Raw genomic sequence first — 45,381 nt, 5'->3', positions numbered from 1 at the left:
CCTGCTCGACGCCGTGGACGCCGAGGGCAACCTCGCGGCGAGCCTCCTCCTCGACGACGCGCCCCGCCGCTTTTGCAGCTACCTCATCGGCGCGCACTCCCGCACGCACTACACGCCCCACGCGGCGGACCTGCTTTTCGCGCACATGCTCCGCTCCGCGAAGGAAGCGGGCAAGGAATACGTCCACCTCGGCCTCGGCGTGAACGACGGCATCCGGCGCTTCAAGACCAAGTGGGGAGGCCGCCCCGCCCTGCCCTACGTCATGGCGAGCTGGCGGGAAACGCCCCGCGAGACGGGCAGCGAAACCATAAGCAGCCTCGTCCGCATCCTCCTCGAATCGCCGTCGGATCTCTCCAAGCGCCAGATTTTCGACTCGCTGCCCCAGCAACGGCCCTTCGCCATGCTCTGGGAACTGACGAAAAACGGCAGGACCTCATGGATAGGCGGCACGGCCCACTTTTTCTGCTATTCGTTCGAGGCGGCTTTCCGCAATCTGTTCGAGCGGGTGGACACCGTATTGTTCGAGGGCCCGCTCGACGCGGACTCGCTGGACGAGGTGGCCCGCATCGGCAAGACGCCCGACGGCAGGCACCCGCCCCTGATCGATCTGCTTGAGGAGCCGGAAATCAGGCTGCTCGAACGGATCGTGCAGGGCCCCACCGGAAAGCTCGCCCGCTTCCTCAACGCGGCGAACCCCAACCCCGCCGACGTGCGGGGGCTGCTCGCAACCACCCGGCACTGGTATGCATTCTTCTCGCTGTGGACGGCGTATCTCGAACGGCAGGGCTGGAACCAGTCCGTGGATCTCTGCGCGTGGCACACCGCGCTCGAAATGGGCAAATCCGTCATCGGCATGGAAAGCCTTGAAGAACAGGTGGCGTCCCTGGAGTCCGTTCCCCTCGGACGGGTGACCGCCTTCTTCAGAAGCTGCCGCTCATGGAAGGGCTACGCCCGGCGCAACATCCATTCGTACCTCGACGGGGATCTTGAGGGGATGCTCGGCACGAGCACCGAATTCCCCTCGCGCACGGAACAGATCATCGACGGCAGGAACCAGCGTTTCCGCGAGCGTATGCGCCCGTTCCTCGAAGAAGGCCGCGCGGCGGTTTTCGTGGGGTCGGCCCACATGCTGCAACTGCGGGATATGCTCGCCGAAGACGGCTTCACGGTCCGGCAGGCGTACCCCACGTGGCGGCACAGGCTCCGCGCCGCGATCAGGGGCAGGAATGGCGGTTAGCGGGGAAATCCGGAGCCGGCCGGGGGAATCATTCCCCCCAATGGGGGAACGCCATTTTCCGCCATTGGGTGAAATCGAACCCTCGGAATGGGTAAAGGAGCTGAAAAAGGGCTCCCACAGGGCACAGTCTTTGAAGAAGATTGGAATCGTAAATGAAATCGGCTCCCTCCACAGGAGGGATAATCATAAAAATTTTTCGTCCCGGCGGAGTGCGATAACGCCGGCGGGCCCTGCCTGTTTCCCCATCAACCTTTTCCCTGAGCGCGCCGCGCGCGGGTTCCCGGAGAATGCCATGCCACCATCACGTTGGGCGTCGTTTGCCGCCGAGGCAGCCGTGCCCGAGCAGCTTGTCCCATACGTGCGGGCCGTTTCCGATCTCGAGCCACTGGAGTGCGGGGGCTTCCTCGCGTGGCGCAGCGGCCCGGCGCTGGTGCTTGTCGGGCATGACGCCGGGTTGAAGCAAGGCGGGACGGAACAGAAGTGCAGCAGGCCGGAAGCGGCCCGCCTCGACGCGGCGGTGCGTGAAGCCTCCTCCCTGCGCGGCATCGAATCGCTGACCGTCATCTCCCCATTCCGGCCCGATGCCGCCCCGGAATGGGCCGTTTCCACCAAACCCGACGCCTATTGGGGCATCCCCCTCCCCACGGATACGGCGGACATGGCCTATGGCCAAAAGCTCCGCAACCAGCTCCGGCGCGCCCGCCGGGACATTCTCACTGCACGGGAGGGCTGGAAACCGGATCATGCCGAACTGGTCGAACAGTATATCCGTTCGCGCCCCTTCGCGCCGGGGACGCGGCATCTCTTCCGGCATATCGGCCCGTATGTGGAGGCCGTGCCCGACGCCCTGCTGTTCGCGGCGCGGGACTGTGAAGGCGCGTTGCAGGGCTTCTCCGTGGGCGATTACACGGCGCTCGGAACCGTTTTCCATCTGTTCGCCTTCCGCGCCCCGGAAAGCCCGCCCGGCACGGCGGACGCCCTTTTGGACGCCCTCGCCGCAGAAGGCATCCGGCGCGGGCATACGCTCCTGAACCTTGGCCTCGGCATCAATCCGGGCATCGTGTTCTTCAAACGCAAGTGGAACGCGACGATCCTCCGGCCCCACGTGGAAACGTCATGGGCGGTGCAACGGCCCCAGGAAGCCGGCCTGCTCGGGTCCCTGAAAAAACTGTTCGGCATGTAGGAGAACCCCATGGCAAAAGACGGCGGCGCGGCCGATCCGCTGCGCGATCCCCGTTTTCAGGAACCTTCGGTTTGGCAGCTGTTCCGGGAAAGCCTGTTCGGCAAACCCCGCCTGCTTGACTGCATACAGGTGGAAGTCACCTCCGTTTGCCCGGGGCGCTGCGTCTATTGCCCGCATACCACGCAGGCCGGATACTGGCGCTCGCGGCACATGGAAGCCGCGACCTTCGCCCGCCTGTGGCCGCTCATGCAGGAGAGCGGGCGCGTGCACCTGCAAGGCTGGGGCGAACCGTTCCTGCACCCGCGGTTCATGGATTTCGCGGCGCTGGCGCGCAAGGCGGGCTGCCGGGTCTCCACAACCACCTGCGGGCTGCGCATGGACGAAACGCTTGCCGCGCAAATCGTGGGGAGCGGCATCGACATTGTAGCCTTTTCCCTCGTGGGCACCGACGAGGCCAGCAATGCCCCGCGCGCGGGCGTGCCGTTCAGCCGCGTCTGTGAGGCCGTGCGCACGCTCCAGCGGGTCCGCAAAGCCAAAATGGGCGTGCATCTGGAGCTGCATTTCGCCTACCTCATGCTCGCCTCGCAGATGGAGGCCGTGGAGGGCCTGCCCGATCTTATGGACGAACTGGACGTACACGCGGCGGTGATCAGCACACTGGACTACATCGCGGCGCCGGGGCTGGAAGCGGAAGCCTTTTCCCCGCACGAGGCCGGGAAACTGGACGCCGCCAGGAACATACTCGAACGCGTCGCCGAAGAAACCGCCAAACGCGGGCGCGGCCTCTACTACAGCCTGCCCTCCCCTCGGCCCGATGACGGCTGCGGCCTGTTCCCCTGCCGGGAAAACGCAGCCCGAACGCTTTACGTGGACGCGGAAGGGCGCATGTCCCCCTGCATCTACCTGAACCTTCCGGTGGATGCGCCTGCCTCTTCGCCCGAGGCCGTGAACCGCCGCGTGTTCGGGTCCGCCGTAGAGGAAGACCCCCTCGGCATTTGGCAAAGCGGCCCTTTCCGCATGTTCCGCGATGCGCTGCAAAGCCCTCTTCCGGATATCCCCTGCCGCACCTGCCCCAAACGTTTCGAAACGGGGAACTGACGCCTACCCCCTCCCGGTAAAACGATGCCCCGGAAACTTTAAATTCCGGGGTTCTTCTTTTGGGCTTTCAGACGGGTAACGCACGTCCATGACATCGTGGAGACAGGCCGTAGTTTCGCTTAAATTCGGGCCCCCGATTTTTTATTGAACGCCCTACCCTACCGCAATTCGTATGAGCCATAGGCAGGAAGAAGGCTCGATAGCGCGTCCCCCTATTGATAGTGAGGACCCCATAAAAGATCGGGAAGGGCTTGAAGGAATGTTTCCTTCACACAGCGTCGCATAGAAACAACGTGCTTTGGGAAACCCTTTTGGGGATGTGTTTACTTTAAATAGGGAACAGCTTGAAGCGTTTTTTCCTGTTTTGAAATCAAGAACAGAAAGATTTGACTTTTTCTTTCTTTCTATCATGTGGGGTAAAACGGAAAAAAGGCCGTTCAATATGGACGCGCAGAATATCCGTCCAACTCGTCCTCTCTTGTATGTATATATTGTTTTTATTATCTATTTTTGAATAGGGACATTTCTTTTCGTCATAAATATGATTGTCCGCGAAGAGCGGCCATTCTGTCCTTGCATGTTGGACAGGCATACTGTCCCGGGACACGCTGGGCGTCCAGAATGCAAGGACAGCATGTCCTGACATGCTATCCCCGCTCATTGGACTTCCAAAGTGTCCCTACTTCTCGGCGATCTGCATGTCCTTTCTATATGTCCGAGCTGAATATCCTCACAAAAAGGACATACGTTTTGTCCGAGCAGCTTGTTTGGGCATAATGTCCGATCAAAATATCCTGCCATAATATACGTTCTAAAAGGACTCTCACATGTTCCATTCAAAATGGACACTCATAATGTCCATGCAAACCGTATATGGTTGCCTGTCTCCGCCAGAGCGGTTGGGAATGCTCCGGTGGGGAGCAACAGCTCTGGACCTGCGGTGATACCTTCCGTTTCTGAGGGAGGAACGATGGTTGGGGAAAGGAGCATGAGGAAAACGCCTCAGGCCTCTTCTTTTGGTGGCCGGTGGAGGATACCAATTGTTGTAAGGAATATGCCCAACCGGAGAGGTGGGGGACGTTCCTGATGATGGGACGGCTTATGGATAATGTGGGTGTCCACTAAGGGAGTCCATATCGGATGCTTTCAGGGCGACGGGCGGATACTCAAAAGATTTGCAGTTCCTCCCTGTATGTTGGAGGAATACCGTATGATATGAGCGCGTCCATTTTGATAGTCTGTTTTGAGTGGACATTTTTCTGTAAAGATTCAGTTTTTTCATGTTTAAAGAATGAGAAAAACATTCATCTTATGAACATGCTATCAGAATATCTCTGCGTGTTTTTTGAAATATAAGAATGCGGACATGCAAAATGGACACTCAAAAAAAACGGATCAACATGTACTCCCAAAATGGCCTCTCAGAAAGTCCTGGCAGAAGGGAGGGGATACAACAAGGCTATGTAGAGAAGAATACCAGAGACTCGGGTGCATGGTTACACGTGAGGAACAAGGCGAAGGTTTACCTATGGCCTCACGAACTTTGGGGCTAAAATGAATATGTATTGAAGATGTCGGCATCAGTAACGGTACTGGGTGCAATAGGGGAGGATGGATGCTCAGCCGTAGAGTTTGTTTTCCTGCGCCGTTGATATGTTCGTTTTGTCCAGGGATGGGCCCATGCTGACATCGTTCAATCTTTTTGAAATCGTGTTTCGCCCTATGGTGAATAAAGGCATCGCTCGTGGAGTTAAGCGCTATCCCCAACGGGTTCCGGGGTTGAAAGATTTTTGAGTGGGCGGCGTTCAAAAAGGGCTGCATGGGAGAATGGCTCCCCCTGAAGGCAATGGAAAAGGGATAGGATAACAGCCGGTGATTTCCGTGTAGCGTACCCTAGAGCGGGTGGATACTCGTAAAAACATATTTGATATACGAATTTTTTCAGGTAACCATCTGTTCTTCAAGCATTCTTTTTTTGTATGTTCGCTTGTCTGAAAAATAACAGACAGGGAATTGTAATATACTGAAATAAAATGATTTTATTTCAAACAAAAAATCCGTCAAGGGAACCGCTCTTGATGCGCGAGCCCATCCGCTGTGTAAGGGCGAACATTCATCGAAAGAAATATAGAAAAAAAATAGACTAAAAATGTTGTGCTTCAACGTTTTTTATTCTATCTGAAAACCAAGTCGTTCACTAAAAGGAGATTCCGATGGGCAAGATCATTTCGGTCGTCAACAACAAGGGTGGTGTGGGGAAGACGACGATCACCGTCAATCTCGCACATGCCCTGGCCATGCAAGGGAAAAAGGTGTTGATCGTCGATGTGGACAGCCAGTGCAACTCGACTTCCTTCTTCAACCTCGCTCCCGGCTGTGCTTCGCTTTACGAGCTGCTTGCCTCGGTTTATGACGAAGAAGCTCCCGAAATCAAACCTGAATCTTGCATCTATCCCACAGAGATCGGTTGCAGCATCCTCCCGAACGTTGAGGAGATGGCCTTCATCGAAGCCGAGTTCTATAAGAACGAGTCATACATCGTCGCCCTCCGTGAACGGCTGAGAGAGTACGCTACCAAAGAGTTTGACATCACCCTTATAGACTGCCCGCCTTCAATGGGGGCTTTCGTGTATATGGCGATGATCGCCTCCGATTTTATCATTGTGCCCATCCGTGCGGGGTCGCGTTTTTCGCTCGACGGTATCACGAAAACCATCAATGCTATCAACCAGATCCGCCGCACGAAGCTGAACGAAGGGCTTGTCCTGCTTAAGTTCCTGTACAATATGGCTGACTTGCGTCGGCTTGCGGACAAGCACTCTCTGACCATCCTGAACAACCGTTATCCCGGACAGGTCCTCACCGAGTACATCAGTGAGGCGACCATGCTCCGATCCTCCGAGATGCTCTCCGAAACGGTGTTCCAATCTTCACCCCGCAGTAAGGTGGCGGCGAAATTCCGTTCCGTCGCCCGTGAAATCCTCGCCGCCCTCGGCATGTAAACAGGAGCCTCTGATGACCCCCGGACAGACGCATCCCCGCAGACGCGGCCTCAACGAACTGATGGAATCCGTCGCGGCCAAGCTGGCAGAGCGCCCAGATCACATCGCGGCGGCCAGAGTCCTTGAGGAGATGCAGGCTGACGCCGCGAAAATCTCGCATAAGGCGGATGATGTGGACGTGCAGAATAGACAGTCTGAAGTGTCCTCCTCCTCCTCCTCCTCCTCCTCCTCCTCTGTGGACGCGCAAATTGATTCTCCTGAGTGTCCTGACAAAGTGGACGATCAGAACGGACTTGCAAGTGGACTCGCCACGGAGGCACGATCTGACGTCTCTGTAAAGACAGAAATTGAGGACATGCAAAATGGACAGCCTGAACTTACTGTCAAAATGGACGCTCAGGCGTCTCAGCACTCTCCTTCGCAACGAGAAGCAACGGGAAAATATTCTGAAACTTCAAGCCTTGAGTCTCTGAGCGCGCCCTCTACATGGACGCCGATAGTGGACACTCTAAGTGGACATTCAAAAGTATCTCCGGCTGTTCCCCGTCCCGATGGACGGAAACGGCCTTACCAAGTGGATGTTCAAAATGGACACTCAGAATATCCTGACAAAAGATCCTCTCACCATGAAGAGCTGCTTGAGCGGAAGACAGAGCCACCGGTGGAGAACAGGCTAGAGGCGGGGACTTCCACGGAGCAGGGAACGTCTGCCTCTCGTAAGCATGATCAGGAAGAAACCGTACCTGTTCAGGCTGCTGAGATGACATTGCGTTCGCCCATATCGGACACTCTGAATGTCCGCTCACGCCGGACAGCCAAAGTTGACGTGCAGACAGGGGCCCGGTGCAAACCCAAGAGGGTCGGAGAAGGGCAGATCAGCCTCCTCAGGCCTCTGGCTCCAGTGCATGGGGCCAATCCGACGAAGCTCTTCAAGTGGCTTTACGGAATCGGCAAGAAAGAAACCATCGACCTGACCCTCCCCATTATTGAGGAGACCATCGGTATCGATGCGCGCACCTGCCGGCGGATCATCGCTACATGGGCGGAGACGGGCGTGTGCGAGAAAACGGTCCATCGGCGGGGGATGCGTATCCGGCTTCTTATGGATGAAAAGGAGGCACTCGGCGCGCCGCGTGCCGCTTCCCCTTCCGTGTCGGCTTCTCCGGCGGATGAGCTGGAGAGGGCGCTGCCCGAGCTGTGCCCGAGGCTGATGGAGGTCGGTTTCACCGCCAAGCACCTGCGCCGGATCAAAGAGCTCCTCGCCGTGCAGAACATTGACCCCGGTTCCCTCACGGACGCCCTCCGGTATGCGGAGTATGAGCTGGAACACGGCCAGATGGTGGACAGCAAGGGCCAGCCCGTTTCGCGCCCGGTGGATTGGGTCTTTCGCTGCCTGTCCAAGGACGGGACCTACCGTATCCCCACGGGGTATGTTTCTCCGGCGGAATTACGCCGCCGGGAACGCGAAGAGGCCGTGCGCCGGGAACGCGAGGCGTTGGAGGCCGAGCGGAGGCTGCTCGAAGAAGAGGCCGCCCTTGCCCTTGAAAAAGAGGTCGAAGCGATGTTCCGTCAGCTGCTCGATGAACCCGACGGCCCGTTTGCCGCACAGATCCTGGAGAAGGTTCCCGCTGTCCTGCGTTCACGCGGGGGGTTGGAGAACCCGCTGGTGCAGAAGGCCTGCCGGATGCAGATCAGCTATATGCTCCAGGACGCCGTCGGAGCGGGGCAGTAGGGCTATTCTGCGTGTCCATTCTGTACGGACACACAGCATGGACACTTTGGGTGGATAGTGTGCCCGTCCGGGATGCGTGCGGTTGCGCATGGACAGGCAGCCCGGCCGGAAGGCCCGGACAGCGTGTAAGGGCAGGATGTCCGGACATGCTGGACACCCAATCCGTCCGAGGATGCTGTGAGCGGCCTGTGAGACAGGACAGAATGGCCGCACACGCCGGACAGTCTTACTGGCAATGCCCCGGACACTCTGACAGGGAAAAAAGACTGTAAAAACAGTGTAGACTCTCGTGAAGGGACAACTTGAACGTCCATTTTGATCGGATAATCTGATAGGACATTCCCTTCTCCTATAGAAAGAGAGAAAGAAAAACTCTTTCTCTCCCCAACGATTCAAGACAAAAGGTGCTGCTGCGAATGGCTTCCAAATCGACCAAAAAAGATCTTGTCCAACACATAGCGAAGGCTCTGGAAGTGAGCCCTGTGGAAGCCGAACGGGTTATGCTCGTGGTTATGCGGTACGTCCGGCGGCAATTGCTTGAAGATACATCGGTGATCCTGCCGGGCATCGGAACGCTGGCCGTGACGGAAACCGCGGCCCGTCTGGGGCGCAATCCCCACACGGGGCAGCCGGTGCCCATTCCCCCGCGCAAGACGATCAAGCTCAAGGTGTCCAAAGACCTCAAGGAAGCGATGGAGCCTTCCGAAACCGTGCGCACGGGCGGGGCCGATTTTGACGCCCAATAGCTCCGCCGTTCCGGAGCACGCCTGAAGGCTGGGCCTGGCCGGAAGGGGCTTATCCCTCGAAAAGGACGATCCGGTTTCTGCCGGATGTCTTGGCTTCATACAGCGCCTGATCCGCATGGGTCAGCACTTCGCAGATGTCCGCATCTTCCCCGAACGAGCGGTGCGCAATGCCGATGCTGACCGTCAGCTTGCCCGTCCGGGAATCGGGATGGACAAGGTCCAGCGCGGTCACTTCTTCCAAGATGCGCTGTGCCACGGTCATGGCCGAATATTGTCCGGCCCCGGCCAGAATGATGGTGAATTCTTCGCCGCCGTACCGGAATATCCTGTCCGAATCCCGCAGGAGCGCTTTTTGCGTGGCCTGCGCCACGGCTTTCAGGGCGGCGTCCCCGGCCTGATGCCCGAACCGGTCATTGTAGTTCTTGAAGAAGTCGAGGTCGAGCATCAGCAGGGCGAGCGGCGTGCGCGCCGGGATGCGCTCCATCGTTTCCTCAAGCGCCCGGCGGTTGTATACGCCGGTCAGCGCATCCCGGAAGCTGAGGTCAGCATACTGGTCCCGTTCCTGCGCGAGCTGGCCGGAACGGGTGTTCAGTTCGTCCATATGGCGGCTGATGTCGGGCAAAACGTCGAGTACGTCCTGCAATTCCCGGATGCGTACCCGGGGAAGTTCCGAGATGGAGTGCCCGGAACGGATGGTCCGCAGCGCCTGAGAGAGCAGGGACAGGGGGCGGAGGATCTGAAGGTGGATGAGCAGCAGCGTGGCCAGCAGCCCCGCGAGCAACGCGGTCCCCATGATCGGGAACAGTTCCTTGATGCGTGAAACTTCCTCGTTGATGTGGGACATGCTCCGGTAAATCCATTCGGCCTCGTGGGTCGAAACGGCGTCGCTGAGCTCGCGCAGTTTGCCGTCGAGGGTGTTCCAGAGCTGTTTGGCTTCCACGTGGCCTCTCGCGAGCTGCGTCCAATTGGACACGATGCCGTCCCAGTTCGTCCGGAATTCCCCGCAGTCCTTGAGCAGCGTCCGTTCAGGGGGGTCGGCCTGTTCCGCCTTGGCGCACATGTCCATCAGCGGGCGCAGGCTTTCCTGCAGGCCCTGCTTGTTGGCCGTGTTTCTGGAGAAATCCTTGTCCAGGTGCCGCGCACTGTGCCTGAGGGGATAGCTGTATTCCATCCCCGCCCGCATAAGCAGCCGCCCGAGCACGTTCGAAAAAAAGATTTCCGCATGATGGAGCCGATCCTCGGCCAGATAGCTCTGCTGCCTCAGCTCAATGAGACGGAGGAGTTGCGGCCTGATCTCATCCATTTTGCTGGAGAAGTCCACCGACGTCTCCTCAAAGACCGATTCCGCGATCAGCGCCTGGGCGGTGATGCCCGCGTTCCGGCTGATCGTGGGGTCGGACGCGCTGTACACCAGCGCGATGTTGCGGCGCATGTTTTCGACGTTGAGGAGCATCTGCTGCTTGGCAAGGATCTGCGGCAGATGGCTGTTGCTGGTGGAGAGCGCCAGATTTTTGATCCGTTGAAGGTCATTGGTGAAGATAAAAGAGACGAAGGCCAGCAGCGCCAGCAGGGGCACTGAGACGAGCACGGGGAAAAGGTTGATGCCGAGTTGTCGTTTCCGCTTCGGCTCCGCGTTTCGGGAAGGCTTGCAGTACATGAACGCGCTCAATAAATGCTGAAGGGGAAATATTTGCGTACGATGCGGTCGTACTCGCCGTTCAGTTTGATATGGACGATGGCTTCGTTGATCGCCTCGATCAGTTCGGAATTGTTTTTCCGGACGCCGATGTGGGCATAGGCGAGGTCTTCGTCGGGCGGGAGGGGATCATCCAGTATGGCGAAAGGCTGGCCGCGCTCGCTCTGGAGGAATTCGTACCCGGACAGCCCGTCCACGAGGATGGCGTCCAGCTGTCCGGCGCAGAAGGCGTCGATCAGTTGCCCATAGGTAGGAAAACGGATGATTTCAGCCACGTTGACCCAGTGACTCCGGAGGAAGATCTCCTGCTGCGTATGATCCTGGACGCCAACGCGTTTCCCTTTCAGGCCTTCGGCGCTGACGGCCACGCTGCCCGGAAGCCCCAGATAGATGGAACGGGAGTGGTAGTAGCTGTTGGTGAAATCCATATACGCCAGCCGTTGTTCGTTTTTGGCAAGCCCGGCAACGATCATGTCCAGCTCGCCCCGGCGCATTTTTTCGAGCAGCGTGCCGAAAGCAAGGGGTTCGACCGTGCAGGAACGGCGCATGGCCTTGCACAACGCCTCAGCGATCTCCGGGTCGAATCCGGCCTGCGTGCCCTCGGCGGGAAAGGAGAAGGGCGCATAATCGTCTTCCACGCCGATGCGGAGGATTTCCTCGGCTCCGCTGCGGGGCGGGAACCCCGCGAACAGCAGCGCGAGGAGGAACCCAGCCAGAAGAACGGGCCGGAGTGAAGAAAAAGACGGTATCGTGATTCTCAAGGGAAACTCTCTCGGGGGGCAACCCGCAGCCCCTGCGCCGTTTTCGGCGGGGCTCGCGGGACGCTTCAATGTGATGCTCTCGTTTTCAAGGAGGAAAAAGCGTTCCTCAGGCCTTAACGTCGGGAAGTTCCCCAACAACCAAATCGGGAAAACGACGGAGCGGTGGGAACCCCGGAGGAGCCGGGATAAAGCCGTGCGGCGGAACTGGCGGCGGGTAGCGTCAGTTCCCGAAACCGCTCGATACGCGGCGTCGGGACCGGACAGCCGGATGGGGTTGGCCGCTTTTCCTGAGGTGCGGCCTGTCCTTTTCTAAAGGATATTTCGGCCCGTTGCAATCAGTGTTTGGGGAGGAATAACGCTTTATTATGATAAATTGCCCCGCTTTATGGCGAAGTGGGGGATGGACGTGAAAGCGGCCCCGGGCCTGAGGGGAACGCCTCCGGATGCCGCGGTTTTCGGAACAAAGGACCGGTGCGGGCAAGATATCTGCACATAATCATATGGAATGGCTATAAAATTGCGGGGAAGGCCCCTTCCCCGCTGGGGATACCACAGCGGCGAATGCCGGGGAGAAGCGGGCACGGGAGCAATCATGCGGGGGAGAGGCTGGCGTGCTGTATTTTGTTTTTTCTCCGCAATCCTGTGGCGTGTTCCCCGTTTTTTGGGCGATCGGTTCTCCGTTCCGCACGGAGACTCTGTCCGGCATCCGTTTGGGATACGGGGCCGGGCGGAGCCCGCCTGTGCTTGCGCTCCGCCAACAGGCGGGGAGGGCACTATTTTATCACATAATCTTTTAAATTATGTCAATTTTATACCACGGAAAGTAGCTGCGAAATCCTTCCCCCCAATGCCCGGCATATACGCGATCCGTTTGTGCCACGCCAGATAGTATTGGGTATTTGGGCAAGCGGGATCTGGTGGGACTTAGGGGGATCTGGTGGGACTGGTAGCTGTGTGAAGTTGGTGGGTTAGGTAGGAGTAGCGTAGGAAAATCGGTTCGTGGCGTCAAGGGTTCGTATTGCCGCCTAGTTTTGGGCATACCGGACAGCTTCTCCGGTTTGTACCGTTTAGTTTTGTGTATGAATGGATACCCCCGTTGCATGTCAATTCTGACATAAAACGGGGGTCTTTTTTTATCTATCCAAGTTTGCCCATTTCAGCAGGGCCACGACTAGTAAGCGGTTTGTCCATACGCTCCTCCAGGCGGGCGCATTTCTCGCGTAATTCACCGTTTTCTTTCCAAAGTTTACGGTTTTCCTCTATTGCTTCATCTCGTTGATATTCTGCCCTTTCTAATTTTCTTTCAATTTTGTCACAGTATGTACGCAACGCTACAAGTTGACTACAAATATCTGTCTCCATATTTACACACACATCAATTTTTTCACACTCTTGAGCCGTCTCTCCGCGATAAAGCCATTCTGTACTAATATTAAATAATGAAGATATCTTAGGAAACCAAGAGGCGGGAATTTTGGCACGCAACCTAGCTGCTGCTATCGACTGCCGAGATAACCCTAATACCTTAGCAAGATCAGCATCTGTAGTAACTTTTGCAGCCTGTTTAAACCTATCAAGAATATCATCTACGCTTGCATGTTCCATAGCATAACCTGCAAGTAAACATGCAATTCAATACGAAAGGCATATTTACTATTATTATAGTATGTTATAGTAAAGTTTAAAAAATGTTAACATGCAAGCGCTTTTTTGTTGACTTGTATACAAAAATTAGTCAAAAAGAACTTGCGGGCGGTTGACATGAGAATTGACAAATCAAGTTTACCCGTCCCGTTCCACAAGATCAACGTCCGGGCTTTTGAGAAGTTCGGACAAGCGGCGGGGACTCCACCATGTCTCAATTATCCCTTTTCGACTGTGATTTGAGCCGGATCGCCGGACTCATGCCCGCCGTGCGCGCGGCCATGCGTCGGGCAGCTGGTAATCCCGACGGCGAGGGACGCAAGGCGCTGGTAGACAAGATCAATTCCATCGCCAGAGACGCCGAAGTCCGCTTGACGGCGGGCCGCGCGGAGTCCGTATCCAAGGACGTTTTGGACAAATGGCTCAGTCCGTCGGACGTGAACCATCCGCCCTCGATCCTCGCCGTGGTCGTGTTCTGCAAGGCTACCGGAGACCATGAGCCGCTGCGCGTCATCCTCGCCGCCTGCGGGCTCGACGTCATGACGCCGGAAGACCGGAAATTCAGGGATTACGGCAAGGCCGATCTGGAAATGAAGGCGGCGAGGAAACGCAAGAGACAACTGGAGGAAGGGCTATGAGCTGGCAGGCAACAAAGGAACGGGCGGAACTGGGATCGAAGCGGTGCTTCTATTCCATGCGCATTCATGAGGCGTTGCGGCGCAACGGGCGTTCCGCCGCCGTGGTCGCCTACGAAATCGGCGTCAGCCGTGAGGCGGTCTCCGCGACCATCCTCGGCAAGAATCATTCCGAACGGGTTTTGAACGCGCTCCGCTCGGCGGGCGTCCCGGAAAAGTACCTTTTTGACCCCCGCCGCGTTGAGGCGGCGGGGAAGGAGGCGGCGGCATGAGTACGCAATATATGACAAGTGTGGAATCAGACGATCTGCTTTGCATCGTCGAAGGGCTTTCCTGGGAGGACGCCATTAATGCTCTTTATGCGGCCCTCTGTACGAAGGCCGACGAACGGGGTTTTACCATCAACTGTCAGCTCCAGAGGCAGATTCCTTTACTGCCTCCTCGCTATCGGCGTCGGAATCCTCCCAAGGGTTATAGTCAGGAAAAGGCCACAGAGCCTCCATTTCATGAATTACTTCTTCAGACAGGACGGCAGAAAAAGACAACGCGTCACGATAGGAAGAGCCTATAATCGAAGACACACGGTCGGCAGCGCTCACGAGCACGCACGCTTTCTTGGCAAAATAACATGCCGACAGGATGATCATCCCTCTTTCCAAATTTGTCTTCCATAATGGCCTTTTCTTTCGTTGTCCTGGGGTTTGAGAAAGGTATTTAAATGCCTGTTCTTTATGGGCGTAGACTATCTCAATCCATCCGGCTTTTCCTATTTTCCGTAAAGCCTGGCTGAGATGCAATAGGGCATTGTCTCCGCCCAGGTCTTCGAAAAGCTCGTCGCGAAGCCTGTCAAAGTTATACAGATATGTGAAAAGCGGCATATTTCCGCCTCCTCGGCGTCCCGGATGGTCCGGGTTAGATGGTTTCTGTTTGTATCTCCAGTCTAACCGAGAAGGCGGAACCCAACAACGGGCCGGGTGTCCCGTAAACACCTGTAAACAGTTTTTTGTTCCATCCAGCTACCGCGACCGTGTAGTCCGTCCCGAGTTCTTCCATGTAGGGGCGGCAAAACCTGCACAACGGCGGATACCGCGCCAACCTACGCGGGACGTTTCCCCGGCACGGCACAAGTCCGGGGCGAGTTTTGAGAGGTGAAGACATGAACGGGATGAAGGAAGCGTACACGACGCAGGAGCTAGCGCCGCTGCTCGGCATGACCCGGCAAGGTGTGGACTGTCGTGCCAAGCGTGAAGGCTGGCAATCCCGCCCCCGCGCCGGACGCGGGGGCGGGCGCGAGTGGCTCGTCGACTCCATGCCGGAATCCACGCGCCTCGCCATCGCCGCCAAGGTAGCCCCGTTTACGCCGGTTCCGGTCATCCCCTCAAAGTCGATCACGATTCCCGTGCAGGCCACGCTTTCCGAGGGCGGCAAGGCGAGAGTCGAGGCGAAAACGGCGCTGTTCCTTCTCTACCGGACGTTTACGAAGGCCGCCGGGCTTCCCAAAGTCCGAGGGCGGGAAGTTTTTTCCGCGCACTGGAACGCCGGGGAGATCGAGGCCGAGGCGTGGCTTCGAGAAGCTATCCCACACGTCAGCAAGAACACCCTGCTCAACTGGGAGCGCGCGATTGACGCCGAAGGCTCAGCACGGCTTGCGGGAGATTACGGCAAGGGTATGCGCGGCAAGGGCCGCATCGACAGCCAGCTTGAAGTGAAGGAGATCGTACTCGGCATGTTGGACAAATATCCCTACACGACGGCGAAGATGATCCTTGAGGAGCTTGCCGCCGCCAACGAAAGGCGGGTGCGCGAGGGGCTTGAGCCCTTCATCCTCCCGTCGGAATGGCGGCTGCGGGAGTGGCTGCGGGCGTGGAAAAAGTCCAATCCCGCCCTGTATCAGCTCATGAAATCCCCGGACGGCTACAACGACAATTACAATCCCTCTTTCGGCGACATCTACGCCGGGATCATCCGCCTCAACCAGCGTTGGGAATACGACGGGACGCCGTCCGACGTCATGCTTTCCGACGGCAACAGGTATGCCATCATCGGCGTCATCGACATCTACTCGCGCCGCCTCAAGCTCGAAGTCGGGCCGCGCTCGAACGCCGACGTCGTGTCGAATCTGACGCGGCGCTGCCTCCTCGACTGGGGTGTCCTCGAAACGCCCGTGACGGACAACGGGAAAGAGTTCGTCTCCCGCCAGATGGGGCAGGTGTTCGCGGATTTCAACGTGGTCCCCGACATTCTTCCGCCGTTCCGCCCGGATCTGAAACCCGGGATCGAGAGGGCCTTCGGGGTGTTCAACCATGATCTTTTGACGTTGTGCCCCTGCTATGTGGGCTACAACGTCGAGAAGCGCCGGGAGATCGAGAGCCGGGAATCCTTCGCGAAGCGCCTCATGAAGAAAGGGGAGGATCCGGAGCTTGTGGTGGCCATGACCCCCGAGGAGTTGCAGGAGTTCTGCGACAACTGGACTGACAAGATCTACGCCCACCGGCCCCATACGGGGCTCAAGGGCAAGACGCCCTATCAGATGGCGGCGGAGTATCCCGGCGTCGTGCGGCGCATCAGGGACGAGCGGGCTCTTGACATGCTCCTCATGCCGCTTGCGGGGCAGGACGGCTACCGTACCGTTTCCAAAAAGGGCGTCAAGGCCGACAGGGGCATATTCATTGCCCCGGAACTCGGACGCTGCATCGGCCAGCGGGTGCAGGTGCGCATCAGTCGCACGGACAAGCGGTATGCCTACATTTACGACGAGGCGGGGCTGTTCGTTTGCCGTGCGCACAATGTGGCCGACCTCACGCCGGAAGAACAGCGCACCATCAGCGTCGATGCCCGCAACGCCGCGCAGTCCGTCAAGGCGGAGACGAGGAGGCTCCGGGCTTTCGCGAAGAAGCACAACCTCGATCAGGCGTATCTCCACATTATGGAACACCATATCAGGAAGGCCGAAGAATATGAGGCCGCGCATCCCATGCCAACGCAAAACGACGTGGACTACATGACGTTCGAGCTTGCCGAAGCCCAACGCGCGGCGTCGGGCGAGAAGTCCATGCAGACGTTGACGCTTGAGGAAGCGGAACAGGCGCGGATTGAGGCCGTCGAAATCGTGGCCGACCAGACGTTCATGGTTCCGAAGTCCGCGCAAGGGAGAAATGCGTTGTTCCTTGAGCTCGAATCCCGCGCGCAGTCCGGCGAAGACCTGACCGGCGACGAGCGAAACTGGATGGCCATGTACAGAACCAGCGCAGAACGCGCAGGTTTTGAGGCCATGAACCAGCTTTACGCCGTCAACCAATAAAAAGGCCCGTTGTTGACGCAACGGGCCGGGATGGAGAGGCACATCTCCATGTCTATGAGGGAAATAACTATGCAACAGACAACAGCAAGCGTCAATACGGGCATTGCCCCGCTCACCAACGTCGCCCTGTGCCTCGGCACGCTCAAGCGGGCGATCAACCGCCCCCGGCATCTGCCCGGGATCACGGTCTTCTACGGCCCTTCGGGGTTCGGCAAAAGCACGGCCGCCGCCTGTGCGGTCATCCAATGCCGCGCCTGTTATGTGCAGGCCCGCAGCTCGTGGACGCGCAAGGCTGCGCACGAGGCGATCTGCAAGGGCCTCGGCCTGAAGCCCGGCAAGACCATCTCCGAAATGCTCGATCAGATAGCCGAGGAGCTCGCCCTGTCGGGCAAGCCGCTGGTCATCGACGAGGCCGACTTTCTCGTCGAGCACAACCAGATCGAGATCGTCCGCGACATCTACGAAGCGTCCCAAGCCCCGATCATGCTGATCGGGGAAGAGTGGCTCCCCGGCAAGCTCGAAAAGTGGGAACGGTTCCACGGGCGCGTGCTCGACTGGTGCCCGGCGCAGCCGGTGTCTTTTGAGGACGTCAAGGCGTTGTGCAGGCTCTACGCCGCCGGGACCGAGATCGCCGACGACCTGTTGCAGCGCATCTACACGGTGTCCAACGGTTCGGCCCGCCGCGTCGTCGTCAACCTTGCCCTCGTTGAAGAGGCCGCAAAGGTCGAGGGCCGCAAGACCATTAGCCTCGCCGATTGGGGGGCGCGGCCGCTGTATACCGGCGAGGCTCCGAGCAGGAGGCGTTGATATGGCCGAACTGTTTTCAAGCACGCCTTACGCGGCGCTTACCGCCAGAGAACGGATATGGGCGGCCATCCGGGAGATGAAAACCGTTACCGTCCGTGAAGTGGCGGATCGGTGCGACGCGAAGGCCGACGCCGTCCGGGGGTATTTCACCGGCCTTGTCGCCGCTGGCGTCCTTGACGTGATCCACCGGGGAACGGGCGGAAAGCACAGCGTCTACACGCTCAAGCGCGATCTCGGCGTCCATGCGCCGCGCGTCAGGAGAGACGGGACGTTCCTGCCCGATTCCGTCCGTTCCCGGCTGTGGAACGCCATGCCGATTTTCGGAGTCTTTACCGCCCGTGATCTTGCCATGTCCACCACCCTTGCGGAGTCGCCGGTTTCGTACGCCGAAGCGCTGGACTATTGCCGCTGGCTGGCGCAGGCGGGCTATCTTCGCGATCTCGGTGATGAAAAGTTTCGGTTCATCCCGGCCCGGCATACGGGGGTAAAGGCCCCTCAAATCGTGCGGGTCACGCAGGTTTACGATCCCAACATCGACAAGGTGGTCACGTCCGGCCAGCCTCAAGGGAGGGACGACGAATGACGAACCGCGAGAAGGCCGAGGCCGCCTGGGGCGTGCCGCTCCCGGACTGGATCGAGAAGCTGGCCACGGCCTGCGACGGCAAGGGGCTGCGGAAGACTGCGGCGGATCTTTCCGTCTCCCCGGCCATTGTGAGCCTCGCCATTCGGCGCGGCCGCGCAAAGCTCGACTTTATCCGGGATCGCGTCGAGCACCTTCTCGGGATTTCCATCATCCCCTGCCCCGTGCTCGGGCTTATCAGCCGGAAGGAGTGCCGGGATAACCAACAAAAGCCGTTTTCATCCATCAACCCCATAGAAGTGCAGCTTTTCCGGTCATGCCGGGGAGCCTGCCTGTACAGCGAACTCAAAAAGGAGGAACGCCATGATCTCCGAGAATCTCGAAAAATGCCTCGACGTGCTCGACAAGCTCACGAAGCGCGGCAATGACGACATCCGGGAGCTTGCCCCGTTCATCGTCAACGAAATGCGCCGGGAAGTGCTGCGCGTACGCGAGCTTGAAGAAGACGTTTACCGCGTCAACCACGTCGTTTTTGAAGTCAGAGGAGGACTCCATGCCGAAGCGCGTTAAGCCGAACCTTTCCCCCGCCGCGTTTCCCGTCCATTCGCTGGAGGACGTCGACGCCGCCCTTGCCCAGATTGCCGCCCGCAAGCGCCAGATCGACCTCATCGGCCTCGGCGTTGCCGAACAGGTCGACGAGATCAAGACCCGCGCAGCGGCCGAGACGGAACCGATCCGGCTTGAAATCGCCGCCCTTGAGCTTGCGATCGGGCGTTTCGCCGAAGCGGGCAAGGCGGAACTGTTCGGCAAAAAGAAGTCCATACAGCTTCAGTTCGGGATCGTAGGCTTCCGGGCGTCCTCGAAGCTCAAGACGCTCAAAAAATGGACGTTCGAGCGCGTGCTCGCGACGCTCCGGGATACCGGGATGCGGGAGTATATCCGCGTCAAGGAAGAGGTCGACAAGGAAAAGCTCAAGGGCCTCGCGCCGGAAACCCTCGCGGGCATCGGTTGCACCGTCGTGCAGGAGGACGTCTTTTACTACGAACTCCCCGAACAGCCCGAACCCGAAACCCAACCTTCAACCCTATAAGGACGAGCATCATGACCAAGACCGAACTCATCAAGAAGTGGCAATCCGATTTGCAGACCTATTGCAGCGAAGACGTATACACCCTCAATCAGCTTGAAGTCCTCTTCGGGTGCCTGTGCGGCGTCATGTCTTCCGAGCTGTTCGAGGGCGGAGAGGTTTCTTTGCCGGGCATGGGGAAACTTTCGGCCGTCCACACCAAGGCCCGCGACGGCCGCAACCCGAAGACCGGGGAAAAGCTCCATATTCCCGCTCGGCTGCGGGTGACGTTCAAGCCCTCGAAGGCGTTTAGGGAACTGTTGAACTAACAAGCGAAACCGCCCCACGGGGCGGTCGCCGGATGATTTCCGGCCTGATGAGCTTAAGCAAAAAAAAGAAAGGTTACGAACCCGATATTCAAAAGGAGGGAGTCATCGCATGAACAAAAAAATGGTTGATATTCATCTCACCGAGGACACGCTCCATGCTGTGTCCAGAGCGGTAGGTTATGGTGATGCAATCCTCGCCATAGCGGGAATGATACGAAAGGGAGCGCCCCTTTTCGCTCCCGGGGCAAGAGCTGCGTTGCTTTCTCTCGCTGATACGATTGAGAATAACGTTCAAGAGATGATGCAGGAATATTTATCAGCAATCAATGACTCACAAAGGCAAAATGCGCCGACATGCCATTAGGGCGTGTCAAAGAATATGATTCCGGTTCTTTCTCATACTCCTAAAGAGGACAACAAATAATGGGCAAAAGAAATCCCGGCGCGCTGAAAAAATACAAAGTGAACGTGAGCGTCATAGGCTCCGCGAGCAGGACGGTTCTTGCCGCTTCAAAGGAAGAGGCGGAACGCACGGTTGAAAAGATGCTCCTGCAACCAGACAGACAAACGCCGCAATCCAAAACGCTCTGCGCTTTCGATTGGGAGATTCCCCATTTTTACACTTACGGCGGTTCGGACGGATACTTTTCATCTGACTGCATAGCGATCGAAGAATAACCAGCGCGAAACGGCCCACACGGGCCGTCGTCCGGCGGTGGCGCGCCGGGCCTGATGAGCAGCCTCCAATAACGGAAGGAGCACCCATGCAACTCGCGATCCATGCAACGTGTCAAAATTGCGCGGCACTGGTGCGCCGGTATCGGCGCGGCCAGCCTTCGGCATTCCGTTGCCGCCTCGGGTATCCTCTCCATAATCTGGCCCCCGTCGCTCTCTGTCCGAAGCCATTGAGCGAGTGCGAAGTCGTCCTCGCCCGAAAACTCTACAGGAGGTTTCCATGCCGCGATATGTAGCAACGGTTTCCGGCGCGGGCGTCCACGCCATCAAAGACATGGAACAGGGTGATACGGTTTGTCTTTTCATGCTCAAAAGGGGCGGAAGCTTCGAGCAGCTGAGAGACAACCTGAATACCTGCCTTCGTGCCCTGAACTACGTCGACGAGCAACGCAAGGAGAAAAAGCATGGACTGGCGTCGGATTCCCCACGCTGACGGGTATGAGATGTCCGAGTCCGGTGATGTCCGCCGGGCGGACGGGCTGCTCGTTCCTTATTACCGCTTGCTGTGGGGGGGCGTCACGCGGTCATGTCGGCGGAAACGCTCTATCGCATGACCTTTGACGGCCCGCTCCCTGAGCGCTCCCCGGGCGCTCCCCACAGCGTGGATGTCGACGAAAGGCGTCTTGAGGCCGCACAGCGTCTTGCCGAAAGACTCCGGCATGAAAACGACGAGCTCCGCGCCCGGTTCGCGGCGTTCGGCATCGATATTTGAGGTTCAGGATGAAAACTCCCGTTTTCTGCGGTTCACTCAGCGTCCGGCAAGGCTCCCGGCGCGTCCGTTTCGAGCTGGCCAAGGCCGAGGCGTACGGCGGCCCGGCGGGTTGCTACCGGGTGCGCGTGGATCGCGTATGGCATGACCTCGACGGCAAACCTGCCTTCCTTACCCCCGCGCAGCTCGTCAACATGGCCGTCATGATGACGCTCGGCGGTTTCAAGCCGGAACCGCTCCCGGACATCCCGCGCGGCACCCGCGTCAGCCACCAGACCGCCCCGGCCGACGGCGACATGCCGGAACGCCGCGAAACGGGCTGGACGATGACGGAACCGATCCGGGCGCAGGACGGCCTCGCGTACGTCGGCGTCAGTGTTTACGGACGGGGCGTCGTCATGCTTCCCGTAAACAGTCTGTCCATCATCGGGAGGACATCATGATCATCGACTTCGCCACGGGCAAGGTGAAAAAGCCCGTCCCGCCGGAAACCGCCACGCCCGTTTCCTCTCCGGAACCGAAAAAGCCCTATACGCCCGCGAAGCGCAAGCCCGCAAGCCTTCCCGTGGAGAACCGCCGCGCGGAGCTCGCCAAGATCCATGTGGCGAAAAAACAGCTTGCGATGGATGACGAGACGTACCGGGCCATGCTCATGTCGCAGTTCGGCGTAGAGTCGGCCCGCGACCTTTCAGCGCACCAGCGCAAGAGCTGCATTTTGTACATGCAGCGGCTCGGATTCGAGGGCAAGCGCGGCAAGGCGTCCCCGCAGCGCACCGGCGAGCGCCGCAAACGCCGGGACGTGCCGCTGACGCTGGAAAAGGACGACTCCGGCCTCGGGCGCGACGTCTACATGCGTAAAATCGAGGCTCAGCTTGCCGAAAAAGGACGCGCCGAGGGGACGAAAGTGCCGTGGGGCTACGCCGTGGCTATTTTAAAAAGGCAGTCCGGGGGCGTAACGAAGTGTTTCGAGCACGCGACGGTCGAGCAGCTCCGGGGCGTCATCGCCGCATTAACCTATGACGCCAAGAAAAAAGGCCGGTACTCCGGCGCGTGGGGGACGTGATGAGCGAGTGGGTAAGCCGTCCGGATTTGGAGGAGTTGATAGGGAGAGAGGCGACGGAACAGCTCTGCGAAGCCCTCGGGGGCGTTCCATTCTATGTGCCGATTAAGCCAAAACCAGACATTGAACTTGCAAAAATCGTTGGATTCGGGCGCGCCTGCGCCCTGTGCGAAGCGTTCGGCGGCGCATACATCACCGTACCGCTCGGCAACCGACCGGAACCGTATAAAGTCAGAATCATGCGCCTGATAGACGAAGGAAAGGCCCCGCCACAGATAGCAAGGGAGCTCGGCACGACCGAGCGATACGTGCGCACAATCTTAAGCCGCTACCAGCGCAAGCCCCGCCAACTCACCTTCTTCTGAAAATCACCCTGATCAACATCGGGGTGCCGGGAAAAAACCTCCCGTGTGAATGTGGAATCATCACACAGGAGGTTTTTCATGTTCAAAAAGCTGTTTTCCGCCCGTCGCTGGCTTGCCCTGTGCGGGCTCGTCACTGCCTTGATCCTCGCCTTTCTCGCGGTCGTTTCCCCGCAGCAGCTCCCGGTCATCGCGTATAAATCCGCACTGGTGTCTTTCGCCGCGTGCATCGGCGTGTGGATCGACCGGGCGGTCTTTCCGTACGCCCGCCCGTCCGGGTATCTGAAAAAGGACTGGCTGCGTAACCCCGACGCCGACGGCGGGGAGGACGAAGTCGATTTCGAGATATGCACCGGGTATTTCCGCGTCTTTGCCATTGCCACAATCCGGCGCGGGATCATGGTGGGCATGGTGATCCTCGGCATGTGTCTGGGGCTGTGATCATGCGTATCGATCCGCAAAAACTCCTTTCCTCCTGCGTCGAGGCGTTTTGCGTGGGCGTCGCGTTCGCCGTGGGCGCGGCCATTGTCGTATCGGTGCTGTTTGGCCTGCTCGCCTTTTTTGCTGGCGACGCCGAGGCCGCAGAAGTCCAGATACCCCGCGCCGCGCTCCAGCACCGGGCGACGCTCATTCGGGAGGCCCGCGCCGCGTGGGGATTGAATGCCCCGGTATCCATCTTCGCCGCCCAAATCCATACGGAATCGTGGTGGCGGAATAACACGGTGTCAGCGGCGGGTGCGCAGGGACTGGCGCAGTTTATCCCATCGACGGCGACATGGCTTCCGAAAGTCGCCCCGGAAGTCGGCAAGCCACAGCCGTTCAATCCGGCGTGGTCGCTCCGGGCGTGCGTCGTCTATGACAAATATCTCCATGACCGCATGAGTGCCATGAGCACCGACAAGAGCGCCTTGAGCGCCTGTGATCGCATGGCCTTTGCCCTCTCGGCTTACAACGGCGGCGCGGGCTGGGTGAACCGTGACCGGAACCTCGCCGCAAAGAAGGGGCTCAATCCGGATCGCTGGTTCGGACACGTCGAAACCGTAAATGCGGGCCGCAAAGCAAGCGCGATCCGGGAAAACCGCAGATACGTCTCGCGCATCATGGAATACCAGCACGTGTACATCCGGGCGGGCTGGGGGTCGGGGGTGAGTTGTGCTGGGTAAGATTCCTTCGTGGCTCTGGGCCGTCCTCGTCTGCGTGGTCATTTACGGTGCGGGCGTCTGGCGGGGGCTCGACGTCGTGACTGAAGAGTACGAGGCCAAGATCGCCGCCATGAACGCCACCCGCGCCGAAGAGGAGCGCGCCCGTGCCGAAGCCGTGGCCGCCGCCGAAAAGAACGCCCGCGAGCGTCTGGCGGCGGAAACGGCGCGGGGTGAGAAGCTCGCCCGCGAACTCGCCGCGAAAACCGCCGAACTGGACGCCGAGCGCGCGTCCGTAAACAGGAGAATCCGGGATGTTTCAGAAAAGGCTCGCCGTGATTGCGCTGGTTTGTCTCTTGAGTGGGTGCGCCTGTACAACGAGGCCCTCGGCTTTGGTGCCGGTCATAGCGCCGGAAACGAAGGCTCCGCCCCCGGCGGCACTCATGACGCTCCCGGTTCCGCCGGAGCCGCTCGCGCCGGGGTACAGCCGGACGCACTAGCGACGCCCGAGGACGTGCTCGCCCATATCCGGGATTACGGTCTCTACTGTCGGCGGCTCGAGGCGGGATACCGGGCGCTCACTACCTTATATAATGGAGACTCCAATGACCGACATCCTGACTGAGCTTGACCGCTGGTGGCCGGTGCTCGGGATACTGGCGACACTCGTGTACGGCTGGGGAGTCTACCACCTGTCCCGGCGCTTTGCGACCAAGTATGAGCACGACGGGCTTGCCGGGTGCGTCTCGGGGCTTGCCGGTCGAGTGGATGACCTGGAGCGTCGCATGGAGACGGTGCCGGACGGCAAGACCATGCTCGGCATACAATTGCTCCTCAAAGAGCAGCGGGGCGACATGAAAGCTCTTGAGGCTCGCCTGGAAGGCATCGAATCCGGCATGGTCGGGCTTAAGAACCAAATTGACATGCTGATACAGCATCATCTTGAGGGGTCGAAATGAAGACTTTTGCGCAGTTACAGGCCGAGTCTCGCAGGTGCGCCATATTGCGCTTTTTGGCCGGGGCTGCGGGGTGTGAGATGAATACGTCGGTCATGCAGGATGCGCTTGACGCCTACGGGCATCCCGTCTCGCGCGACCAGGTAGAGACGGACGCCGCGTGGCTCGCGGAGCAAGGGCTCGTCGAGGTCGAGGATCTCGGTCCGGTCAGAGTGATCCGCCTGACCGGACGCGGGCAGGACGTCGCCAAGGGCCGCGCCGTAGTACCGGGCGTAAAGCGGCCACGGGCGGGGAGGTAACATGGTGCGTGCGTCTTCCATCCGCCGCCTTGATCCGCGCATCGTCTCCGAGATCAACGGGCTTTTCGAGCGCGGGCGTACGCTCAACGAGATCCTTGCCAAGCTCCGCGAACTCGGCGTTTCCGACGTGTCGCGCTCGGCGCTCGGACGCTACAAGCAGTCCTACGACGAGGTGATCGCGTCCGTGCGCGAAAGCCGCCAGGTCGCCGAAGTGCTGGTCAAGGAGTTCGGGAAGGACTCGGATCCCAAGGCCATGCGCGCCAACATCGAGATGATGCAGGCCCTCATCTCGAGATTGACCCGCGAAATCACCCGGAACGAGAAGCTCGACGTGAAGCAGGTCGCCATTCTTTCCGGCGCGCTGGAGTCGCTCGGGCGGGCCAGCAAGACGGACATTGAGATGATGGCCAAGGCAAGGGAGCAGGCCCGGCGGGAAGTCGAGGCGGAAATGCGCGACCGCGTCCGGAAACTCGGCACGGCGCAGGAGCTGAAGGAGCTGTCCGATGCGGAACTTGAAAGGCGTATCGCCGAACTTGCCAGACGCGGAACTTGACGCGCTGCTCGTCGAGCGGAATCGGCGCGTCCTTGAGGCAGAGCTTGCCCGGCGGAACATGGCGGCGTTCGTTTCCTTCACCAAGCGCGATTATTGCCACAACCGTTTTTCCCGCGCGGTCTGCGAGGCGCTCGACCTTTTTCTTGAGGACGTGCGGGCGGGGAAACGCCCGATCCTCATCCTTCAGGCCCCGCCTCAGCACGGGAAAAGCGAGCTCGTCTCCCGGCGGTTTCCGGCCTATGCCTTCGGGCGTTTCCCTTTTTTGCGGATAGCGGCCTGTTCGTACGCGTCGGACCTTGCCCGCGACATGAACCGCGACGTCCAGCGCATCATGCTGGACGACAGCTACAAGGCCGTGTTTCCGGACGTCTGGCTGAACCCCAAACGCGTCGTCAGTATGGAGAATCAGGCGCTCAGAAACTCGGATCGGTTCGATATCCCGGGGACGGCGGGCTATTACGTCTGTACCGGCGTCGGCGGGCCGCTGACGGGCAAGTCCGTGGATATCGGCATCATCGACGACCCGATCAAGAACGAATCCGAAGCCCGCAGCGCCGTGGTCAAAAAGACGATCGAAGGCTGGTACAACACCGTCTTTCTGACAAGGCTGTCCAAACTGTCCGGCCAGATCATCATGGCCACAAGCTGGGCCGTGGACGATCTGGCGGCGACGGTGGCGAAGAAGAACCCCCGCGCCCGCGTGCTGAAGTTTCCGGCCATCGACGAAGACGGCAAGGCCCTCGTGCCGGAGCTGCACCCGCTCGAAAAGCTCCTTGAAGTCAAGGCCCTGCTCTCGCCGGGACAATGGAGTGCGCTGTATCAGCAGACGCCGATCGCCGAGGGCGGGAACATCTTTCAGGAAGAGTGGATACGGCGATGGGACGCGTCGACGTATCCGCCGTATTTCGAAGAGGTGATTGCTTCATGGGACATGACCTTCAAGGATACGGACGGCTCCGACTATGTCGTCGGGCAAGTCTGGGGACGGTTCGGCCCCAATTACTACCTGCTCGATCAGGTCCGCAGGCGCATGGGGTTCACGGCCTCGAAAGCGGCCGTGCTGGCCATGCTCGCTCAATGGCCGCAGGTGACGGCGGTGCTCATCGAAGACAAGGCGAACGGCCCGGCGGTGCTCGACGCCCTGCGCGGGGAGGTGCCGGGGTTGATTCCGGTTTTGCCGGACGGCTCGAAGGTCGCCCGCGCCTACGCAGTGACGCCGCTGTGGGCCGGGGGGAACGTGTGGATTCCGGAAGACGACGCCGTATGGACGCGGGATTTTGTGGAAGAGCTCGTCGCGTTTCCGGCCGGGGCGCATGACGACCAGGTGGACGCCATGACGCAGGCGCTCAGGTACTTGAGAAGCCACGGACTCGCCGTATGGGAGGCCCTGGCCGATGACTGATGTTTTCTTAACCGACGAATCACGAGGCGTCCGATGACGAAAAAACACCCTTTGCGGGGCACCCGTAAACAGTTTCGGGACGGGTTCGCAAGCTTTACCGCCCGTCTCGGCATGGGACAGGACAACCAGCTCGCCAAAAGCGGCTATGTCGCGGAAGGCTATGTCACGCGCAGCAACACCGAGCTCGAGGACATGTACCGCACGAGCTGGATTGTGGACCGCGTGGTCAACGTGGTCGCCGAAGACATGATCCGGGGCGGCATCGAGATCCGTTCCCAGATGGAACCGGACAAGATCGACGAGCTCATGCGGGCCGTACGCAGCGCGGGCATTCCCGGGAGGTTCTCGGACGCGATCAAGTGGTCACGTCTCTACGGCGGAGCGCTCGCCGTCATACTCATCGACGGGCAGGAGCTTTCCGAGCCGCTCGATCTCGAGGCCGTCCCGCAGGGAGGGTTTAAGGGGCTGTACGTCCTCGACCGCCACCAGGTCACGCCGTCCGACGGGAAGATAGACGATATCGGGCCGATGCTCGGGTATCCCGAATCGTACCGCATCAATCTGGACGTTTTGACGGGCGAGACCATCCACCACAGCCGGGCGATCCGCTTCATCGGGGCGGAACTCCCGTGGCAGCAGCGACAATCCGAGCAGTGGTGGGGCGGGAGCGTCGTGGACAAGCTCTATGATCGCCTCGTCGCGCTCGATTCAGCGACCCACGGCACAGCGAACATGCTCTACAAGAGCTTTCTGCGCGTGGTCGGCGTTGACGGGCTGCGGCAAATCCTGCAACAGGGAGGCCGCGCCGAGGCCGGGCTTCTCAAGCAATTCCAGATGATCCGCCAGGTCCAGACGAACGAGGGGATCACATTGCTCGACAAGAACGATACCTTCACCACGCACGGCTGGAGCTTTGCGGGCATCTACGACGCCATGCAGGCGTTTATGGAGCAGATCGCCGGGGCAACGGGCATTCCTCTGGTCCGTTTGCTCGGACAGTCGCCGAAAGGCTTTTCAACGGGCGAGGCCGATCTGCGGACGTATTACGACACGGTGAGCACGCTTCAGGACGACGATCTCCGTCCCGCCTACGATACCGTCTTCCGTGTGCTCGCGCGCTCACTCTGGGGCGAGGCGCTCCCGGACGATTTCGCCTTTGAGTTCCGCCCGCTGTGGCAGCCGTCCGAAACCGACAAGGCGACCATCGCCACGGCCGACGCCCAAAACGTCGCGGGGCTCCATACCGCCGGTGTGCTTACAAGAAAAATGGCGCTGACGGAGCTCAGGAACGCCGGGCGCGCTTCCGGGCGTTTTGTGAGCATCACGGACGAGGACATCGCGCAAGCCGAAAAGGAAGACCAGGCCCCGCCTCTTCCCGAGGGTATTGACATGTTCGCGCCGACGGGAGGCGATAATGGCTGAGTGGGCGATGCCGTGGGCGTTTACGGATCGCCTGAAAATCCGGGACGCGGCCTCGGCCTTCGTCGCCTCCCGCGCGGCGGAACGGGCGTATGAGCGGAAGCTCCGATCGGTCGCGGAGCGCGTCAGAACGACGCTGGCAACGACAAAGCCCGAACAGGCGGAAAAGGCCCTGCGCGAGTACGCCGAGCTCATCGGGCCGTGGGCCGCGCAGTCGGCCGCGACCATGCTGGCCACGGTCGATCGGAAAAACCGCGATTCGTTTCTGCGCGAGGCGGCACGGGCGGGGATCGACATGCGCATTCTTCTTGCTTCGCCCGGCGTCGGGTACGCGGTGCAGGACCGCATCGCCGAAAACGTCAGGCTCATCAAAAGCATCGTGACCCATTCCGCCGACGACGTGGCGAAACTCGTGCAAGAAAGCATGGCCACGGGGATGCGCGCCGAAGATCTGGCCAAACGGATCGAGCGCGTGGGCGAAGTCTCGAAATCGCGCGCCCGCACCATAGCCGCCACCGAAGTCTCCAAGGCGGGAACCGCGCTCACGCGCGCCCGTGCGGAGTCCGTCGGTTCCGAAGGGTACATCTGGCGCACGGCGAGGGACGGGGCAGTACGCGATTCGCATCGAATGATGGAGGGAAAGTTCGTCCGCTGGGACTCGCCGCCCACGCTCGACGGCATGACCGGGCACGCCGGGGAGTTCCCGAACGATCGCTGCTACCCCGAGCCGGTCATTCCGCGCGGCGACGGGACGTCCTACAACCAACCGCTCCCGACGCAGGAAGAGGAAAAGGCGGCGGGCGAGCAGCGACTTATGACCGCGTGGGAGCACCACACGCCGGAAGGCGGCGAAGCCTGGCCGGAAGTGGTGCGGCATGTGCCGGGTGAACCTCTTTATAATATAGGGAAAGCAAAATTCATTTCACAAAAGCTGACGAAATATTCGCTCGACGTCACCAGCCCGAAGGGAAAGGCGAAGGCGGAAGCCTTCCGGAAGTTCCTGGGTTTTGGACCGGATGATGCCCAAACGATCGAACGGCTGGCTATGGAAGGCATACGGCACCTCCCCGCCGAACGGATGGATACGGACAAGTGGGGGGAGCGCTTCAGCGTGTACGTGCCCATGAAGGGCAACAACGGGAAGGTCGCGAACGTACTGACGGCCTGGATATACGACCGCCTGGAGGACGGGAGGCTCTCCACCGTTCCCCGCCTCTCCAATTGCTATCTGGACAAAAAAAGCATAGCGTACATCAAAAATATGGAGAAATATCATGCTTGAGGCGTTCACCGGAGCCCGGCTTACGCGGGACTTTGAGATGCGCAGGAGGGACGGAGAGGTGATACTCATCCCCGCCGGAACCTCTTGCGTCGTCCTTGACGTCTACAAGTCCCCTCCCGGCTATGAAATGGAATTCGACTACGGCGGCGAGGAGTTCAGTATCGGCATCCCGGCCGACATCGTGGAGCCCTACGGCGGGTAAAACGGGATTTCTCCCCTTTTCGTTTTTTACGGCCTTTTTTTCTTCCGTCCTTCCCGGTATTCACGTTTTTGCCTTTCGCGTCTTGTAAACGGCCTGTAAACACCTTAACGGGCATATCGGGCTCTTCCTTCCTGTCCCGCGACGAATGAAAAGCACCCTGATCAACATCGGGGTGCTTTTTTTGCGTCCGGCGTGCCAGTGTCGGCTCATGCGCTACCACACACAATCCCGTCTTTCCGAACACATGTTCGAAACCCCCGAAGGGTTTCTTCTCTGCCCCGGCGTCGCCATCGCGCGGACGGGTCCGCAGCCCTACGCTGCGGACGAAGTCGCCGACGACGTAGAGGGGTTCTCCGACGTCGTGGTCATGCTCCGCGACGAGGACGAAGTCTTCGACTCCGAAGCTATGGCTTCTTTCGAGGGCAAGCCGCTCGTTATCGACCACCCCGACGAAGATGTGAATCCGGACAATTGGAAGGAACTCGCCGTCGGCCACGTACAGAACGTGCGCCGGGGGGAAGGGATCGACGACGATCTGCTCATCGCGGACATTCTGGTGACGGACGCCGAAGCGATCCGGCTCATCCGCAAAGAAGGGCTCCGGGAACTGTCGTGCGGGTATGACGCGAGAAACGAGGCCGTCCGTCCCGGCATGGGACGGCAAACCGACATCCGCGGCAACCACGTCGCGCTCGTCCCTCACGGGCGTTGCGGGGCACGGTGCCGCATCAACGACAGGAAGGGGACAATGGCAAAGAAACCGAGCTGGTGGGACCGCATCATGGGCAACCCCAAGGTGAGAAAGGCGATGCGGGACGCCGAAGAAGAGCTGAAGGCGCAGGACGAGGAATGTCAGGCCAAGGACGAGGACGATCCCAAGGCCACTACCGCCACGGATGAAGGCGATCCCGTTGCGGAAAAGCTCGACGAGGTGCTGATGCTTCTGCGGACGCTCGTCGAGGGCAAGAGCACGTCTGATGAGGACGATCCCAAGAGTACCGAGGATGAAGACACCACCGAGACCAATGACGACGAGACCGTAAACACGGGCGACAACGAGCCGGACGGCACGAGCGACGAGGACGATCCCGCAAGAACAACCGATCGCGCCATACGCCGCCGGACCGCAGACGCGGACACGCTGCGCCGGGCCGCGACGCTCGCCCCGGGGCACGCCTTCCGGATGACGGACAAGGCTTGCACCGTCAAGCGCATCGCCCTGCGTGACGCCTGCCGTGACAAGGGCATTTCCCGCATCGTCGACGCCTGCCTGCGCGGCACTGATCTCGAGCGTTGCGACTGCATGACGCTTGACGCCGCCTTCATCGCGGCTTCCGAAGTGGCCGCGAACCGCGCCAACCGCCGCACGGCCGACGCGCTCACCAGGGCGAGCGTACGCGACTTCGGCAAAACCGTCTCCCCGGCCGACATCAACAAAGCCAACCGCGATTTTTACAAGAGAGGTTAACATGTCCGCCTATCTCACCCGTATGCCCGCAGGCATCCCCGGCGACGTCAGCCGCAAGGAAGGCGCGACCATCGAATCGAGCCTCGTGGGCTCAAAAGCGATTCCGTACGGCGCGTTCGTCAAGCTCGTTTCCGGGAAGCTCGAACCCCTTGCGGCATCCGACACCGCAGCCGTCATCTACGGCCTCGCCGTCCGCCCGTATCCCAAGCAGTCCGACGCCGTCGGCTTCGGAGCGGCCAGCGCCCCGGCGGGGAGTCTGTGCGACGTGCTCCGTTCCGGCTACATGACCGTCAAGCTCGCAAGAGGCACGGCCGTGCGCGGCGGGCAGGTCTACGCCCGCGTCACCGCCGACACGGGCAAGGCCGTCGGGGACATCGAAGCCGCCGACGATACGGGCAAAACCGTGGCCGTATCGGGCTGCACATTCATGGGACCGGCCGACGCCGACGGCAACACCGAAATCGCCTACAACATCTAGGAGCTCATCATGTTTACTTTTGACCGCCGTACTATCGACTCCTCGGGCGCGTTCCTCGTCGGCGAGCTCGAACGGCTCGACAAAACGCTCCACGCCCCGCTTTCCTCCGTCACATGGGGGCGCGACATCGATCTGCGCGAAGACGTCACCATCGCCGACGAATCGAGTTCGTTCACCCTGTCCAACTACGCGGCCAGCGGCAACCCCAATCCCAAGGGCAAAAACTGGATCGGCGGCAATGCCACGGCGATCGCCGGGATCGCGCTCGACATCAACAAAGTCTCGCTCGCCCTGCACCTGTGGGGGATGGAACTCGGCTACTCCCTGCCCGAGCTTGCCGCCGCGCAACAGGTCGGGCGGCCCATCGATACGCAGAAGTATGAAGGCATCAAACTGAAGTTCCAGATGGACACCGACGAGATGGTATACGTCGGCGACGCCGATCTCGGCGTTCCCGGCCTCGTCAACAGCGATGCCGTCACGCCTGAAAACGTCACTACGAAATGGAGCGACGCCTCAGCCACGCCGGAAATGATCCTCGATGACATCAACGGCCTCATCGACGCCGTCTGGAAACAGTCGGGCTATGCCGTCTGCCCGACGCACCTGCTCGTCCCCCCTGCGGCGATGGCGAAGCTCGTCAAGCCCGTCACAACTGCGGGCAGCAAGTCGATCCTTCAGTATGTCCGGGAAGAATGCCTTGCCCTTCAGATCAACGGGCGTCCGCTTGAGATCAACCCTGTCAAATGGCTTTCCGCCGTCGGTGCGTCGAGCTCCGGCCGCATGGTCGCGTACACGAAAGACCCCATGTACGTCCGGTTTCCGATGGTGCCGCTCACGCGTACGCCGCTTGAATACCGGGGTATCTACCAGCTCACCACCTATTACGGAAAGCTCGGAGAAGTCGAGTTCGTCTACCCCGAAACCGTGGGCTATGCCGACGGCATCCTGTAGGAGCGCGGACATGAAACGCATTTACGTGGACAAACCGTTTCGGCTGCGTACGTCCGACGGCGTGCGGGAATTCGGCAAAGGCGCGCACTCCGTCGACGACACCACGGCGGAGCATTGGGCCATGAAGGCATGGCTTGCCGAAGGCCGGTACCGCGTCGCCTTCACCCGACCCGACGGCGTCGAAGAAACGCCCTTTTCGGAAGAAGATCCGGAGATCACGCCCGCACCCGAAGCCCCCGCAACGAAAAAGAAGGGCAAGGCATGATCAGCGTCGCCGGATTCCGGGATTCCTTCCCGCAGTTCACCGAAGCGCTGTTTTCAGACGGGCGGGTGGCGTTCTACCTCTCGCTCGCCGGGAAGGCCATGTCGGAGGAGAAGTGGGAAGACCTCTACGAGGAAGGCGTCTGCCTGTACGCCGCGCACCACCTGACGCTCGAAGCCGCCGCCATGAAGGCGGCGGACGGCACGGGAGGCATGGACGCGGCCGCCGGGCCGGTGACGAGCCAGACGAAAACCGTGGGCTCCGTCTCAAAGTCCGAAAGCCGGGGAGGCGCGGCCGCGTCCGGAAGCGCCAACGTAAACGCCGGACATTGGAACGATACCGTTTACGGCAAACAGTGGTGGCAGCTCGCCATGATCATCGGCGCGGGGGCCGCGCACGTATGATCCCCACGCTCTCGATCCGGCAGACCATGAGCAACCTTTCCGGCATCCGAAAGGCTATGAAGGCGCTTACCCGTCAGGACGTCCTCATCGGTGTCCCGGCTGACGAATCTGGACGGGAGGAAGGCGACGGGCTGAACAACGCCGAGCTTTCCTACATTCACGAGTTCGGGACCGAGGACGGGCGCATCCCGCCCCGGCCCCACCTCGTGCCGGGAGTGAAGAAAGCGCAGGCGGACATCGCCGACGCCTTGGAGAATGCCGCATCAAGGGCGCTCCACGGGGACGCGTCGGCTGTCCGCGCCGGGCTCGAAAAGGCGGGCCTTCTCGGACAGAACGCCGTCCGGGCGACGTTTACCGACAACGACTGGCCGCCGCTCGCTGACGGCACGCTTGACGCGAAGCCGCTTAGAAAAAGCGATACGGGAGACGTCCTTACCGATAGGAAAGGACGTCCGCTCAGGGAAAAGTCGCGCAGGGAGTCGGGGAAGATCAACCCGCTTATGGATACGCGGCAACTGCAAAAAGCCCACACCTACGTCATCCGCGACAAGTCGGCGGGCGGCGACGGCACAAAAATACTGGGGTAGCACATGGACATCGACTTCTCGGACATGCTCTCCGATCCCGACTTCGTCGAGCCGTTTACGGTGACAAGGCGGGAAGCCGTGGTTTTCGGGGACGACTACAGGACCATCGAAAGCCGGCACGACGCCGTGGGTTCCATCCAGCCGGCGACGCCGAAAGAACTTGAGCGCCTTCCCGAAGAGGATCGGGACAAAGAGACCGTGTCCATCCATACGGCTTTCCCCCTGCGCACGGGCGGCCGGGACACGGCGCGACCGGACCGGATAACCCGCACGAAAGACGGCGCGGCCTATCTGGTGGCCAGCGTCGAGCCGTGGGGACATCTCGGCTGCGAGTTCGTGAAGGCGCTCGCGCAGCGGGAGCTTGAGTAATGGCCAACACCAGCGCCACCGGCGGCTACCTTGTTCCCGAACAGGGCATGACGCGCCATGAGCTTGAGGAGCTCCTGCGGACGGTCTTTTCCGGCTGCACGGGGATCAAGCGGATCAACGTGCGTACGAAATGGAAAGCGGAACCCGACAACATCCCGAAAAAGGCCGAAACATGGCTTTCGTTTGCGATCATGAGCCGGGAAAGCCCGAAAGCGCAGGTACTGCACCTCGAAACGCCGGACGGGGAAGGAACCGGCCGCGTCATGACGCACGAGACCATCGAAGTACTGACGAGCTTTTTCGGGCCGGACGCCGAGGACATGGCCGTCAGGCTCAAGGCCGCGCTTCAGGTTTCGCAGAACCGGGAGGCGCTCTTCCGGGAAGGCGTGGCCTTCGTACGCGGCGGGAACGTCACGACGATGCCGGAACTTGTCGCCTTCGGCTGGAGGCCCCGCGCCGACATGACGCTGACCTTCCGCCGCGCTCCGAAAAAGAGCTTCGGCACCGTTGAAATCCCCGCCGAATCCCCGTCCGAGGGCACCGTAAACATCAGGCACGCGAAAGAGGCGGAAACCGGCTTTCGCGTAAACAGATAGGAGAACCGTCATGGCGAAAGCGCTCAGCGTCGATCGTGTCGTCAAGGTCACGATCAACCTGCAACCCCTGGCTGCGGGCCGCCGGAACTTCGGCGTCCTGCTCATCGTCGGCGCGTCCGACGTGATCGACATGGAGGAACGCATCCGGGCCTATACCGGGATCGACGGCGTGGCCGCCGACTTCGGCGTGTCGACTCCCGAATACAAGGCGGCGGAACTGTTCTTCTCCCAATCCCCGCGCCCCTCGCAGCTCAGGATCGGAAGGTGGGCGAAAACAGCTACTCCGGCCGTGCTCAAGGGCGCGGTCCTTCCCGACGACGAGGCCGAACCTTCGGAGTGGACGGGAATCACGGGCGGAACCTTCGCCGTTTCCGTCGGCGGGGCGAGCAAGGAAATCACGGGGCTCGACTTCTCCGGGGAAACGAACCTGAACGGCGTGGCGGGCGTGATCAGTACGGCGCTGGCGAGTGCCGGAGCATCCTGCGTCTGGACGGGCGAACGCTTCGTCATGACCACCACGGCGAAGGGGACGGCCGCGAAAATCGGCTACGTGTCCCCTCTGGGCAGCCCGCCCGGCACGGACATTTCCCGAAAGCTCCGCATGACTGAATCGACCGGGCTTCCGCCCGTCGACGGCGTCGACGGCGAAACGGCCAAGGAAGCCGTCATGGCGCTCGCCGACAAGTCCGGGGACTGGTACGGCTGCGTCTTCGCCGACGAGGCCCTGACCGTGGACGATCATCTGGACGTCGCCGCATACGTCCAGGCGGCATCGAAATCCCGCATCTACGGCGTAACGGATACGGACACGCGGGCGCTCGACGCCACTTATGCGAACGACGTCGCGAGCAAGGCCAAGACGCTGGGCTACACGCGTACCATCGTCGCCTACAGCCAAAATCCCTACGCGATCGTCTCCGCGCTCGGCCGGGCGTTTACCGTCAACTTCAACGCCAACCGCTCGACGATCACCCTGAAATTTAAGCAGCTCCCCGGCATCACGGCCGAAGGGCTCACGGAAACGCAGGCGACGGCGCTTGAGAGCAAGCGCTGCAACGTGTTCGCGGCCTATGACAACGACACGGCGATCTTTCAGGAAGGCGTCATGGCGGGCAGCGCCTACTTTGACGAAATCCACGGGCTCGACTGGCTGCAAAACGCCGTGCAGACGGAAGTCTGGAACCTGCTTTACCAGTCGAAAACCAAGATCCCACAGACGGAATCCGGGGCGAACCAGGTTATCGCGTGCATCGAGGCGTGCCTTGAAGAGGCCGTAAACAACGGGCTCATCGCACCCGGCACGTGGAACGCCGACGGCTTCGGGCTCCTTGAGCGCGGCGACTACCTCGAGAAGGGCTACTACGTGTACGTGTCCCCCATAGCCGATCAGCCGCAGTCCGAGCGGGAACAGCGCAAGCTCCCGGTCATCCAGATCGCCGCGAAGCTCGCCGGGGCCGTCCACTTCGTCGATGTACAGATCGACGTCAATAGATAAGGGGAAAAACAATGGGATACACCTACAGTTTTCTTGACGTGCAGGCAGCCATTTCCGGCCCCGGCGGCAACTTCCCCCTTGCCGGGGACGAATCCGGGAACAGTGAGGAAGGCATCACCATCGAGCCCACGGGCGACAAGAACATCATGACCGTAGGGGCCGACGGCTCCGTCATGCACAGCCTGAAAGGGGATCGTTCCGGCACGGTGACGGTGCGCCTTTTGAAGACGTCGACCATCAACGCCGCGTTGCAGGCGCTCTACAACTATCAGACGACGTCGAGTTCCCGCCACGGCCAAAACACGATCACTATCCGCGACGTGGCCCGGGGCGACACAATCACCTGTCAGAAGGTCGCCTTTGCGAAAAACGCCTCGAAAACCTACGATGGCTCCGGCGGCATCATGGAATGGACCTTTCACGCGGGGACGATCTCCGCCCTTCTCGGAGCGTAAGCGATGCAGTTCACCATTAAGGACAAAACGTTCAGCGCCGGGCTCATGCCCGCCATAAAGCAATTCCATGTCGTGCGGCGGCTCACGCCGCTCGTCGACGCGGCAAAAGACATGCTTGACGACAAGGCCGTCAAAAGACTCATGGAGGGAGGGAAAACCGAAGACGTGCAGCTTTCCGACTTCCATCTCGGCCCGATCGCATCCGTCCTCGCGTCTCTGCCCGACGCCGATTTCGAGTACGTCGTCAACGCCTGCCTTGACGTGACCGAGCTGAAGCAGCCCGACGGCGGGTTCGCTCCGGTACGCGTCAAGGGCGTCGTCATGTTCCCGTTCGATCTGTCGACGCTCATCGGCATCGTCTGGAACGTGCTCAAGGGGAATCTTTCCGGTTTTTTCGGAGACCTCGGCTCGGCTTTGTCCGCCAAGGGGCCGACGTCGCCGTCGAATGGGTAAGCCTTCCCACCGGCGAGGACTGGATCATGCGGCCGGTCATCCGGGGGGTATGCCGGTTTGAGAGCCTTAAAGACGGCGTCCTCACCCTTGAGGACGTCGCCCTCATGAACGAGGCGCTCGACGTGCAGGACGAGAACGAACATAGGTATATGACTGCAAAGGAAAGGGAGCGCAGATAATGGCGGGTGCCGCGAGAATTGCCGAGTTTTTCGCCTCGGTGGGCTTCCAGGCCGACGAAAAGTCGCTTAAGTCCGCGCTCACGAAAGTGGCCGCCTTCGGCGCGTCCGTTTCCGTGCTCGCGGGCGGCGTCTTCGCGTCGCTTGTGGGCATCGCCAAAGCCGAAGCCGACATCGCCGCGCAGGCCGACAAGCTCGGCACTTCTTCGGAACGCCTTGAGGAACTGCGGTATGTCGCCGAACAGACGGGCTCAAGCGCCGACAAGCTCACGGCCGCGCTCGAATCCATCGCCTCGAAGAATCCCCGCATCAAAGACACGGCCGCCGCCTTCGATCTGGTTTCCGACCGTATGCGGGGCATGTCCGAGCTGCAAAGAAAACTCTACGCGCAACGGCTTGGCATCGATCCGACGCTCATTCCCATGATGACGGACGACGTGGCCGGGCTCCGGGAGGAATTCCGGGCCATGTACGCCGTGGCCGGGACGGATGCGAAGGCCGCCGCCGAAGAGTCGAAGGGCTTTTTGAACGAGCTTGCCAAGCTGAAGACGCTTTCCGGGATGCTGGCCAAGGCCGTGGGGCTCGCCTTCATCGGCAAGATCCGGCGCGACATCGAAAACCTGCGCCGGGTCATCATGGAGAACTTCGGGAAGATCCAGCGCATCCTGCAAATCGTGATCGGTTTCGTCATGCGCGTAGCCGGGGCGATCGGCGCGTTCGTCTACCGCATCATCAAATGGGCGGGACAGCTCGTCGGCTGGTTCGACAGTCTTGACGATGGGCAAAAAAAACTTGTTATCGGCGTGGGGTTGCTCATTGCGGCGTGGAAGATGCTGAACCTCGCCTTCCTGACCACGCCGCTCGGTATGCTCATTACCGGGCTCGCCGGTATCGTCGCCCTTGTCGACGACTACCTGACATACATGGAAGGCGGGGAAAGTTATTTCGATTGGGGGCCGTGGGCCGATACCATCAAAACATGCGTCGACTGGCTGCAACGCGCGGCTGGGGCGATCGGCACGTTCATTACGGAACATCAGGATCTCCTTATGAGCGTCGCCAAGGGGATCGGCGTATTCATGGGCATTCGGGGCGCGATCGGCATGGTCATTGCCGGAATTGGCGGCATGAAGAAAGCCTTTTCCGTATTTACGGCGGCGCTTTCAGCCAACCCGTTCATGCTCCTGCTCGCCGTGGCCGTTACCGTCGCGACGCTCATCATAGATAATTGGGACGCGGTCAAGGCGTTCTTCGTTGATGCATGGGCAACCATCAAAGAGACCTTCGGCAACGCATGGGACGCCATTTCCGCCAAGTTTCCAAACCTTACGGCGGCAGCCGAAGCCATGCTTCAGGGGCTCCTGCAACAGTTCGGGTTGCTGCGGGACTTTGTGGTCGCCGTCTTTACCGGCGACTTCTCCGGAGCCGTTGATGCCGCGCTCGGACTGTTTACGAACTTTCAGGAAACGCTGTGGAACATCTTTTCCGCGCTGGGCAACGCCATCCTCGGGATATTTTCCTCGCTGTGGGGCAAGGTCGCCGAAACCTTCCCCGATTTCGGCAAATGGGCCGAAAGCGCTGGCGAAGCGATCAAAGGGGCTTTCGGTCGCGCGATCGGATGGGTCAAGGAAAAGCTCGGCGGGCTTGTGGACATGCTCCCGGATTGGGTGCTTGAAAAGATAGGATGGAAAACGGAAGGCGACGAAAAAAGCGGCACCCCCGAGAAGGCTGTCCCGGCGTCCGCAAACGGGGTTCCTGAATACCGGGCGGCAGTGGAACCGGCATACCGAAATCCCTATATGCCTCCTTCCGGTCCGGCCATCGTTCCGACCGCCGCACAACGCGCCAACATGACGACGAACAACCGGAGCATGAAGATCGACGCCAAAACCGAGATCACCGTCAACGGCGCGCAGTCTCCCGCCGAAACGGCGAAGAACGTCGCCAGGCAGCAAACGAACGTCAACGCGGATCTCGTCCGTCACGCGCAAGGGGCAGCCCGATGAACTGGCTGTCGCAATCAGAGGAGCCCGCAACGCTGCGCCCCCAACGCAGTATCGGGGGCGTCACGTTCGACGTGGTCGTCGAAGAGCAGCACGAAGATACGCTTGAGATCACCGAGCACCCCGTCGAGCACGGCGCAAACATCAGCGATCACGCGTTCATGAAGCCTGCGTCAGTCACCATCCGCGCGGGCGTTTCGGACGGTTCCGGTTCCATTGCCGGAGAAAAGGCGGGGGTTTCCGTGTATGAGGCGCTGCAAACACTCCAGAAGGCCCGCGAGCCGTTCGACATCATCACCGGAAAGCGCAAGTACCGCAATATGCTTATCGAAACGCTCTCCGTGCTGACGGACGCCGATTCCGAAAACGCGCTCGTCGTCACGGCGGATTGCCGCGAAGTCATCATTGTCAAGACGCAGACGGTTTCCGTCCCTCCCCGCTCCAGACACAGAAACGCGGGAAAGACCGGCGGGACGGCGAACAAGGGGCAAAAGCAGGCGAAACGCCAATCCATACTCAAGGCGGGGATCGGATAATGGCCGTTTATACCATTCCTTTGGAACCCGAACCGCAGAGCTTCATCATCGCGCTTGGCGGCAAGGAATACCGGCTCACCGTCCGCTGGTTCGACGCCCCCGAGGGCGGGTGGCTCCTCGATCTGGCGACGGTTGAGGACGAGCCCGTCATAGCGGGCATCCCGCTGGTGGCCGGGTGCGATCTTCTGGAGCAGTACGGGTATCTCGGTATCGGCGGCAAGCTCGCCGTCTCCGGAGACGTGCCGCCGACGTTGGACAACCTGGGGGAAGACGTAACCCTGCTTTTCGAGGTGGACGATGACGACTAGTGCATCAAACAAGGAAGAGAAGGAATCCGGCCGCCAGTGGCTCCGGAAGTGCTCCCTTCTCGTCGGCAAGGGGAGGGACGGACTGGAGCTCGGGGATCTGCGGATCGTCTTCAAGACGACGAAGGGCGACGTCGAAACCCCGAACAGCGCCGAAATCAATGTTTACAACCTGTCCGAAGTCACGAGCAGCAAGATCAGGAAGGAATTTACCCGCGTCGTGCTTCAGGCGGGCTATCAGGACAACTGCGCGGTCATCTTCGACGGGACGATCAGACAGGTCCGGCGCTTCCGCGAGAACGGGACGGACGTTTGCACGTCCATCCTCGCCGCCGACGGCGACGCGGCTTATAACTACGCGGTGGTCAATACGACGCTCGCGGCGGGTTCCACGTCCGCCGAACACGTCGGGGCGTGCCAGAAGGCTTTCTCGGGAAAGGGCGCGGATACCGGGTATATCCCGGACATGGCAGGCCCGGCGCTCCCGCGCGGCAAGGTCATGTACGGCATGGCGCGCAAATACATGCGCGACACCGCGAAGCAGACCGGCACGTCGTGGAGCATCCAGGACGGCAAGGTGCAGATGGTTCCCGTCAGGGGATATCTTCCCGGCGAGGCCGTGGTGCTGACGGCTGAAACCGGGCTTGTCGGCGCGCCGGAGCAGACGAACGACGGCATTAAAGTCCGTTGCCTGCTCAATCCCCGGCTCCGCATCGGCGGCCGCATCAAGCTCGACAACGCGAGCGTGAAGGAAATGAAGACGGAACTCAAAATGAACGCGAACCTTTACGGAAAACCGAAGCTCGACAATGACGGCCTGTACCGCATCATCAAGTGCGAATTCACGGGCGACACGCGCGGCAACGACTGGTACGCCGATCTTGTCTGCATCGGGATCGACGACACCATGCATCTTCCTTTGGACCAGCTATGATCGACAGACGCGAACGACAAGACGATCCCGTGGAGTCCCAGCGCGCGGCTCTCGACGGACGCCAGGCCGAGATCTGGACGGCGCTCCCCGGTATCGTCCAATCCTTTGATCCGGTGGCCATGACCGTTACCGTACAGCCCGCCGTAGCCGGGCGGGTGACGGACGAAACGGGCAAGACGTCTTCCGTAAACATGCCCCTTCTGCCCGACGTCCCCGTGGTCTTTCCTGGCGGCGGGGGTTTTACGTTGACCTTCCCCGTCGCCTCCGGGGACGAGTGCCTTGTGGTGTTCGCTTCCCGCTGCATCGATGCGTGGTGGCAGTCGGGCGGAATAGGCGAACCGATGGAGCCCCGGATGCACGACCTTTCGGACGGCTTCGCGCTCGTCGGCGTCCGCAGCCAGGCGCGCAGGCTGTCCCCCGCAGTCGATTCCGAAAACGTGCAGATCAGGTCCGACGACGGCAAAACGTTCATCGAAATGACCCCGGGCGGAGATGTCAATGCCGTCGGGCCGACATCCGTCACGTTGAAGAGCGAAGGCTCCATCACGCTCGACGCCCCTCAGATCATCATCAAGGGGCTGCTCTCCATGCAGTCGCAGTCCGGCGGCGCGACCACGGCCATGCTCGACGGATCGCTCAACGCAACCGGAGACGTCACGGCCTCGAACATCAGCCTCAACAGCCATACGCACCCCGGCGACAGCGGGGGGACCACGGGAGGCCCGCAATGAACGGCAAGCTTGTAGGCGAAGGCGTCCGGTTTGAACGCATCCGCCGGATCACCGGCTATCTCGTCGGCTCGGTCGATCGCTTCAACGACGCCAAGGCCGCTGAAGTCCGGGATCGCGTAACGCATATCAACATGAAAGGGGTACGCAATGAGGTACCGCAAGCTCGATGATTCCGGGGATTTCATGTTCGGCCACGGGCAAGCGGACTTTCACCATAACACTCCGGAAGCCGTCGCTCAGGCCGTCGCCACGCGGCTACGCCTTTTTTCCGGCGAATGGTTTCTCGACGTTACGGAAGGCACGCCCTACGTTCAGGCAGTCTTCGGCAAGCACACGGCGCAAACATACGGCCCGGCGCTTCGCGAGCGTATCCTTGACACCGAAGGCGTGACGGGGCTTGCCGCGTTCGAGACCGTTTATGACGGAGAAGCAAGACGCCTTACCGTAAACGCGACCATCGAAACCGTTTACGGGGAAGCCGTTGTTCAGGAGGTATTGTGATGGCGCTCACCTATATTGACGACACGGGAATCCATCTGCCCGATTACCCTACCGTCCTCGACCATGTCAAAGGCATCATGCACGACATCTACGGAGACGATCTCTATATTGAAGCGGACAGTCAGGACGGACAGCTCTGCGCCGCGTTCGCTTCAATGATGCACGACACCTATGCGCTTTGCGGTGACGTATACAACGCCTTTTCGCCGTCAACCGCGCAAGGCGTGGGGCTCTCAAGCGTAGTCAAGATAAACGGCATAAGGCGCAAGACGGCCAGTTATTCGACCGTTGATCTACGCATCGTCGGGCAGGTCGGCACCATCGTCACCGGCGGCAAGGCCGAGGACGTGGCCGGGCAAAAATGGCTTTTGCCCGCTCGGGTCGTCATTCCCGCCGAAGGCGAAATTACGGTCACGGCCACGGCCGAAGTCATGGGAGACATCCGGGCCGCCGCCGGGGAAATCACCAAAATCGCCACGCCGATGCGGGGCTGGCAGACCGTAAACAATCCGGCGGCCGCAACGGCGGGTGCTCCCGTGGAGAAGGATTCGGAACTGCGCGGACGTCAGGCCATCAGTACGGCCATCCCGTCACAGACGCCGCTTGAAGCGACCAAGGGGGCCGTAGCCCGGCTTTCCGGCGTGACGCGCAGTGCTGGATATGAAAACGACACGAACGAAACGGACGAGCGCGGTATCCCGGCGCACAGTATCGCCGTTGTTGCTGAAGGCGGCGACACGGCTCAGATCGCCGAGGCCATTTTCGCAAAAAAGACACCCGGCTGCGGCACCTACGGCACGACGACTGTCTCCGTGCGCGACGAATACGGCGAACCTTCGCAAATCCGGTTTTTCCGTGCGACGGACATGCCAGTCTATGCGCGGGTCACGCTCAGGGCGCTTTCCGGCTATCTTTCATCCACAGGCGATACCATCCGCAAGAACCTCGCCGCGTACATCAATACGCTCGGCATCGGCGAAAAGCTGTACGTGAGCCGCCTGTATACCCCTATAAACGCAGTCGCCGCAGAAACCTTTTACGTCGAATCCATCGAGATAGGTACGAGCCCGGGAGTGCTCGCCGCCGAAAATATCGCCGTGGCGTTCAACGCCGTAGTCTCCTGCACGGTGGAAGACATCGAGGTGATTGCTACATGAGCGCGGACGACTACCTTGCCTTGATCACTTCCGAGCACCGGCACCGTCCGAAGTTCGAGGCCGTCGTCGCCGGACTGGCCGGGCCGTTCGTCGAAATGCAGGCCATGCTCGAAAGGATGCGGACCCTGCACGACATCGACACGGCCACCGGCGTACATCTTGATCGCGCGGGAGAATGGATCGGAAGAAGCCGCTATGTGGCCATTCCCCTTGAGAATGTCTATTTCTCGTGGGGCGTCGAAGGGCTTGGATGGAACGAAGGCTACTGGAAAGGGAAGTATGACCCGGATCGCGGCATGGTGCGGCTTTCCGACGACGCGTACCGAACCGTCCTGAAAGCGAAGATCGGCGCGAACCGTTGGGATGGAACCATCCCCGGGGCGTATGAAGTTTGGAGAACGGCTTTCGCGGATATCGGGAGTGTCGTCGTCATTCAAGACAATCAGGACATGAGCATGATCCTCGGCATAACCGGAGTCCGGCTCGACAACGTCATGCGCCAACTCATCCTCCAGCGCTATATCGACCTGAAGCCCGAAGGCGTCCGTATCTCGTACTATGCCGTATCGAACAGCGGCGCTCCCCTTTTCGCCTGGAACTGCGATTCCGAAGGGCTCGCAGGATGGGCAAGAGGGGCATGGCCTGAAAAAATCCTGCCTTTTCACCCTGATCACCGTCAGGGGAGATAAAAAAAGCTGGCGCGGGCATGTTGGACTCACAGGAGGACGACATGCCCGTTATCAATGAAATATTGCCTTTCGCCCCACAGGCGACCGTTGAACTGAGTGAAATTCTGAGCCTCGCCGACTACACCGCCGACATGCAGCGCCTGCGCGGAAACCAGCCGGGAATCGCCCGGCTCGAGCTTGTCAACACGGTGCTCAGGCAGACGTCGCATATGGCCGCCGGGCTCGCGCAGTTCATCGCCAACCGGTACGACGGCGGCGTCAAAGACGACGGAAACCTCGACGCCGTCGAATCCGGATTGCAGGCGGCGATCATGAGCCTCGTCTCCGGCGTCACGGACCCTCTGTCAAAAACGCTGGCGACACTTGAAGCAATCCGTAAAAGCTGGATTGGAGCCCCCCGTTACCACCGCTCTACGGTGCTCCCCCCGGACTACGCATGGGTGAATGGCGACCTCATACTTTTTGAAGATCGTCCAGAATTTGAAGAGGTTTACCTCGCTGGCGGCTTCGAGGGAATGCTTCTCGAAGCAAACGCCACCAGCGAGCAGATCGCCGCCAACCTCGGGAAGTTCAGAAAACATCCTAACGGACTGGGATTATACCTTCCTTCGTGTGGCGAACAGTTTTTCCGAGCTTGGGGGCAGGGGGCGGGCCGGGAGGCGGGCTCGGCGCAGGGAGATGCTGCACGTAATATCTCAGCGAACGCTCCATATCTTTCGACAAATCAGATTGGCGCACAAGCCGAGGGCGCTTTTTCTTGGCATACACTGATCGGTCCTCTGACACTTATAACATATGAAACAGAAGCGTCAGGAGGTCTGTCTTTTGAGTCGTCTCGTGTGGTCCCGACAGCCGAAGAAAACCGCCCGGTCAATGTCGCGCTCCCCGTGTGT

58 protein-coding genes and 2 other RNA genes are annotated in these 45,381 nt (G+C 60.3%); 56 read left to right on the top strand and 4 right to left on the bottom strand.

Annotated elements, in window-relative coordinates; genetic code table 11:
- The 6 genes from HMPREF0178_RS18485 to HMPREF0178_RS18460 form a co-directional block, all read left to right on the top strand.
- Nucleotides 1-1,237 (top strand): TraB/GumN family protein (locus tag HMPREF0178_RS18485; protein WP_083832553.1); only part of this gene is annotated, 1,237 nt, incomplete at its 5' end.
- Between the two features lie 292 nt (nucleotides 1,238-1,529).
- On the top strand, nucleotides 1,530-2,420 hold the full coding sequence (locus tag HMPREF0178_RS18480) for a hypothetical protein (protein WP_039959401.1): 891 nt from the start codon (nucleotides 1,530-1,532) through the stop codon (nucleotides 2,418-2,420).
- A 9-nt stretch (nucleotides 2,421-2,429) separates the two neighbouring features.
- Nucleotides 2,430-3,518, top strand: coding sequence for a radical SAM/SPASM domain-containing protein (locus HMPREF0178_RS18475; RefSeq protein WP_009381218.1), 1,089 nt, complete (start codon nucleotides 2,430-2,432; stop codon nucleotides 3,516-3,518).
- Nucleotides 3,519-5,731: 2,213 nt separating this feature from the next.
- The gene (locus HMPREF0178_RS18470) at nucleotides 5,732-6,520 is read left to right on the top strand and encodes a ParA family protein (RefSeq protein WP_005030052.1); all 789 of its coding nucleotides are present in this window, start codon (nucleotides 5,732-5,734) and stop codon (nucleotides 6,518-6,520) included.
- A gap of 760 nt (nucleotides 6,521-7,280) precedes the next feature.
- Nucleotides 7,281-8,252 (top strand): hypothetical protein, encoded by a 972-nt coding sequence (locus HMPREF0178_RS18465; protein ID WP_039959360.1) that lies wholly within the window; start codon nucleotides 7,281-7,283, stop codon nucleotides 8,250-8,252.
- Between the two features lie 416 nt (nucleotides 8,253-8,668).
- On the top strand, nucleotides 8,669-8,998 hold the full coding sequence (locus HMPREF0178_RS18460; protein WP_005030048.1) for an HU family DNA-binding protein: 330 nt from the start codon (nucleotides 8,669-8,671) through the stop codon (nucleotides 8,996-8,998).
- A 49-nt stretch (nucleotides 8,999-9,047) separates the two neighbouring features.
- On the opposite strand, the gene HMPREF0178_RS18455 is transcribed toward HMPREF0178_RS18460, so the two are convergent.
- From HMPREF0178_RS18455 to HMPREF0178_RS21225, 3 genes are all read right to left on the bottom strand, one after another.
- Nucleotides 9,048-10,655, bottom strand: coding sequence for a GGDEF domain-containing protein (locus HMPREF0178_RS18455; RefSeq protein WP_009381216.1), 1,608 nt, complete (start codon nucleotides 10,653-10,655; stop codon nucleotides 9,048-9,050).
- Between the two features lie 8 nt (nucleotides 10,656-10,663).
- Nucleotides 10,664-11,455: an ABC transporter substrate-binding protein gene (locus HMPREF0178_RS18450; RefSeq protein ID WP_009381215.1), complete on the bottom strand. Its 792-nt coding sequence runs from the start codon at nucleotides 11,453-11,455 to the stop codon at nucleotides 10,664-10,666.
- A gap of 1,137 nt (nucleotides 11,456-12,592) precedes the next feature.
- Nucleotides 12,593-13,060 (bottom strand): helix-turn-helix domain-containing protein, encoded by a 468-nt coding sequence (locus HMPREF0178_RS21225; RefSeq protein ID WP_083832552.1) that lies wholly within the window; start codon nucleotides 13,058-13,060, stop codon nucleotides 12,593-12,595.
- Nucleotides 13,061-13,308: 248 nt separating this feature from the next.
- Between HMPREF0178_RS21225 and HMPREF0178_RS18445 the strand changes: the two genes are divergently transcribed.
- Nucleotides 13,309-13,737 carry a hypothetical protein gene (locus HMPREF0178_RS18445; protein WP_009381214.1) on the top strand — a complete coding sequence of 143 codons (429 nt, stop codon included), beginning with the start codon at nucleotides 13,309-13,311 and terminating at the stop codon, nucleotides 13,735-13,737.
- Nucleotides 13,734-14,006 carry a hypothetical protein gene (locus HMPREF0178_RS18440; RefSeq protein WP_009381213.1) on the top strand — a complete coding sequence of 91 codons (273 nt, stop codon included), beginning with the start codon at nucleotides 13,734-13,736 and terminating at the stop codon, nucleotides 14,004-14,006. The genes HMPREF0178_RS18445 and HMPREF0178_RS18440 overlap by 4 nt, the downstream gene beginning before the upstream one ends.
- Before the next feature lie 129 nt (nucleotides 14,007-14,135).
- Here the strand turns inward: HMPREF0178_RS18440 and HMPREF0178_RS18435 are convergent, their stop codons facing one another.
- Nucleotides 14,136-14,612, bottom strand: a complete 477-nt coding sequence (locus HMPREF0178_RS18435; RefSeq protein WP_039959358.1) for a hypothetical protein — start codon at nucleotides 14,610-14,612, stop codon at nucleotides 14,136-14,138.
- Nucleotides 14,613-14,890: 278 nt separating this feature from the next.
- Between HMPREF0178_RS18435 and HMPREF0178_RS20675 the strand changes: the two genes are divergently transcribed.
- The 48 genes from HMPREF0178_RS20675 to HMPREF0178_RS22210 all read left to right on the top strand — a co-directional run.
- Entirely contained in the window at nucleotides 14,891-17,035 is a 2,145-nt protein-coding gene (locus tag HMPREF0178_RS20675) for a DNA-binding protein (RefSeq protein ID WP_009381211.1), read from the top strand.
- A gap of 69 nt (nucleotides 17,036-17,104) precedes the next feature.
- The gene (locus tag HMPREF0178_RS18425; protein WP_009381210.1) at nucleotides 17,105-17,842 is read left to right on the top strand and encodes an AAA family ATPase; all 738 of its coding nucleotides are present in this window, start codon (nucleotides 17,105-17,107) and stop codon (nucleotides 17,840-17,842) included.
- A gap of 1 nt (nucleotide 17,843) precedes the next feature.
- The gene (locus HMPREF0178_RS18420) at nucleotides 17,844-18,425 is read left to right on the top strand and encodes a hypothetical protein (protein WP_009381209.1); all 582 of its coding nucleotides are present in this window, start codon (nucleotides 17,844-17,846) and stop codon (nucleotides 18,423-18,425) included.
- Nucleotides 18,422-18,850: a hypothetical protein gene (locus HMPREF0178_RS18415; RefSeq protein WP_050809305.1), complete on the top strand. Its 429-nt coding sequence runs from the start codon at nucleotides 18,422-18,424 to the stop codon at nucleotides 18,848-18,850. Before HMPREF0178_RS18420 ends, HMPREF0178_RS18415 begins: the two co-directional genes overlap by 4 nt.
- Nucleotides 18,786-18,992: a hypothetical protein gene (locus HMPREF0178_RS21725; protein WP_009381207.1), complete on the top strand. Its 207-nt coding sequence runs from the start codon at nucleotides 18,786-18,788 to the stop codon at nucleotides 18,990-18,992. Before HMPREF0178_RS18415 ends, HMPREF0178_RS21725 begins: the two co-directional genes overlap by 65 nt.
- Nucleotides 18,976-19,512 carry a host-nuclease inhibitor Gam family protein gene (locus tag HMPREF0178_RS18405; protein ID WP_009381206.1) on the top strand — a complete coding sequence of 179 codons (537 nt, stop codon included), beginning with the start codon at nucleotides 18,976-18,978 and terminating at the stop codon, nucleotides 19,510-19,512. Before HMPREF0178_RS21725 ends, HMPREF0178_RS18405 begins: the two co-directional genes overlap by 17 nt.
- 11 nt (nucleotides 19,513-19,523) lie before the next feature.
- A complete protein-coding gene (locus tag HMPREF0178_RS18400) occupies nucleotides 19,524-19,817 on the top strand; it encodes an HU family DNA-binding protein (RefSeq protein WP_009381205.1) in 294 nt (97 codons plus the stop codon).
- Nucleotide 19,818: 1 nt separating this feature from the next.
- Nucleotides 19,819-19,881: hammerhead ribozyme type II (locus tag HMPREF0178_RS21220), an RNA gene on the top strand.
- 45 nt (nucleotides 19,882-19,926) lie between these two features.
- The gene (locus tag HMPREF0178_RS18395; RefSeq protein ID WP_009381204.1) at nucleotides 19,927-20,181 is read left to right on the top strand and encodes a hypothetical protein; all 255 of its coding nucleotides are present in this window, start codon (nucleotides 19,927-19,929) and stop codon (nucleotides 20,179-20,181) included.
- A gap of 59 nt (nucleotides 20,182-20,240) precedes the next feature.
- Nucleotides 20,241-20,495 (top strand): hypothetical protein, encoded by a 255-nt coding sequence (locus HMPREF0178_RS18390; RefSeq protein WP_009381203.1) that lies wholly within the window; start codon nucleotides 20,241-20,243, stop codon nucleotides 20,493-20,495.
- A 3-nt stretch (nucleotides 20,496-20,498) separates the two neighbouring features.
- An RNA gene (locus HMPREF0178_RS21215) (hammerhead ribozyme type II) lies at nucleotides 20,499-20,563 on the top strand.
- Nucleotides 20,564-20,772: 209 nt separating this feature from the next.
- Nucleotides 20,773-20,985, top strand: a complete 213-nt coding sequence (locus HMPREF0178_RS18385; protein WP_009369099.1) for a hypothetical protein — start codon at nucleotides 20,773-20,775, stop codon at nucleotides 20,983-20,985.
- Between the two features lie 93 nt (nucleotides 20,986-21,078).
- Complete coding sequence (locus HMPREF0178_RS18380; RefSeq protein WP_039959353.1) at nucleotides 21,079-21,264, top strand: hypothetical protein; 186 nt, start codon at nucleotides 21,079-21,081, stop codon at nucleotides 21,262-21,264.
- 8 nt (nucleotides 21,265-21,272) lie between these two features.
- Nucleotides 21,273-21,704, top strand: a complete 432-nt coding sequence (locus HMPREF0178_RS18375) for a hypothetical protein (RefSeq protein WP_009369097.1) — start codon at nucleotides 21,273-21,275, stop codon at nucleotides 21,702-21,704.
- Nucleotides 21,701-22,324, top strand: a complete 624-nt coding sequence (locus HMPREF0178_RS20670; RefSeq protein WP_009369096.1) for a regulatory protein GemA — start codon at nucleotides 21,701-21,703, stop codon at nucleotides 22,322-22,324. The genes HMPREF0178_RS18375 and HMPREF0178_RS20670 overlap by 4 nt, the downstream gene beginning before the upstream one ends.
- Nucleotides 22,324-22,686 carry a helix-turn-helix domain-containing protein gene (locus HMPREF0178_RS18365; RefSeq protein ID WP_009369095.1) on the top strand — a complete coding sequence of 121 codons (363 nt, stop codon included), beginning with the start codon at nucleotides 22,324-22,326 and terminating at the stop codon, nucleotides 22,684-22,686. The genes HMPREF0178_RS20670 and HMPREF0178_RS18365 overlap by 1 nt, the downstream gene beginning before the upstream one ends.
- 78 nt (nucleotides 22,687-22,764) lie before the next feature.
- A complete protein-coding gene (locus HMPREF0178_RS18360) occupies nucleotides 22,765-23,124 on the top strand; it encodes a putative holin (RefSeq protein WP_009369094.1) in 360 nt (119 codons plus the stop codon).
- Between the two features lie 2 nt (nucleotides 23,125-23,126).
- Nucleotides 23,127-23,846 carry a transglycosylase SLT domain-containing protein gene (locus HMPREF0178_RS18355; RefSeq protein WP_009369093.1) on the top strand — a complete coding sequence of 240 codons (720 nt, stop codon included), beginning with the start codon at nucleotides 23,127-23,129 and terminating at the stop codon, nucleotides 23,844-23,846.
- The gene (locus HMPREF0178_RS18350; protein ID WP_009369092.1) at nucleotides 23,836-24,447 is read left to right on the top strand and encodes a hypothetical protein; all 612 of its coding nucleotides are present in this window, start codon (nucleotides 23,836-23,838) and stop codon (nucleotides 24,445-24,447) included. The genes HMPREF0178_RS18355 and HMPREF0178_RS18350 overlap by 11 nt, the downstream gene beginning before the upstream one ends.
- Complete coding sequence (locus tag HMPREF0178_RS18345) at nucleotides 24,428-24,781, top strand: DUF2730 family protein (protein WP_009369091.1); 354 nt, start codon at nucleotides 24,428-24,430, stop codon at nucleotides 24,779-24,781. The genes HMPREF0178_RS18350 and HMPREF0178_RS18345 overlap by 20 nt, the downstream gene beginning before the upstream one ends.
- Before the next feature lie 77 nt (nucleotides 24,782-24,858).
- Nucleotides 24,859-25,077 carry an ArsR family transcriptional regulator gene (locus tag HMPREF0178_RS18340; protein WP_232281327.1) on the top strand — a complete coding sequence of 73 codons (219 nt, stop codon included), beginning with the start codon at nucleotides 24,859-24,861 and terminating at the stop codon, nucleotides 25,075-25,077.
- A gap of 1 nt (nucleotide 25,078) precedes the next feature.
- Nucleotides 25,079-25,630 carry a phage protein Gp27 family protein gene (locus HMPREF0178_RS20665; protein WP_009369089.1) on the top strand — a complete coding sequence of 184 codons (552 nt, stop codon included), beginning with the start codon at nucleotides 25,079-25,081 and terminating at the stop codon, nucleotides 25,628-25,630.
- Complete coding sequence (gene terL, locus HMPREF0178_RS18330) at nucleotides 25,581-27,032, top strand: phage terminase large subunit (protein ID WP_009369088.1); 1,452 nt, start codon at nucleotides 25,581-25,583, stop codon at nucleotides 27,030-27,032. Before HMPREF0178_RS20665 ends, terL begins: the two co-directional genes overlap by 50 nt.
- A gap of 33 nt (nucleotides 27,033-27,065) precedes the next feature.
- The gene (locus HMPREF0178_RS18325) at nucleotides 27,066-28,454 is read left to right on the top strand and encodes a DUF1073 domain-containing protein (RefSeq protein ID WP_009369087.1); all 1,389 of its coding nucleotides are present in this window, start codon (nucleotides 27,066-27,068) and stop codon (nucleotides 28,452-28,454) included.
- Nucleotides 28,447-29,733 (top strand): phage minor head protein, encoded by a 1,287-nt coding sequence (locus HMPREF0178_RS21210; RefSeq protein ID WP_009369086.1) that lies wholly within the window; start codon nucleotides 28,447-28,449, stop codon nucleotides 29,731-29,733. The genes HMPREF0178_RS18325 and HMPREF0178_RS21210 overlap by 8 nt, the downstream gene beginning before the upstream one ends.
- Nucleotides 29,726-29,935, top strand: coding sequence for a hypothetical protein (locus HMPREF0178_RS18315; protein WP_009369085.1), 210 nt, complete (start codon nucleotides 29,726-29,728; stop codon nucleotides 29,933-29,935). The genes HMPREF0178_RS21210 and HMPREF0178_RS18315 overlap by 8 nt, the downstream gene beginning before the upstream one ends.
- A 145-nt stretch (nucleotides 29,936-30,080) precedes the next feature.
- A complete protein-coding gene (locus HMPREF0178_RS18310; protein WP_009369084.1) occupies nucleotides 30,081-31,403 on the top strand; it encodes a DUF2213 domain-containing protein in 1,323 nt (440 codons plus the stop codon).
- Nucleotide 31,404: 1 nt separating this feature from the next.
- Nucleotides 31,405-31,881: a hypothetical protein gene (locus tag HMPREF0178_RS18305; protein WP_009369083.1), complete on the top strand. Its 477-nt coding sequence runs from the start codon at nucleotides 31,405-31,407 to the stop codon at nucleotides 31,879-31,881.
- A 9-nt stretch (nucleotides 31,882-31,890) separates the two neighbouring features.
- Complete coding sequence (locus HMPREF0178_RS18300) at nucleotides 31,891-32,835, top strand: DUF2184 domain-containing protein (protein WP_009369082.1); 945 nt, start codon at nucleotides 31,891-31,893, stop codon at nucleotides 32,833-32,835.
- A 10-nt stretch (nucleotides 32,836-32,845) separates the two neighbouring features.
- A complete protein-coding gene (locus tag HMPREF0178_RS18295; RefSeq protein ID WP_009369081.1) occupies nucleotides 32,846-33,100 on the top strand; it encodes a hypothetical protein in 255 nt (84 codons plus the stop codon).
- Nucleotides 33,097-33,501 carry a DUF4054 domain-containing protein gene (locus HMPREF0178_RS18290; protein WP_009369080.1) on the top strand — a complete coding sequence of 135 codons (405 nt, stop codon included), beginning with the start codon at nucleotides 33,097-33,099 and terminating at the stop codon, nucleotides 33,499-33,501. The genes HMPREF0178_RS18295 and HMPREF0178_RS18290 overlap by 4 nt, the downstream gene beginning before the upstream one ends.
- Complete coding sequence (locus tag HMPREF0178_RS18285; protein WP_009369079.1) at nucleotides 33,498-34,088, top strand: hypothetical protein; 591 nt, start codon at nucleotides 33,498-33,500, stop codon at nucleotides 34,086-34,088. Before HMPREF0178_RS18290 ends, HMPREF0178_RS18285 begins: the two co-directional genes overlap by 4 nt.
- Nucleotides 34,089-34,091: 3 nt before the next feature.
- Complete coding sequence (locus HMPREF0178_RS18280) at nucleotides 34,092-34,457, top strand: hypothetical protein (protein ID WP_009369078.1); 366 nt, start codon at nucleotides 34,092-34,094, stop codon at nucleotides 34,455-34,457.
- On the top strand, nucleotides 34,457-35,053 hold the full coding sequence (locus tag HMPREF0178_RS18275; protein WP_009369077.1) for a hypothetical protein: 597 nt from the start codon (nucleotides 34,457-34,459) through the stop codon (nucleotides 35,051-35,053). The genes HMPREF0178_RS18280 and HMPREF0178_RS18275 overlap by 1 nt, the downstream gene beginning before the upstream one ends.
- 10 nt (nucleotides 35,054-35,063) lie before the next feature.
- Nucleotides 35,064-36,548, top strand: a complete 1,485-nt coding sequence (locus HMPREF0178_RS18270) for a DUF3383 domain-containing protein (protein ID WP_009369076.1) — start codon at nucleotides 35,064-35,066, stop codon at nucleotides 36,546-36,548.
- 11 nt (nucleotides 36,549-36,559) lie between these two features.
- Nucleotides 36,560-37,003: a phage protein gene (locus tag HMPREF0178_RS18265; protein WP_009369075.1), complete on the top strand. Its 444-nt coding sequence runs from the start codon at nucleotides 36,560-36,562 to the stop codon at nucleotides 37,001-37,003.
- Nucleotides 37,004-37,006: 3 nt separating this feature from the next.
- Complete coding sequence (locus HMPREF0178_RS18260; protein ID WP_009369074.1) at nucleotides 37,007-37,456, top strand: phage tail assembly chaperone; 450 nt, start codon at nucleotides 37,007-37,009, stop codon at nucleotides 37,454-37,456.
- A 26-nt stretch (nucleotides 37,457-37,482) separates the two neighbouring features.
- A complete protein-coding gene (locus tag HMPREF0178_RS22215; RefSeq protein ID WP_009369073.1) occupies nucleotides 37,483-37,635 on the top strand; it encodes a hypothetical protein in 153 nt (50 codons plus the stop codon).
- Nucleotides 37,635-39,638 carry a hypothetical protein gene (locus tag HMPREF0178_RS18255; RefSeq protein WP_009369072.1) on the top strand — a complete coding sequence of 668 codons (2,004 nt, stop codon included), beginning with the start codon at nucleotides 37,635-37,637 and terminating at the stop codon, nucleotides 39,636-39,638. Before HMPREF0178_RS22215 ends, HMPREF0178_RS18255 begins: the two co-directional genes overlap by 1 nt.
- Nucleotides 39,635-40,171 carry a phage baseplate protein gene (locus HMPREF0178_RS18250; RefSeq protein WP_009369071.1) on the top strand — a complete coding sequence of 179 codons (537 nt, stop codon included), beginning with the start codon at nucleotides 39,635-39,637 and terminating at the stop codon, nucleotides 40,169-40,171. The genes HMPREF0178_RS18255 and HMPREF0178_RS18250 overlap by 4 nt, the downstream gene beginning before the upstream one ends.
- Complete coding sequence (locus HMPREF0178_RS18245) at nucleotides 40,171-40,479, top strand: hypothetical protein (protein ID WP_009369070.1); 309 nt, start codon at nucleotides 40,171-40,173, stop codon at nucleotides 40,477-40,479. Before HMPREF0178_RS18250 ends, HMPREF0178_RS18245 begins: the two co-directional genes overlap by 1 nt.
- Nucleotides 40,469-41,410 (top strand): hypothetical protein, encoded by a 942-nt coding sequence (locus tag HMPREF0178_RS18240; RefSeq protein WP_009369069.1) that lies wholly within the window; start codon nucleotides 40,469-40,471, stop codon nucleotides 41,408-41,410. The genes HMPREF0178_RS18245 and HMPREF0178_RS18240 overlap by 11 nt, the downstream gene beginning before the upstream one ends.
- Complete coding sequence (locus HMPREF0178_RS18235) at nucleotides 41,407-42,141, top strand: Gp138 family membrane-puncturing spike protein (protein ID WP_009369068.1); 735 nt, start codon at nucleotides 41,407-41,409, stop codon at nucleotides 42,139-42,141. The genes HMPREF0178_RS18240 and HMPREF0178_RS18235 overlap by 4 nt, the downstream gene beginning before the upstream one ends.
- Nucleotides 42,138-42,311 (top strand): anaerobic ribonucleoside-triphosphate reductase, encoded by a 174-nt coding sequence (gene nrdD, locus HMPREF0178_RS18230; RefSeq protein WP_009369067.1) that lies wholly within the window; start codon nucleotides 42,138-42,140, stop codon nucleotides 42,309-42,311. The genes HMPREF0178_RS18235 and nrdD overlap by 4 nt, the downstream gene beginning before the upstream one ends.
- On the top strand, nucleotides 42,289-42,642 hold the full coding sequence (locus tag HMPREF0178_RS18225) for a hypothetical protein (RefSeq protein ID WP_009369066.1): 354 nt from the start codon (nucleotides 42,289-42,291) through the stop codon (nucleotides 42,640-42,642). Before nrdD ends, HMPREF0178_RS18225 begins: the two co-directional genes overlap by 23 nt.
- Nucleotides 42,642-43,799, top strand: a complete 1,158-nt coding sequence (locus tag HMPREF0178_RS18220) for a baseplate J/gp47 family protein (RefSeq protein ID WP_009369065.1) — start codon at nucleotides 42,642-42,644, stop codon at nucleotides 43,797-43,799. The genes HMPREF0178_RS18225 and HMPREF0178_RS18220 overlap by 1 nt, the downstream gene beginning before the upstream one ends.
- A complete protein-coding gene (locus tag HMPREF0178_RS18215) occupies nucleotides 43,796-44,488 on the top strand; it encodes a DUF2612 domain-containing protein (protein WP_009369064.1) in 693 nt (230 codons plus the stop codon). The genes HMPREF0178_RS18220 and HMPREF0178_RS18215 overlap by 4 nt, the downstream gene beginning before the upstream one ends.
- 41 nt (nucleotides 44,489-44,529) lie before the next feature.
- Nucleotides 44,530-45,381: hypothetical protein (locus HMPREF0178_RS22210; protein ID WP_009369063.1), on the top strand; the 852-nt coding region annotated here is incomplete at its 3' end.

Origin of the sequence: Bilophila sp. 4_1_30, from assembly GCF_000224655.1 — a bacterium.
Lineage (GTDB): Bacteria > Desulfobacterota > Desulfovibrionia > Desulfovibrionales > Desulfovibrionaceae > Bilophila > Bilophila wadsworthia.
The sequence above is the reverse complement of the archived record's forward strand: the minus strand, read 5'-3'. Positions and strand labels throughout refer to the sequence as shown.

Bases quoted from the DNA above. Each gene is read 5' to 3' on its own strand.
- HMPREF0178_RS18480 (WP_039959401.1), top strand. From the start codon at position 1,530: ATGCCACCATCACGTTGGGCGTCGTTTGCCGCCGAGGCAGCCGTGCCC.
- HMPREF0178_RS18475 (WP_009381218.1), top strand. From the start codon at position 2,430: ATGGCAAAAGACGGCGGCGCGGCCGATCCGCTGCGCGATCCCCGTTTT.
- HMPREF0178_RS18470 (WP_005030052.1), top strand. From the start codon at position 5,732: ATGGGCAAGATCATTTCGGTCGTCAACAACAAGGGTGGTGTGGGGAAG.
- HMPREF0178_RS18465 (WP_039959360.1), top strand. From the start codon at position 7,281: ATGACATTGCGTTCGCCCATATCGGACACTCTGAATGTCCGCTCACGC.
- HMPREF0178_RS18460 (WP_005030048.1), top strand. From the start codon at position 8,669: ATGGCTTCCAAATCGACCAAAAAAGATCTTGTCCAACACATAGCGAAG.
- HMPREF0178_RS18455 (WP_009381216.1), bottom strand. From the start codon at position 10,655: ATGTACTGCAAGCCTTCCCGAAACGCGGAGCCGAAGCGGAAACGACAA.
- HMPREF0178_RS21225 (WP_083832552.1), bottom strand. From the start codon at position 13,060: ATGGAACATGCAAGCGTAGATGATATTCTTGATAGGTTTAAACAGGCT.
- HMPREF0178_RS18445 (WP_009381214.1), top strand. From the start codon at position 13,309: ATGTCTCAATTATCCCTTTTCGACTGTGATTTGAGCCGGATCGCCGGA.
- HMPREF0178_RS18440 (WP_009381213.1), top strand. From the start codon at position 13,734: ATGAGCTGGCAGGCAACAAAGGAACGGGCGGAACTGGGATCGAAGCGG.
- HMPREF0178_RS18435 (WP_039959358.1), bottom strand. From the start codon at position 14,612: ATGCCGCTTTTCACATATCTGTATAACTTTGACAGGCTTCGCGACGAG.
- HMPREF0178_RS20675 (WP_009381211.1), top strand. From the start codon at position 14,891: ATGAACGGGATGAAGGAAGCGTACACGACGCAGGAGCTAGCGCCGCTG.
- HMPREF0178_RS18425 (WP_009381210.1), top strand. From the start codon at position 17,105: ATGCAACAGACAACAGCAAGCGTCAATACGGGCATTGCCCCGCTCACC.
- HMPREF0178_RS18420 (WP_009381209.1), top strand. From the start codon at position 17,844: ATGGCCGAACTGTTTTCAAGCACGCCTTACGCGGCGCTTACCGCCAGA.
- HMPREF0178_RS18415 (WP_050809305.1), top strand. From the start codon at position 18,422: ATGACGAACCGCGAGAAGGCCGAGGCCGCCTGGGGCGTGCCGCTCCCG.
- HMPREF0178_RS21725 (WP_009381207.1), top strand. From the start codon at position 18,786: ATGATCTCCGAGAATCTCGAAAAATGCCTCGACGTGCTCGACAAGCTC.
- HMPREF0178_RS18405 (WP_009381206.1), top strand. From the start codon at position 18,976: ATGCCGAAGCGCGTTAAGCCGAACCTTTCCCCCGCCGCGTTTCCCGTC.
- HMPREF0178_RS18400 (WP_009381205.1), top strand. From the start codon at position 19,524: ATGACCAAGACCGAACTCATCAAGAAGTGGCAATCCGATTTGCAGACC.
- HMPREF0178_RS18395 (WP_009381204.1), top strand. From the start codon at position 19,927: ATGAACAAAAAAATGGTTGATATTCATCTCACCGAGGACACGCTCCAT.
- HMPREF0178_RS18390 (WP_009381203.1), top strand. From the start codon at position 20,241: ATGGGCAAAAGAAATCCCGGCGCGCTGAAAAAATACAAAGTGAACGTG.
- HMPREF0178_RS18385 (WP_009369099.1), top strand. From the start codon at position 20,773: ATGCCGCGATATGTAGCAACGGTTTCCGGCGCGGGCGTCCACGCCATC.
- HMPREF0178_RS18380 (WP_039959353.1), top strand. From the start codon at position 21,079: ATGTCGGCGGAAACGCTCTATCGCATGACCTTTGACGGCCCGCTCCCT.
- HMPREF0178_RS18375 (WP_009369097.1), top strand. From the start codon at position 21,273: ATGAAAACTCCCGTTTTCTGCGGTTCACTCAGCGTCCGGCAAGGCTCC.
- HMPREF0178_RS20670 (WP_009369096.1), top strand. From the start codon at position 21,701: ATGATCATCGACTTCGCCACGGGCAAGGTGAAAAAGCCCGTCCCGCCG.
- HMPREF0178_RS18365 (WP_009369095.1), top strand. From the start codon at position 22,324: ATGAGCGAGTGGGTAAGCCGTCCGGATTTGGAGGAGTTGATAGGGAGA.
- HMPREF0178_RS18360 (WP_009369094.1), top strand. From the start codon at position 22,765: ATGTTCAAAAAGCTGTTTTCCGCCCGTCGCTGGCTTGCCCTGTGCGGG.
- HMPREF0178_RS18355 (WP_009369093.1), top strand. From the start codon at position 23,127: ATGCGTATCGATCCGCAAAAACTCCTTTCCTCCTGCGTCGAGGCGTTT.
- HMPREF0178_RS18345 (WP_009369091.1), top strand. From the start codon at position 24,428: ATGACCGACATCCTGACTGAGCTTGACCGCTGGTGGCCGGTGCTCGGG.
- HMPREF0178_RS18340 (WP_232281327.1), top strand. From the start codon at position 24,859: ATGAATACGTCGGTCATGCAGGATGCGCTTGACGCCTACGGGCATCCC.
- HMPREF0178_RS20665 (WP_009369089.1), top strand. From the start codon at position 25,079: ATGGTGCGTGCGTCTTCCATCCGCCGCCTTGATCCGCGCATCGTCTCC.
- terL (WP_009369088.1), top strand. From the start codon at position 25,581: ATGCGGAACTTGAAAGGCGTATCGCCGAACTTGCCAGACGCGGAACTT.
- HMPREF0178_RS18325 (WP_009369087.1), top strand. From the start codon at position 27,066: ATGACGAAAAAACACCCTTTGCGGGGCACCCGTAAACAGTTTCGGGAC.
- HMPREF0178_RS21210 (WP_009369086.1), top strand. From the start codon at position 28,447: ATGGCTGAGTGGGCGATGCCGTGGGCGTTTACGGATCGCCTGAAAATC.
- HMPREF0178_RS18315 (WP_009369085.1), top strand. From the start codon at position 29,726: ATGCTTGAGGCGTTCACCGGAGCCCGGCTTACGCGGGACTTTGAGATG.
- HMPREF0178_RS18310 (WP_009369084.1), top strand. From the start codon at position 30,081: ATGAAAAGCACCCTGATCAACATCGGGGTGCTTTTTTTGCGTCCGGCG.
- HMPREF0178_RS18305 (WP_009369083.1), top strand. From the start codon at position 31,405: ATGTCCGCCTATCTCACCCGTATGCCCGCAGGCATCCCCGGCGACGTC.
- HMPREF0178_RS18300 (WP_009369082.1), top strand. From the start codon at position 31,891: ATGTTTACTTTTGACCGCCGTACTATCGACTCCTCGGGCGCGTTCCTC.
- HMPREF0178_RS18295 (WP_009369081.1), top strand. From the start codon at position 32,846: ATGAAACGCATTTACGTGGACAAACCGTTTCGGCTGCGTACGTCCGAC.
- HMPREF0178_RS18290 (WP_009369080.1), top strand. From the start codon at position 33,097: ATGATCAGCGTCGCCGGATTCCGGGATTCCTTCCCGCAGTTCACCGAA.
- HMPREF0178_RS18285 (WP_009369079.1), top strand. From the start codon at position 33,498: ATGATCCCCACGCTCTCGATCCGGCAGACCATGAGCAACCTTTCCGGC.
- HMPREF0178_RS18280 (WP_009369078.1), top strand. From the start codon at position 34,092: ATGGACATCGACTTCTCGGACATGCTCTCCGATCCCGACTTCGTCGAG.
- HMPREF0178_RS18275 (WP_009369077.1), top strand. From the start codon at position 34,457: ATGGCCAACACCAGCGCCACCGGCGGCTACCTTGTTCCCGAACAGGGC.
- HMPREF0178_RS18270 (WP_009369076.1), top strand. From the start codon at position 35,064: ATGGCGAAAGCGCTCAGCGTCGATCGTGTCGTCAAGGTCACGATCAAC.
- HMPREF0178_RS18265 (WP_009369075.1), top strand. From the start codon at position 36,560: ATGGGATACACCTACAGTTTTCTTGACGTGCAGGCAGCCATTTCCGGC.
- HMPREF0178_RS18260 (WP_009369074.1), top strand. From the start codon at position 37,007: ATGCAGTTCACCATTAAGGACAAAACGTTCAGCGCCGGGCTCATGCCC.
- HMPREF0178_RS22215 (WP_009369073.1), top strand. From the start codon at position 37,483: ATGCGGCCGGTCATCCGGGGGGTATGCCGGTTTGAGAGCCTTAAAGAC.
- HMPREF0178_RS18255 (WP_009369072.1), top strand. From the start codon at position 37,635: ATGGCGGGTGCCGCGAGAATTGCCGAGTTTTTCGCCTCGGTGGGCTTC.
- HMPREF0178_RS18250 (WP_009369071.1), top strand. From the start codon at position 39,635: ATGAACTGGCTGTCGCAATCAGAGGAGCCCGCAACGCTGCGCCCCCAA.
- HMPREF0178_RS18245 (WP_009369070.1), top strand. From the start codon at position 40,171: ATGGCCGTTTATACCATTCCTTTGGAACCCGAACCGCAGAGCTTCATC.
- HMPREF0178_RS18240 (WP_009369069.1), top strand. From the start codon at position 40,469: ATGACGACTAGTGCATCAAACAAGGAAGAGAAGGAATCCGGCCGCCAG.
- HMPREF0178_RS18235 (WP_009369068.1), top strand. From the start codon at position 41,407: ATGATCGACAGACGCGAACGACAAGACGATCCCGTGGAGTCCCAGCGC.
- nrdD (WP_009369067.1), top strand. From the start codon at position 42,138: ATGAACGGCAAGCTTGTAGGCGAAGGCGTCCGGTTTGAACGCATCCGC.
- HMPREF0178_RS18225 (WP_009369066.1), top strand. From the start codon at position 42,289: ATGAGGTACCGCAAGCTCGATGATTCCGGGGATTTCATGTTCGGCCAC.
- HMPREF0178_RS18220 (WP_009369065.1), top strand. From the start codon at position 42,642: ATGGCGCTCACCTATATTGACGACACGGGAATCCATCTGCCCGATTAC.
- HMPREF0178_RS18215 (WP_009369064.1), top strand. From the start codon at position 43,796: ATGAGCGCGGACGACTACCTTGCCTTGATCACTTCCGAGCACCGGCAC.